51 protein-coding genes and 5 pseudogenes (2 of these 56 cut by a window edge) are annotated in these 57,079 nt (G+C 71.4%); 29 read left to right on the forward strand and 27 right to left on the reverse strand.

Annotation, left to right across the window (positions count from 1 at the left end; translation table 11 throughout):
• Positions 1-336: the 3' portion of a hypothetical protein gene (locus OG823_RS08645; protein ID WP_371478874.1), read on the forward strand. It extends 54 nt beyond the left edge of the window; the window shows 336 of its 390 coding nt (coding positions 55-390); the start codon falls outside the window, past its left edge; it ends in the stop codon at positions 334-336.
• 1,125 nt (positions 337-1,461) lie between these two features.
• Here OG823_RS08645 and OG823_RS08650 read toward each other — a convergent pair.
• The 3 genes from OG823_RS08650 to OG823_RS08660 form a co-directional block, all read right to left on the reverse strand.
• Entirely contained in the window at positions 1,462-1,860 is a 399-nt protein-coding gene (locus OG823_RS08650; protein WP_371478875.1) for an HPP family protein, read from the reverse strand.
• Positions 1,861-2,037: 177 nt separating this feature from the next.
• On the reverse strand, positions 2,038-3,558 hold the full coding sequence (locus tag OG823_RS08655) for a DEAD/DEAH box helicase (RefSeq protein WP_371478876.1): 1,521 nt from the start codon (positions 3,556-3,558) through the stop codon (positions 2,038-2,040).
• Between the two features lie 371 nt (positions 3,559-3,929).
• Positions 3,930-4,133 (reverse strand): cold-shock protein, encoded by a 204-nt coding sequence (locus tag OG823_RS08660; RefSeq protein ID WP_030918248.1) that lies wholly within the window; start codon positions 4,131-4,133, stop codon positions 3,930-3,932.
• A gap of 484 nt (positions 4,134-4,617) precedes the next feature.
• Between OG823_RS08660 and OG823_RS08665 the strand changes: the two genes are divergently transcribed.
• From OG823_RS08665 to OG823_RS08675, 3 genes are all read left to right on the forward strand, one after another.
• The gene (locus OG823_RS08665; RefSeq protein ID WP_371478878.1) at positions 4,618-4,842 is read left to right on the forward strand and encodes a hypothetical protein; all 225 of its coding nucleotides are present in this window, start codon (positions 4,618-4,620) and stop codon (positions 4,840-4,842) included.
• 66 nt (positions 4,843-4,908) lie between these two features.
• Positions 4,909-5,469 carry a hypothetical protein gene (locus OG823_RS08670; RefSeq protein WP_371478879.1) on the forward strand — a complete coding sequence of 187 codons (561 nt, stop codon included), beginning with the start codon at positions 4,909-4,911 and terminating at the stop codon, positions 5,467-5,469.
• 17 nt (positions 5,470-5,486) lie between these two features.
• Positions 5,487-6,068 (forward strand): site-specific integrase, encoded by a 582-nt coding sequence (locus OG823_RS08675; protein ID WP_371478881.1) that lies wholly within the window; start codon positions 5,487-5,489, stop codon positions 6,066-6,068.
• Positions 6,069-6,137: 69 nt separating this feature from the next.
• Here OG823_RS08675 and OG823_RS08680 read toward each other — a convergent pair whose 3' ends face one another.
• The gene (locus OG823_RS08680) at positions 6,138-6,680 is read right to left on the reverse strand and encodes a hypothetical protein (RefSeq protein ID WP_371478882.1); all 543 of its coding nucleotides are present in this window, start codon (positions 6,678-6,680) and stop codon (positions 6,138-6,140) included.
• A 22-nt stretch (positions 6,681-6,702) separates the two neighbouring features.
• Here OG823_RS08680 and OG823_RS08685 point away from each other — a divergent pair, with 22 nt between their 5' ends.
• Positions 6,703-6,846: a hypothetical protein gene (locus tag OG823_RS08685; RefSeq protein ID WP_371478883.1), complete on the forward strand. Its 144-nt coding sequence runs from the start codon at positions 6,703-6,705 to the stop codon at positions 6,844-6,846.
• A 215-nt stretch (positions 6,847-7,061) separates the two neighbouring features.
• Here the strand turns inward: OG823_RS08685 and OG823_RS08690 are convergent, their stop codons facing one another.
• From OG823_RS08690 to OG823_RS08700, 3 genes are read right to left on the reverse strand one after another with little or no spacing between them, the layout of a single operon-like run.
• Positions 7,062-8,360 (reverse strand): ArsB/NhaD family transporter, encoded by a 1,299-nt coding sequence (locus tag OG823_RS08690; RefSeq protein ID WP_371478884.1) that lies wholly within the window; start codon positions 8,358-8,360, stop codon positions 7,062-7,064.
• Positions 8,357-8,830 carry a CBS domain-containing protein gene (locus OG823_RS08695; RefSeq protein ID WP_371478885.1) on the reverse strand — a complete coding sequence of 158 codons (474 nt, stop codon included), beginning with the start codon at positions 8,828-8,830 and terminating at the stop codon, positions 8,357-8,359. The genes OG823_RS08690 and OG823_RS08695 overlap by 4 nt, the downstream gene beginning before the upstream one ends.
• 2 nt (positions 8,831-8,832) lie before the next feature.
• Complete coding sequence (locus OG823_RS08700) at positions 8,833-10,134, reverse strand: cation:proton antiporter (RefSeq protein ID WP_371478886.1); 1,302 nt, start codon at positions 10,132-10,134, stop codon at positions 8,833-8,835.
• Between the two features lie 403 nt (positions 10,135-10,537).
• On the opposite strand from OG823_RS08700, the gene OG823_RS08705 reads away from it, so the two are divergent.
• Positions 10,538-11,062, forward strand: a complete 525-nt coding sequence (locus OG823_RS08705) for a TerD family protein (protein WP_371478888.1) — start codon at positions 10,538-10,540, stop codon at positions 11,060-11,062.
• A 922-nt stretch (positions 11,063-11,984) separates the two neighbouring features.
• Positions 11,985-12,185, forward strand: a complete 201-nt coding sequence (locus OG823_RS08710; RefSeq protein WP_371478889.1) for a hypothetical protein — start codon at positions 11,985-11,987, stop codon at positions 12,183-12,185.
• A gap of 12 nt (positions 12,186-12,197) precedes the next feature.
• Here the strand turns inward: OG823_RS08710 and OG823_RS08715 are convergent, their stop codons facing one another.
• From OG823_RS08715 to OG823_RS08725, 3 genes are all read right to left on the reverse strand, one after another.
• On the reverse strand, positions 12,198-13,760 hold the full coding sequence (locus OG823_RS08715; RefSeq protein ID WP_371478890.1) for a nickel transporter: 1,563 nt from the start codon (positions 13,758-13,760) through the stop codon (positions 12,198-12,200).
• Between the two features lie 99 nt (positions 13,761-13,859).
• Positions 13,860-15,209, reverse strand: a complete 1,350-nt coding sequence (locus tag OG823_RS08720) for a tetratricopeptide repeat protein (protein WP_371478891.1) — start codon at positions 15,207-15,209, stop codon at positions 13,860-13,862.
• A 44-nt stretch (positions 15,210-15,253) separates the two neighbouring features.
• Entirely contained in the window at positions 15,254-16,717 is a 1,464-nt protein-coding gene (locus tag OG823_RS08725; protein ID WP_371478892.1) for a DUF4331 domain-containing protein, read from the reverse strand.
• Positions 16,718-16,971: 254 nt separating this feature from the next.
• On the opposite strand from OG823_RS08725, the gene OG823_RS08730 reads away from it, so the two are divergent.
• The 6 genes from OG823_RS08730 to OG823_RS08755 all read left to right on the forward strand — a co-directional run bounded on the left by OG823_RS08730 (position 16,972) and on the right by OG823_RS08755 (position 24,692).
• Complete coding sequence (locus OG823_RS08730; RefSeq protein ID WP_371478893.1) at positions 16,972-17,667, forward strand: hypothetical protein; 696 nt, start codon at positions 16,972-16,974, stop codon at positions 17,665-17,667.
• 858 nt (positions 17,668-18,525) lie between these two features.
• Positions 18,526-19,785: a WS/DGAT domain-containing protein gene (locus tag OG823_RS08735; RefSeq protein ID WP_371478894.1), complete on the forward strand. Its 1,260-nt coding sequence runs from the start codon at positions 18,526-18,528 to the stop codon at positions 19,783-19,785.
• Between the two features lie 92 nt (positions 19,786-19,877).
• On the forward strand, positions 19,878-21,998 hold the full coding sequence (locus OG823_RS08740; protein WP_371478895.1) for an MMPL family transporter: 2,121 nt from the start codon (positions 19,878-19,880) through the stop codon (positions 21,996-21,998).
• Between the two features lie 52 nt (positions 21,999-22,050).
• Positions 22,051-23,025: an aldo/keto reductase family protein gene (locus OG823_RS08745; protein WP_371478896.1), complete on the forward strand. Its 975-nt coding sequence runs from the start codon at positions 22,051-22,053 to the stop codon at positions 23,023-23,025.
• Positions 23,026-23,160: 135 nt separating this feature from the next.
• Entirely contained in the window at positions 23,161-23,412 is a 252-nt protein-coding gene (locus OG823_RS08750) for a phosphopantetheine-binding protein (RefSeq protein WP_371478897.1), read from the forward strand.
• Positions 23,409-24,692: a beta-ketoacyl synthase gene (locus OG823_RS08755; RefSeq protein WP_371478898.1), complete on the forward strand. Its 1,284-nt coding sequence runs from the start codon at positions 23,409-23,411 to the stop codon at positions 24,690-24,692. The genes OG823_RS08750 and OG823_RS08755 overlap by 4 nt, the downstream gene beginning before the upstream one ends.
• A 1,106-nt stretch (positions 24,693-25,798) precedes the next feature.
• Here the strand turns inward: OG823_RS08755 and OG823_RS08760 are convergent.
• Together OG823_RS08760 and OG823_RS08765 are read right to left on the reverse strand one after the other, a co-directional pair.
• On the reverse strand, positions 25,799-27,856 hold the full coding sequence (locus OG823_RS08760; protein WP_371478899.1) for an IPT/TIG domain-containing protein: 2,058 nt from the start codon (positions 27,854-27,856) through the stop codon (positions 25,799-25,801).
• 618 nt (positions 27,857-28,474) lie between these two features.
• Positions 28,475-30,037, reverse strand: a complete 1,563-nt coding sequence (locus OG823_RS08765; RefSeq protein ID WP_371478900.1) for an RICIN domain-containing protein — start codon at positions 30,035-30,037, stop codon at positions 28,475-28,477.
• Positions 30,038-30,398: 361 nt separating this feature from the next.
• On the opposite strand from OG823_RS08765, the pseudogene OG823_RS08770 reads away from it, so the two are divergent.
• The 9 genes and pseudogenes from OG823_RS08770 to OG823_RS08810 form a co-directional block, all read left to right on the forward strand.
• Positions 30,399-30,779, forward strand: a pseudogene (locus tag OG823_RS08770) (transposase); the annotation flags it as partial.
• Between the two features lie 52 nt (positions 30,780-30,831).
• Positions 30,832-32,514 (forward strand): annotated as a pseudogene (locus OG823_RS08775) (ISAzo13 family transposase); the annotation flags it as partial.
• Positions 32,515-32,517: 3 nt separating this feature from the next.
• Positions 32,518-33,297 (forward strand): annotated as a pseudogene (locus tag OG823_RS08780) (IS701 family transposase); the annotation flags it as partial.
• 945 nt (positions 33,298-34,242) lie between these two features.
• Positions 34,243-34,362, forward strand: a pseudogene (locus OG823_RS08785) (transposase); the annotation flags it as partial.
• A gap of 215 nt (positions 34,363-34,577) precedes the next feature.
• Complete coding sequence (locus tag OG823_RS08790; RefSeq protein ID WP_371484361.1) at positions 34,578-35,021, forward strand: transposase; 444 nt, start codon at positions 34,578-34,580, stop codon at positions 35,019-35,021.
• Positions 35,022-35,486: 465 nt separating this feature from the next.
• Positions 35,487-36,587 carry a Vms1/Ankzf1 family peptidyl-tRNA hydrolase gene (locus OG823_RS08795; RefSeq protein WP_371478901.1) on the forward strand — a complete coding sequence of 367 codons (1,101 nt, stop codon included), beginning with the start codon at positions 35,487-35,489 and terminating at the stop codon, positions 36,585-36,587.
• 35 nt (positions 36,588-36,622) lie between these two features.
• Positions 36,623-37,885 carry an arginine deiminase gene (locus tag OG823_RS08800; RefSeq protein WP_371478902.1) on the forward strand — a complete coding sequence of 421 codons (1,263 nt, stop codon included), beginning with the start codon at positions 36,623-36,625 and terminating at the stop codon, positions 37,883-37,885.
• 30 nt (positions 37,886-37,915) lie between these two features.
• Positions 37,916-38,569, forward strand: coding sequence for a MarC family protein (locus OG823_RS08805; protein WP_371478903.1), 654 nt, complete (start codon positions 37,916-37,918; stop codon positions 38,567-38,569).
• Positions 38,570-38,712: 143 nt separating this feature from the next.
• On the forward strand, positions 38,713-39,981 hold the full coding sequence (locus OG823_RS08810) for a threonine/serine exporter ThrE family protein (protein WP_371478904.1): 1,269 nt from the start codon (positions 38,713-38,715) through the stop codon (positions 39,979-39,981).
• 123 nt (positions 39,982-40,104) lie between these two features.
• Here OG823_RS08810 and OG823_RS08815 read toward each other — a convergent pair whose 3' ends face one another.
• Positions 40,105-40,500: a hypothetical protein gene (locus OG823_RS08815; protein ID WP_371478905.1), complete on the reverse strand. Its 396-nt coding sequence runs from the start codon at positions 40,498-40,500 to the stop codon at positions 40,105-40,107.
• A gap of 268 nt (positions 40,501-40,768) precedes the next feature.
• Between OG823_RS08815 and OG823_RS08820 the strand changes: the two genes are divergently transcribed.
• The gene (locus OG823_RS08820; protein ID WP_371484754.1) at positions 40,769-40,897 is read left to right on the forward strand and encodes a hypothetical protein; all 129 of its coding nucleotides are present in this window, start codon (positions 40,769-40,771) and stop codon (positions 40,895-40,897) included.
• Positions 40,898-40,957: 60 nt separating this feature from the next.
• Here OG823_RS08820 and OG823_RS08825 read toward each other — a convergent pair whose 3' ends face one another.
• From OG823_RS08825 to OG823_RS08835, 3 genes are all read right to left on the reverse strand, one after another.
• The gene (locus tag OG823_RS08825) at positions 40,958-41,569 is read right to left on the reverse strand and encodes a TetR/AcrR family transcriptional regulator (RefSeq protein ID WP_371478906.1); all 612 of its coding nucleotides are present in this window, start codon (positions 41,567-41,569) and stop codon (positions 40,958-40,960) included.
• A gap of 62 nt (positions 41,570-41,631) precedes the next feature.
• Positions 41,632-42,348, reverse strand: coding sequence for an ABC transporter ATP-binding protein (locus tag OG823_RS08830; protein ID WP_371478907.1), 717 nt, complete (start codon positions 42,346-42,348; stop codon positions 41,632-41,634).
• A complete protein-coding gene (locus OG823_RS08835; RefSeq protein ID WP_371478908.1) occupies positions 42,345-43,472 on the reverse strand; it encodes an ABC transporter permease in 1,128 nt (375 codons plus the stop codon). Before OG823_RS08835 ends, OG823_RS08830 begins: the two co-directional genes overlap by 4 nt.
• A gap of 274 nt (positions 43,473-43,746) precedes the next feature.
• Here OG823_RS08835 and OG823_RS08840 point away from each other — a divergent pair.
• Positions 43,747-43,984: pseudogene (locus OG823_RS08840) on the forward strand (hypothetical protein); the annotation flags it as partial.
• 389 nt (positions 43,985-44,373) lie between these two features.
• Positions 44,374-44,982 (forward strand): hypothetical protein, encoded by a 609-nt coding sequence (locus tag OG823_RS08845; RefSeq protein WP_371478909.1) that lies wholly within the window; start codon positions 44,374-44,376, stop codon positions 44,980-44,982.
• Here the strand turns inward: OG823_RS08845 and OG823_RS08850 are convergent.
• The 4 genes from OG823_RS08850 to OG823_RS08865 all read right to left on the reverse strand — a co-directional run bounded on the left by OG823_RS08850 (position 44,933) and on the right by OG823_RS08865 (position 47,575).
• Entirely contained in the window at positions 44,933-45,874 is a 942-nt protein-coding gene (locus tag OG823_RS08850; RefSeq protein ID WP_371478910.1) for an FAD:protein FMN transferase, read from the reverse strand. The genes OG823_RS08845 and OG823_RS08850 overlap by 50 nt on opposite strands.
• Positions 45,871-46,341, reverse strand: a complete 471-nt coding sequence (locus tag OG823_RS08855; protein ID WP_371478911.1) for a hypothetical protein — start codon at positions 46,339-46,341, stop codon at positions 45,871-45,873. Before OG823_RS08855 ends, OG823_RS08850 begins: the two co-directional genes overlap by 4 nt.
• A 104-nt stretch (positions 46,342-46,445) precedes the next feature.
• Complete coding sequence (locus tag OG823_RS08860; protein WP_371478912.1) at positions 46,446-46,931, reverse strand: sensor histidine kinase; 486 nt, start codon at positions 46,929-46,931, stop codon at positions 46,446-46,448.
• A gap of 8 nt (positions 46,932-46,939) precedes the next feature.
• Positions 46,940-47,575 carry a HAMP domain-containing protein gene (locus OG823_RS08865; protein WP_371478913.1) on the reverse strand — a complete coding sequence of 212 codons (636 nt, stop codon included), beginning with the start codon at positions 47,573-47,575 and terminating at the stop codon, positions 46,940-46,942.
• Positions 47,576-47,702: 127 nt separating this feature from the next.
• On the opposite strand from OG823_RS08865, the gene OG823_RS08870 reads away from it, so the two are divergent.
• Positions 47,703-47,870 (forward strand): hypothetical protein, encoded by a 168-nt coding sequence (locus tag OG823_RS08870; RefSeq protein WP_371478914.1) that lies wholly within the window; start codon positions 47,703-47,705, stop codon positions 47,868-47,870.
• 225 nt (positions 47,871-48,095) lie between these two features.
• Here the strand turns inward: OG823_RS08870 and OG823_RS08875 are convergent, their stop codons facing one another.
• From OG823_RS08875 to OG823_RS08890, 4 genes are all read right to left on the reverse strand, one after another.
• Positions 48,096-50,264, reverse strand: coding sequence for an MMPL family transporter (locus tag OG823_RS08875; RefSeq protein ID WP_371478915.1), 2,169 nt, complete (start codon positions 50,262-50,264; stop codon positions 48,096-48,098).
• 107 nt (positions 50,265-50,371) lie between these two features.
• Positions 50,372-50,761, reverse strand: a complete 390-nt coding sequence (locus OG823_RS08880; RefSeq protein ID WP_371484363.1) for a DUF302 domain-containing protein — start codon at positions 50,759-50,761, stop codon at positions 50,372-50,374.
• Positions 50,762-50,795: 34 nt separating this feature from the next.
• Positions 50,796-51,101: a rhodanese-like domain-containing protein gene (locus OG823_RS08885; RefSeq protein WP_371478916.1), complete on the reverse strand. Its 306-nt coding sequence runs from the start codon at positions 51,099-51,101 to the stop codon at positions 50,796-50,798.
• 199 nt (positions 51,102-51,300) lie between these two features.
• A complete protein-coding gene (locus OG823_RS08890) occupies positions 51,301-51,567 on the reverse strand; it encodes a metal-sensitive transcriptional regulator (protein ID WP_371478917.1) in 267 nt (88 codons plus the stop codon).
• A gap of 186 nt (positions 51,568-51,753) precedes the next feature.
• On the opposite strand from OG823_RS08890, the gene OG823_RS08895 reads away from it, so the two are divergent.
• The 3 genes from OG823_RS08895 (at position 51,754) to OG823_RS08905 (ending at position 53,518) form a co-directional block, all read left to right on the forward strand.
• A complete protein-coding gene (locus tag OG823_RS08895; protein ID WP_371478918.1) occupies positions 51,754-52,221 on the forward strand; it encodes an OsmC family protein in 468 nt (155 codons plus the stop codon).
• A 57-nt stretch (positions 52,222-52,278) separates the two neighbouring features.
• The gene (gene trxA / locus OG823_RS08900) at positions 52,279-52,641 is read left to right on the forward strand and encodes a thioredoxin (RefSeq protein WP_371478919.1); all 363 of its coding nucleotides are present in this window, start codon (positions 52,279-52,281) and stop codon (positions 52,639-52,641) included.
• A gap of 445 nt (positions 52,642-53,086) precedes the next feature.
• Positions 53,087-53,518 (forward strand): VOC family protein, encoded by a 432-nt coding sequence (locus tag OG823_RS08905; RefSeq protein ID WP_371478920.1) that lies wholly within the window; start codon positions 53,087-53,089, stop codon positions 53,516-53,518.
• Positions 53,519-53,664: 146 nt separating this feature from the next.
• Here the strand turns inward: OG823_RS08905 and OG823_RS08910 are convergent, their stop codons facing one another.
• The 3 genes from OG823_RS08910 to OG823_RS08920 form a co-directional block, all read right to left on the reverse strand.
• Positions 53,665-53,862 (reverse strand): hypothetical protein, encoded by a 198-nt coding sequence (locus tag OG823_RS08910; protein WP_371478921.1) that lies wholly within the window; start codon positions 53,860-53,862, stop codon positions 53,665-53,667.
• Positions 53,863-54,419: 557 nt separating this feature from the next.
• On the reverse strand, positions 54,420-55,094 hold the full coding sequence (locus tag OG823_RS08915; RefSeq protein WP_371478922.1) for a response regulator: 675 nt from the start codon (positions 55,092-55,094) through the stop codon (positions 54,420-54,422).
• Positions 55,091-57,079, reverse strand: the 3' portion of a protein-coding gene (locus tag OG823_RS08920; protein ID WP_371478923.1) for an ATP-binding protein. The gene runs 591 nt beyond the window's last position; the window shows 1,989 of its 2,580 coding nt (coding positions 592-2,580); its start codon lies off the right edge, out of view — the gene reads right to left on this strand; the stop codon is at positions 55,091-55,093. Before OG823_RS08920 ends, OG823_RS08915 begins: the two co-directional genes overlap by 4 nt.

The following is a 57,079-nucleotide window of genomic DNA, read 5'->3' on the forward strand; positions in this document are numbered from 1 at the left end:
CGACTCGCGTCGGTCAAGGACGCCGAAGAGTCCACCCGTGACTTGGCCGCGCGGCTGGCCACCGCCGAGTTGCGCCGCGTTTCCCACCCGGGCCGGGTCACCTGGGAGCCCACCGATCAGGCCGAGCCCGTACCGGTCCCGCCGACTGTGGTCGACGGTGACGGGGATCTGTGGCTGCGGGACCGGGGCACTGGCACCTGGACCATGCCCGAGTTCAACCCGAAGGAGTTTCCGGCCCGCTGTGGCGAGGTTCTGACGTGGAACCAGCTTGCCTGCGAGTTCGGCCCGCTGACCGCACTGGCCGACGACCGCCGCATCGGCGGCGGCCGGCGCTGACCGCGCAGCCTTCTGGGATGCCCGCGCCCCTGAAGCGCCCGTTGTCGGGTAGCTGGGAGCTCCAGCTCACCGCAGAGCTCGACGATGGCGGCGAGCAGGTGAGCGTGGTGGTGGCGTGCGACGGCCTCGAGCAGCGTGGTGCGGGCCTGGCGCCACCCGATGTCCTCGGTGCGGCCGGCCTCGGTGGACCAGCCGGGTAGCGGTCGGCCTTCGGTTGCCGTGGTGAGCGCGCGGCCCAGCTCGCCGATCGACTGCTGCCAGTCGGCCGACTGCCCGAGCAGGCCGCGCACCAGCTCGTCGACGGCGGCCGCCGGCCGGCGCCGAAGGCCCGCGCTTCGGCGCCGGCCCGGCGAGGAGGTCTTCGTCCTGGTCCTCGGGGGCTCGCACCTCGAAGCGGCCGCAGCGTCGAAAGCGGCCAGGGCGGCGTGCAGCTCGGCTTCGGGAGCGGCGGGCGAACACGGCAACGGGGTGCTGATGAGGATTCGTGAAGATCCCCAGGGTCGCTCTTCCCCTCATCAGGTCCAGAAGGTGCCGCAACTCTCGGTGCAGGTTGCAACCGTCCGGCGCCCGGTGCAGCCACTCGTCCAGCACCCGCTGGGAGCAACCCCCACGGGCCGCGCGGGGGCCTGTGAGCACCCGCCGGGGCGGCGAGCCGGCGGCCCCGGCGACGCTTGCCCAAGGGGCTTGCCCGACGACCCGAACGGCTTGCCCGGAGCGCTGCGGAGCTTGCTGCTCTGCCTTGCGGGCGACTGGTGCCTGCACCAGCGGCGCTGGGTCCCCGGCACCGCCTGCGTGGCGGTGGCCTGGGCCGGCAGCCTCTACACCGCGGTGATGGCCACGGTCACTGCCGGAGCGGGCGCACAACCCGTCGTCACCCCAGGTGTCGGCCCGCTCCTGCTCGGCCCACCGTTCGTCGGAGAACATCGCCCACCCAGCGTGCGGAGTACACGCCGTTGCCGTGCGACGGCCGGTCTGGTTGCTCCCTACGATGGGTGCCCCGCTGGCGGCTGCCCGGTTCGGCGGGAGCACTCCAGGCATGCCGCTCGGCTGCCACGTTCACTTTCGTGGCCGTCCCTGTCAGCTGGCCCACGAGGGCAGGGGCGCGTCCGTTCGGGGGGTGCGGACTTATGCGGTGAGCAGGCCGATGGCGCGGCCGTCGTGGTCGACGACGGGCCAGGCGTCAAGGCCGCGGGAGCGCATGGCGGCGGCCGCAAGGGCTGCGGGCATGTCGGCGGTGGCGAACGGGGCGCGGTCGTGGAGGATGTCGCGGACCGGGGTGCGTTCGGTGTACCAGGAGCGGGCCTGGAACGGTGCGAGGTGCAGGCGGGTCAGTAGACCGGCGCAGCGGCCGCCCTCGTCACGGACCAGCAGGTGGTCCGCGCCGGAGCTGAGCAGGATGTCCATCGCGGTGTCGGCCATGATGTCGTCGGTGATCTGCAGCTCGGGGCGCTGCATGAGGTCGCCAACGGTGGCGGTGGTGGCGGTGGTGGCGGTGGTGGCCAGGCGTTCCAGGGTGATGGTCACGGGCGGGTTCCTTCGTGTCGGTCCCGCCGGTGACGGCGGCATTCCGAGCCACAGGCAGCGGCTCGGGGCAATTCGGCAGGTAGGGGTGCCAGTGCGGTCGCCACAGGTTGTGGCCACTGGCTTCGGGATGTGGGCGTGCCCCGCTCTGCGAGGCGGAGCGGGGCACGCCTGGCTCGCTTACGCGGCGAGGGCGACGGGCGCTGCCTGACGGCTGCTCGGGCTCTGGGTGCGGCGGCCGGTGGAGGGACGGCGGCGGTTGCGGTTGCGGCTGGCGGAGGCGCTGCGGCTCGCCCGCTCGACGACGGGGACGACGATCGCCGTGGGGATGCCGGTGGGCACCCGGGCGCCGGTGATGCGGGCCAGCTCGTCGTCGGTGGAGTGGACCCGGGTGGATTCGGGGGTGATGGCGGCGGTGGTCATCATCCGGGCCATCTCACGGCGCTGGTTGGGCAGCACCAGGGTGACGACGGTGCCGGACTCGCCGGCGCGGGCGGTGCGGCCGGCCCGGTGGAGGTAGTCCTTGTGGTCGCTCGGCGGGGCCAGGTTGACGACCAGGTCGAGGCCGTCGACGTGGATGCCGCGGGCGGCGACGTTGGTGGCGATCAGGGCGGTCACGGCTCCGGTGCGGAACTGCTCCAGGGTGCGGGTGCGCTCCGGCTGGGACTTGCCGCCGTGCAGAGCCGCGGCCTTGACCCCGTTGGCGAGCAGGTCCTCCACGAGGCGGTCGGCGCCGTGCTTGGTGTCGATGAACATGATCACGCCGCCGTCGCGGGAGGCGATGTGCGCGATGGTGGCGTTCTTGTCACTGTTCTGCACGTGCAGCAGGTGGTGTTCCATGGTGCTGACCGCGCCTGCGGACGGGTCCACCGAGTGGGTGACCGGGTCCTTGAGGAAGGTGCGCACCAGGCGGTCGACGTTGCGGTCCAGGGTGGCGGAGAACAGCATGGTCTGGCAGCCCTCGGCGACCTGCTGGAGGAGCTCTGTGACCTGCGGCAGGAAGCCCATGTCCGCCATCTGGTCGGCCTCGTCCAGCACCGTGACGGCGACGCCGTCGAGCTGGCAGTCGCCGCGCTGGATCAGGTCCTTGAGCCGGCCGGGGGTGGCCACGATGATCTCTGCGCCCCGGTTCAACTGCTGGGCCTGGCGGCCGATGGACATCCCGCCGACCACTGTCGCCATCCGCAGGCGCACGGCGTGGGCGTAGGGGGTGAGCGCCTCGGTGACCTGCTGCGCCAGCTCGCGGGTGGGGACGAGAATCAGCGCGAGCGGGCGGCGGGGTTCGGCCTTCTGCCCGGCGGTGCGAGCCAGCACGGCGAGGCCGAACGCGATGGTCTTGCCGGAGCCGGTGCGGCCCCGGCCGAGGACGTCGCGGCCGGCCAGCGAGTTCGGCAGCGTCGCGGCCTGAATCGGGAACGGCGAGGTGACGCCCTGCCGGGCCAGCACCGCCAGCAGGGCCTGCGGCATGTCGAGCTCCTCGAAGGACTCGACGGGCGGCAGCGCCGGGGTGGTGCTCACCGGCATCGCGAACTCGCCCTGCGGGCCGGAGTTCTGACGGCTGCCCCGACCGGAGGACGGCCGGTCACCGTAGAAAGAGCTACCGCCGGAGCGGGAGCCGTAGCCGGTGCTGCCGCCGGAGCGGGAGGACGAGGCGGAGCGGGAGTTGGCGTTCTGGTACGAGGAGCGACTGGAGCGGTTCATGCGGGAGACCTTCCTCATGGCGGCACGTCACAAGGACGGCTCCGCAGCGCGAGGCGCCGGCGGAGCCCGCAAGGGGACGGGCCGAGAAGTCTGACGGGGTGGGGCGTGGACGGTAGAACCGTGCGGCACGTCACCTCAGGTCGGTGCTCACCGCGGAGGGCGGGAGCGCAGATCCTCGAACCGTGGAATGTCACGGCAGGGCGCCGATCCGGACGCGGCGCTGTGCGGCTCGCGTGGGGATGGCCACCGGTGGCGGAGCCAAGGGGGCCTGGGCGGCCCGGGGTCGATCGTGGCGCAATGCCGAGGGGCCCGCACCGGGCGTGTACGCGGTGCGGGCCCCTCGCTGCTAGGCGGGTGCCATGGCAGAAAAACTACAGCGGACGAATGTTCTCGGCCTGCGGGCCCTTCTGGCCCTGCGTGACGTCGAACTCGACCTTCTGGCCCTCGAGCAGCTCACGGAAGCCGTTGGCGTTGATGTTCGAGTAGTGGGCGAACACGTCAGGACCGCCACCCTCCTGCTCGATGAAGCCGAAGCCCTTTTCCGCGTTGAACCACTTCACAGTGCCATTAGCCATAAAGAAATCTCCTTCAAGGGGCTGTCCGGAACCCGCACAGTGCGGACTCCGAGTCGCCGCGATGAGCACCCACCCGGGGAAGAGCCGGGAAACAAAAAATGCGCCTGCGATACATCAGCAGGCGCACACAAAGTTCATGGGAACCACTACTGCAACTAAGGAGACTATAGCAGGCCACGGCCCACTGCGGTGGGAGATTTTGCCCCGTAGGCGCTGGAGCCCCGCCCCGCGGGCGGGGCTCCAGCCATTTGCAAGGAACGAAGTGGACTCCATGGCAGGGCAGTTGAGGCTCCGCAGCCTGCCCCGGATGTCGGGACCGAGGGGCCGGGGTACGGTGCGACCGGCACAGCTTCAGAGTCGCCCTGCGCAGGTGTAGACCGCCGGCCCCGAGCCGGCAAGGTAAAGCTGCCTGCCGTTTCGGGGTCGGCGGAATCATGGCTTCCGTGCGGGGTCGATTTGTGCTTTTCGCTGCATACTGAAGGGGATGACGAAATCAGTGGTCCGGCGCCACCTGCCCACCAGTCCCTTCAAAGTCTGGGCCGAAGCGCCGCGCAAGCGGTTCGCGGTGGGCGACCGGGTCTCGCACGACCGGTACGGCCTCGGCCGGGCGATCGGGGTCGAGGCCGACAGTGGCATCGCGGTCCTCATCGACTTCGGATCACAGCAGAGGCGGATCACCCAGCCGTACGCCGCGCTGTTCAAGCTCTGAGGAGACCCCTCTCTCAGCCCCACGGCCTCTTTCTCGGCGGGTGCTCAGCGGTGCTGCCACCCCACGATGAAGATCGGCGATCTCACCCTCCAGGTGAGCGAGAAGTGCCTGATCATCCGCCGGCACGTCCCGGCCAAGCCTTTGTGCCACCTCGCGGTGCAATTGCAGCGACCCGCCCCTTCCGTCGGCAACAAGCACGGACAGGAGCGGCTCGCCAGCTGCCGTCGGCTGGTCCACCGCCGGACCACCGTCGCGAGCTACCTGCGGGAGTGGCTCGCCACGAGAAAGCCACACCTCGCTCCGAACACGTACGCCGGCTACGCCGCGTGCGTCGAGCGCGACCTCATCCCCGCCTTCGGCCACCTGCGGCTCCTCGACCTGCGCCCGGAGCACATCGACGCCTGGGTCACCGCACAACTGGCGGCCAACCGGGGACGTGTCACCGTCTACCGGGCCGTGTCCACCCTGCGAAACGCGCTGAACGCCGCAGTGCGTTCGTGGCGCCTACGGTACAACCCGGCCAAGCACTCCGTGCCGCCCAAGCCCCGCGCCGAGCGCACCTGCTGGACCCCCGAGCAGGCCGCGACCTCCTGCGGCACGGTGCGGAGCAGTACGCGGACCAGCTGACCGATCTGTTCGAGGTCATGCTCGGCACCGGCATGCGCCGCGGTGAGGTCCTCGCCCTGCACTGGTCGGACGTCCACCTCATGGACCGCAAGCTCTACGTCCGCTGGACCCTGGCCGCGATCGACAACGGGAAGATTCACCTCCGGGAACCGAAGACCGAGGCCGGCCGCGCCTGGATCAGCCCCTCCCCCAGAGTCATGGCCGCCCTCCACCGCCAGGCCGCGATCCAGATGGCCGCCCACCCCGACGCCCGGCTCGAAGGCCTGGTCTTCGGCCGCCCGGGCGGAACGCCGCTGCGGCCCCAGTGGGTCCTCGACCAGCTCCGCAAACGCACCGCCGAGCTCGACCTGCCCAGGATCGGCCTGCACGACCTGCGCCACACCGCCGCCGGCATCATGATCGCCGAGAACATCCCCATCGCCGTCATCTCCAAGACCCTGCGGCACTCCACCATCGCCACCACGATCAACCTCTACGGCAACCTCCTCAAGGACTCCGCCGACCAGGCCGTGCTCGCCCTGGCCCACGCTCTCGACCGGGCCGCCGCAAAGCGGAGTCCGATCCCCGAGCCTGGCGAAGTCTTCCGGCGGGCGGCGTAGCCACGCGTCGAACGACTTCGGCACTACGGCTTGGAACCGAGCGCGGGGCCTCTCTGGCCGGAGCGCCGGTCAGAGATCTCCGAGCATCGCGCCGGCGACAGGAGTCTCGTCCTCCTCGGAGTCCGGACGGAGCATGTCGAGGAGGTCGCGAGCCGCCCATTCCGGGAGGGTCATCGCCGGCGGTACCGGCAGCCCGGCTTCGCGCCGCAGCGATCCCTCCTTGAAGACGGCCTCGGTGATCCAGACGAGCGTGTCGTCGTCGAGGAGGTCCGGGTGGCCGGCCGCCGTGTCGGCCAGGTATTCGGTGTCGGGGAAGTCGGCGGACACTGCGGCGGGCAGGCTGCCGTTGCTCGCCGCGCGGGCGATCGCGCGGCGGGTTGCGGTCTCGTACCAGCCGGATCCCCACCATTCGCCGACGGACTCGGTGCGGGAGCCGTGCAGGGTGAGCATGCGCAGGACGGCTTCGGGGCCGAGCGTCTCGTCGGCCCGCTGCCAGAGGTCGATCTCGCGGTGCACGGAGGCGAGGACGGGTGTCCAGCCCTCTTCGAAGATGTCGGCAAGGGCCTGTCCGCTGGCGAGGCGTCGGGCGGGTGCGGTGAGGGCGAGTCGCACGGCCGGCCAGTCGACACCTTCCGTGGTGCACGACGCGTTCGGCCGCCGCCGCAAGGGTCGGCCGGAGGTCGAGGCCGCGTTCGACCGGCTCATCGCCGACTGGACCTGCGAAGGCCGCCGGCAGGCCGCCCTGCACGGCAAAGCCCCGCGGTGGGGTCGCTGGTGAACTGGCCGGACATGGCGGACAGGCCCAGGGGCACGGTCTGGTTCTCGTTGGAGATGAGCAGGACGACGGGGAAGAGGAACTCGTTCCAGCTCCAGATGAAGAAGAACACGACCGGCTGTCCAGGCTGGAGTCCGCAGGCCGCCTCACCAGCCGCGAGGAGGAAGCGTCCCGATGATCCCGGCATGCCACCACCGGCACCGGCCGACAGCCCGCCGTCACGCGAGGGCGAAGTAGCGCAGCCAGAGGTAGAGGGCGGAGACGGCGATGGTGACGGCGGCGACGGGGGCGCCGTAACGGGTGAAGGTCCAGAAACTGATGGGGGTGCGGTTGCGCTCGGCGATGCCGAGGACGACGACGTTGGCGGAGGCACCGATGGCGGTGGCGTTGCCGCCGAGGTCGGCGCCAATGGCCAGCGCCCACCACAGGACGTGGCCGTACGGCTCACCGACGGTCTGGACGAGGTCGGCGGTGATGGGGGCCATGGTGGCGACGTAGGGGATGTTGTCGACCACCGCGGAGAGAATCCCGGAGGCGGCGAGCAGGAGCATGACCGCGCCGAGCGGGTTGCCTCCGGTGGCGTCGGCGAGGGCCTTGGAGACGGTCTCGATGACGCCGGTCTCGATCAGGGCGCCGACCATGATGAACAGCCCGGCGAAGAACGCGAGGGTCGGCCACTCGACCTCGCCCAAGACGTCCTTGACCTCGACCTTGGAAACGGCCACCAGCAGGCCCGCGCCCAGGAGCGCGACCACCGACGGGGCGTAGTGGACGACGGGATGGAGAACGAACCCGGCGATGACCAGGGCGAGGACGGCGAGACCCTGGGCGAGGAGGCGGTGGTCGTGGACGGCCTCGCGCTCGTTGAGGGCCAGGACCTCGGCCGCGCGGTCCTCGTCGTAGCCGAAGTGGGCGCGGAACATGATCCGGCACATCACCAGGAGCACGCCGGTCAGGACGATCGCGAGGGGGGCGAGGTGGACGAGGAAGTCGTTGAAGTTGAGGCCGCCGCGGCTGGCGATGATGATGTTCGGCGGGTCGCCGACGAGGGTCGCTATCCCGCCGATGTTCGAGGCGAGGACCTCGGCGATCAGGTACGGGGCGGCTTTGAGTCCGAGCCGCCGGCAGACCAGCAGGGTGACCGGGGCGACCAGCAGCACGGTGGTGACGTTGTCGAGCAGCGCGGACGCGGAGGCGGTGATCACCACCAGCATCGCCATGACACGGAAGGGTCTGGCACGGGCGCGCTTGACGGACCAGATGGCCAGGTACTCGAACAGGCCGGTGCGTTTGAGGATGCCGACGATCATCATCATGCCCATGAGCAGGAAGATGACGTTCCAGTCGATGCCGGAGTCGGTGGAGAAGAACGCCGACTCGTCGTCGGTGGCGCGGATGGCGAGCATCAGGGCGGCACCGCCGAGGGCTGCGGCGACCCGGTGGACCCACTCGGTGATGATCAGGACGTAGGCGGCGGCGAAAACCGCCAGCGCCGCCCAGGCTTGCCAGTTGTTCACGCGTTCCCCAGGAGTCGGTGCAGCAGGTGCGAGGCGGTGATCACGCCGAGCAGCTCCCCGCCGCTCCCGTCGCGGCGGGCGGCGGGGCGTTCGACGACGGCGACCAGCGGGCTGCGGGTGCGGGCCATCAGGGCGGCGACCTCCACGGCGGTGTCATCAGCGGCGGCGACGGCCGGCTCCGGGGCGTCCCTGGGCAGGCACTCCCCCACGCTGACGCCGACGAGCTCCTCGCAGAGCCGGTCGGCGTGGGCCTCGTCGATGACGGCGGCGAGCGAGGGGTCCTCAATGATGTAGCCGGGCACCAGCAGCCGCACCAGCTGGGAGGCGGGCAGGATCGCGCGGGGGCGGCCCGCGTCATCGACGACCAGAACGCCGGGCAGGCGATGCTCGGCGAGCAGGCGGGCGGCGTCCAGGGCCTGGTCGTCCAGGCTCACGGCGGGGAACGGTTCGGCGAGGTCGCGTGCGCGCATCGTCAGATCTCCTTCGTCACAGCGGGCAGCGTGTCGGCGGCCCGCTGGGCCGGGACGGCGTCGCCCGGCCGAGCCGCCGTCGGGGTGGTTGCACCGGGCCGGGCGCTCTCATCCTGGTCGTCGGGGACGGGCACCGGATCCTCGACACGGAACAGCCCGGCGACGGGCACGTCCGAGCTGGAGTGCAGGACGATGGAGAAGGCGATGCAGACCGCGATCAGCGTGTACGCCTGCTCGCCCTCGGGGATGCCGGCCTGCAGGACCAGCAGTCCGTAGACGACGGAGGCGAAGCCCTTGGGGCCGAACCAGGCGGCGACGAACTGTTCGCGCCGGTCGATGCGGGAGCGGAGCAGGGAGAGCAGCAGGGAGGCGGGGCGGATCAGGACGATCGCCAGGACCACCGCGACGTACCCGCCGACCGAGAGGTTGCCGAAGAGCCGCGGGGTGAGCAGGGCCCCGAAGACCAGCAGAGCGGCGAACTTGCTCAGCTCCGCGAGGGCCTCCCCGAGCGGTTCGAACGAGCGCTTGGACTCCGGGGAGACGGAGGCGAGGACGGCTCCGGCGGAGAACGCGGCGATGTAGGAGTTGGCGTCGGTGAGGTGACAGGCGGTGTAGAGGACGACCCCGGTGGCGAGCGGCAGCAGCGGCTGCAGTTTCGCCTCGGCGCCGAGGGGCGGCACCCGCACCAGCAGGTTCACCAGCAGCGGCAGCACCACGCCCAGGACCAGGCCGCCGAGCAGCTCCAGGCCGATCACGGCGAGGGAGGACTCGGCGGTGGGCGAGGTGGGGCCGGCGGCGGCGATCAGCACGAGTACCACCGGCAGGGCGAGGCCGTCGTTGAGGCCGGACTCGACGTTCAGCAGCTGCCGCAGCCGGGCGGGAACCTCCTTACGACCGACGATCGCCGAGGCGAACACCGGGTCGGTCGGGGCGAGGACCGCACCGACCAGCAACGACGTCGTCCAGTTCAGCCCGACGACGAAGTGCGTCACCAGGGCCATGCCGGCGAAGGCCAGCGGCATGCCCAGACCGAGCGCGCGGGCCGGGTAGCGCCAGGCGCCGCGCAGCGCGGGGAAGGAGACGTGCATGCCGTCGGTGAACAGGACCGTGAACAGCGCGAGGTCGGCGGTCATGACCACGATCGGGTCGTTCGGGGCGATGTGGATCAGCCCGAGGAAGCCGTCACCGACCAGGGCACCCGCCAGCAGGAACAGCAGCGAGGTGGACAGGACGGTACGGGCAGCGAGCCCGGAGACGAGGACCGCGACGAGTAGCGCGACCCCGAAAACAGTGATGAGCACCATACGAGCCCCCTGGCGAAGAAGAGATCTGTCCCTTTTTCGCCGACCAGGCTTCCCGGCACTCCACCCAGGACTTTATACGACTTTTACGGCTCTCTAACAGGCTTTTGACGGCCGAACGACGCCCCGCTGCTCACGCCGTGACAGTCCGGACGGCGACACCTGACCGTTTGGTCCCCACCTCAGGCCGCTACCGCCGGGTCAGTCGGCCAGCCGTTCAGCAGGGCCTCACGGCCGCTGAAGCCGCGAGGAGGGCCGGGCGGTCGGCCAGGTCCGAGGCCCGTCCGGGCAGGGCAAGCAGATCTGATTCCATGTCAATGACAGCCCAGTGCCCTATCGTTGCCCACTACGAGTCAGTCCGCGCTGACATCATGCCGGGTCGGTGCGACGGCGAAGGGAGAGTCCGGTGAGCAGTCTCAACAAGGGTCTGGAACGGATCGAAATAGGCCTGTCGTGGGATCCGAGTCCCGCAGGTTCGGCGGGTCACGATCTGGATCTCGTCGCCGCGACGTACACCACCGGCACCCCCGCCGGCACCCCCGCCTACCTGGTCCACTTCGACAGCCGAGCTCCCGACGGCACGATCACCCTCACCAAGGACAGCCGCGACGGCAAGGGCCTCGGCGTCGACGAGCGCCTGGTCCTGGAGCTCGACCGCCTGGCGCACCGCTACCCCCGGGTGGTCGTGGGCGTCGCCATCCAGCAGAACGCCGGCCGGCTGACCTTCGGAGACATAGCGAACCCCGCGACAAGGATCCGGAACGGGCGCGACGAGTTGGCGGCGGTGGACTTCGCCGACGTCGGCGGGGCAACGGCCGCGAGGGTCGCGGAGTTCGTCCGGGACAGCTCGGGGGCCTGGGTGTTCCGCCCCGGCGTCCACGGCTTCGATGCCGATCCGGCGACTTTCGCGAGGATCATGGGCACCTGGTAGGGCTTCGCCAGGTGGCCCTATTCCGAACGGCGGCCGGGGTCACCCGCGGCACCCCTGACTCCGGCCCCGGGACACGACCACGGGCGATCGGGCCGACCGGTCCGGCGCTCACGCCTCCCCCCTCGCCGCGCCCTCCAGCAGTCAAGCATCCCCTCCAGTTCCGTGATCATGAAATCGAAGAACTCGGCGCTCTCGGCGAGCCGCCCGCCGGCCACGCTCGGCACCCCGAGAGTGGACTCGCCCTCCTTGGGCACCCGCACCCAGCGGGCCAGGACCTCGTCCCGGCGGGTCAACGACTCGTACCAGACATCGTTGAGCACCCGGAAGCGGTCGCGACGGGAGTCGGGCTCGCGCTCCTTGGAAACCAGCAGCGTGCGCGGCGAGCCGGGTGTACCGGCGTGCGGGTGTACGGACGGGCACCGGAAGCAGTTGAGTCCGTGGTGTGTGCGATTGATGGAGGAGGCGGGTCACGGGTCGTGGACGTACTGCGTCGACCTCGCCCCCGAAGAGGGGAGGCGTCGTACGCGGCGGCGGGGCGGCTTCGCCAGCGGTGCGGAGGCGGCCCGCGAGATGGCGGCGGTCCTGGAGGTGAGCTGCGCGGGGTTTACGAGAACCGCCGTACCACCGTCGCGAGCTACCTGCGCGAATGGCTCGCCACGAGAAGCCGCACCTCGCGCCGAACACGTACGCCGGCTACGCCGCGTGCGTCGAGCGCGACCTCGTCGGGCCGACCGGATCAACTTCCTCAAGGCCGTCGGGCCGCTCCTGCTGATCTTCCTGATCATCACACTCACCTTCGCCATCGGTTCGACCGACGCTTCGAGGTACGGCTCGCGCTTCGGCACGCTGGGCGCCACGATGTTCGCCGTGATCGTCAACATGCAGCGCGCCGACACCACCACACCGGGGCGCGGGCATCACGATGATCGACCAGTTGCACATCCTCACCCTGGCCTGGGTCCTGGTGGCGGCCGCGATCACCGCGCTGCTCTGGCGGTGGACCGCCGACGGGGTGGCCCCCGCACGGGTCGCGCGGACGAACCTGTGGTCCGCCGTGGCCGGGTCGCTGCTGTACGTGGCCGTGGCCACCGCGCTGATCGCCAACGCCGCCGTCAGGCACTGAGACTCGAGGCAGTCAGTCACAGGCCGGGAGGCCGCGCAGGGTGAGGCCGAGGCCGACGGTGAGGACGACGCTTGCGGTCAGCAGTGAACTGTAGGGGGCCAGGCGGCGCAGGGTGGGGAGGCGGCGGGCGGTGACTTCGGCCAGCCGGGTGCTGCCGCCGGCCAGCAGCGCACCGGCTGCGGCGAGGGCGAGGGCCATGCCGACGCCGTAGCCGATCACCAGCAGGACGCCGAACAGGGTGCGGCCCAGGGCGACCGCGCCGAGCAGGACGACCAGCGCGGATGGGCTGGGCACCAGACCGCCGGCCAGGCCGATGCCGAGCAGCGAGGTGAGGTTGACCGGTCGGCGCCGGTGGGGGTGCGCCGGGTCTTCGGGTGCCCCGTCGTGGCGGTGCGGATGGTGGTGGTGCCCGTGCGGGTGGCCGTGGTCGTGGTCGTGGTCGAACCCGTGGTCGAGCCCGTGGCCGTGGTCGGGCCCGTGGTGGTGGTCCTGTGCCGGGGCCTGCCGGCGCAGTGTGCGGACCGCGCGCAGCAGCAGGGCTGCTCCCACCCCTGTGATCAGCACCCCGCCGGTGGCACCGAGCAGGCCCAGCACGCGCTCGCCCGCGAGGCCGGCCGAGGCTGTCAGCGCCAGGCCGACCAGCAGCACACCGGCCGTGTGGGTCGCCGTCACCGTGGCACCGACCGCCAGTGCCGCGCGCAGTCCGCCCCGGCGTTGGGCCAGGCAGGCGCCCACGGCGAGCTTGGCGTGGCCGGGCAGCGCGGCGTGTCCGGCGCCGAGCAGCAGCGAGAGCGCGACCGCGAGCAGCCCGACGGGGAGGGTCAGGTCGCGGGTGCCGACCAGCGTGCCGAGTCGCCGTTCCAGGCCGGGGAAGAGCACCCAGCTATTGGTCGGGGGCGGCAGCGCGTTGGTGGCCTGTCCGGTTCCGGCCGGCAGTGTGGTGCCGTCGCCGGGTGCGCTGTGCAGTTCGGCAGTGAGCACGCCGAGCGGCTGATCGAGCAGGCCCTGTGGGTACGCGGTGAGGCCGCCGCTGATGTTCTGGCCGGGGACGGAGGAGTCGGTCAGCCGGATCCGCCCGCCGGCCGTCGCGGTGATCTCCTTCCAGCCGACTCGTCCGCCGTCGGCGCCGGAGGTGAAGGTGATGGCTGAGGGCCGGGTGAGGTCGGTGTCGGCGGCCAGGGCGCACGCGAGCTGGGCGGTGGGCAGGTCGGCCGCGCCGGGGCGGTAGGCGAGAGCACTGCTGACGACTCGCCAGGCGGCTTGGCGGCCGTTCACCGATGTCCGGATGCCCGAGGCCATGTCGGTGCACCGGGTGACGGCGCGGGCGGTGGCCTCGGCGGGGCTGATCCGGCTGTCGTGGTCGGTGTCGGTGGCCTCCCGGTCCTGTGCCGTGGGGATCTCCGCGCTGTCCACCGTGGCGGTGTCCTCGATCCGGTCGGGGAAGAGTCGCAGCTGGTCCAGTCGGTTGATCGAGAAGTTGCCGAGCGGGTGGGCCTGCGCGGTCGTGGCGCCGGCGGTGAGGGCGATGAGGAGTGTGGCCAGGAGGCAGAGCGCGGCCTGTTGCGGGCGGTTCACAAAGGATTCCTGACGGACGGTGTTCCTGACGGACCGGAGGATGCCTCGGCGACGACCGGTCCGTAGCCGGGTAGGTGAGAGGCGAGAAGGCGGCTCAGGTCACGGCGTAGTCCGGGACCCGGGGGCTTGCCCCGCTGGCAACCCGGCGAGCAGTTGCCGAGCCAGCGGGGCGTGGTAGGGCGAGAAGTGCGGGTTGAGGGCGAGCGCCTCCCGCAGGTCGTCGGCCGCCTGGGGCCGTCCGAGGGCTGCCTCGACCGCGCCCCGGTGGTAGGCGAAGAGCGGGTTGTGCCAGCCTGTGGCGGCGGCCTGGTGCAGCAGGTCGAGCGCTTCGTCGTCCTGCCCGGCTCGGTGCAGCGCCCAGCCGAGGGCGTCGGCGACCAGGACGCTGCGGCGTCGATTCCACTCCCTCCGCAGCAGTCGAACCGCCACCGCCGGGTCGCCGTGGTCGGCCTCGTAGAGCATCAGCGCCGGATCGGCGGGCACGTTGCCGTCGCCGGCAGTCAGCAGCCGCACTTCCGCCGCGAGGGCGGACAACTGCCCGGCGGCTGCGGCGTCCTGCTGCCGGGCAAGCTCCAACTCGGCCAGCTCTAGCAGGAACTGCGGCAGTGGGGCTCGCGACACCAGCTTCTGGTAGTCCGCCACCGCCTCCGGCACGCTGCCGTTGGCAGCGAGTACCCGGGCATGCCCCGCCTGCGCGTAGTAGTCGTCGGGGGTGTGCGCCAGGGCACGCTGGTAGTGGCCGTCCGCCTCGTCCAGCTGACCGTGGTCCCAGGCGAGGTCGCCGAGGCGGTGCTCGCAGAACGCGGTGTCGCCGGGGGTGCTCGCACTGTCCAGGGCGCGTTCGAGGGCGATCCGTGCCTCCTCGGCCCGCCCGTGGGTCTCCAGGTCGTAGGCGGCACGGGTGTAGCCGGGGACGGTCGGTGCCAGGTCGAGCAGGCGCTGGGTGGCGGCGGTGGCGGCCGGGTAGTCGCCGAGCTGGATTTCGGCGTCGGCCAGCACCAGGTAGCCGGCCGCCCGGTCGGGGGCAATCTCGGTTGCGCGCAGCCCGGCGTCCCGGGCCGCGGCGAACTCGTGGCGGGCGTTGGCAAGCATGCCGGTGCCGGTCAGCGCGCCGTAGTTGGCCTGGGGCTTGAGGGCGAGCGATCTGCGGAAGGCCCGGTCGGCGTCGGCGAGACGGCCCGCGTCCAGGGCGAGCCGGGCCTGGTCGAGGTCGGCCATCCCCAACTGCTCCCACGCGTAGGGGTCCTGGGGACGGTCTCGGACGGCCGACTGGGCGCTCTGGAGCTGGTCGGCACTGGACTGCGGCAGCGGAACCGCGCCCGGGTCGGCGGCCCGAGGTGCAAGCGGGCCGCTCGGTCCGAGGGCGAGCAGGCCGGCGGCGCACCCGAGCACGAGAGCGGCCGCGCCCGCCGCCCGCCGCGCCGTGCGCCACCGGAACGGGCGACGCACGGCGAACAGGCGGCGAGCGGGTCGCTGTTGGGGATCACTGGAGGTCACGGCAGGGCGTGCGGCACGTTGAGGTACGGGAAGGTGTCGGTGGCCGGCTTCGGCTGGAGGTCGAAGAGCGGCGTCGGCAGCAGCCCGGCGGCGGAGGGGCCGCCGGGCTCGCCCTCCAACATCCGCAGCAGCGAGTTGTCGATCATGTCGTTGGGTCGGCGGCCGTTCGGGTAACCCTGGAGGTCTCCGTCCAGCACCCCGAACCGGTTGGGGTTGGCACTCACCGGTGTACTGAGGTTGAGCCGCAGTTCGTCGGCCCAGGCCAGCGCGTTCGGGTCGGCGTCGGCGTTCATCGCCTGGGTGTTGAGGTCGTAGCCGAACTTGGCGCCGTTGTTCTTGCCGATGCCGCCTAGGAACAGGGCGCGGATGTCGGCGCGCGGGATGGGCGGGGCGGGGAAGTTGCCGGCGATCTGGATCTTGTGCGGCGGGGCGGGGTCGAGGGTGGAGGCGAGGAAAGCCTGGTCGTACTGGTCCTGGTCGGCAGAGCGGGCGTTGAAGCGGTCCTCGGGGCCGCCCGGGGTGGCGATGCCGCCGAAGGTGCCCCAGAGCGCGAACATGATGTGTGGGTTGCCGAGCCGGCCGACCTGGCGGTAGAAGGCGTCCTGGGCGCGCAGGTCCTTGGCCAGGTCGGCGCCGGGGCGGGACATGGTGGCCCACACTCCGACCACCGGGTTGCGGCTCACGTCGCCCTTCAACGCTAGTTCGCTCTTGGGGACTTGCAGGATCAGGCTGCTGACGTTGACCGCCGTCAGCGGGTTGGCGGCCGGCAGGTAGCCCGGGACCGGTCCGGCCGTTCCGAGGATGAAGTAGCCGAAGACCCGGGCGTCGGCCTGGAAGGACTCCGCGCTCTGGGTGGCCACCGAACGACCGCCGCCGGGCAGTGCGGTGGTGGCCTGGTCGCGCAGCGTCCGGTAGTCGGGCATCAGACCGATGCTCTGCTGGGTGGGGGCGACCGGAGCGTCCTTGACCAGGACCTCGGGTTCCTGGCCTGCCCGGATCCGCTCCAGCGTGTAGTACTGGCGGAACAGCAGGGCGCGGTCGTTCAGGGAGCGGACCGGTCCGACGGCGATCGGGCCGGCGCCGAACAGCCGCCGGTCCTCGGTGCGGAAGGTCCAGCGATAGGTGGTGTCGGAGCCGCCGTTGCCGTGTCCGTCGACATGGATCTCGTAGCGGGCGCCGCCGGTTGCGAACGGGTAGTTGACCGGCGTGGGGGTGCTGGCGGGTAGCTGGGTCGGCTGGAGGTCGGCGATGATGGTCGCCATGTCCGGGTTGTCCGGGCTGGTGAAGGCGTAGATGTCGGTGAAGTTGGCCTGCGGGTCGGCGATCACGCCCGGTGCGTCGAAGTGGCCGCCGGCCTGGCTGGTGCCGAGGTAGGGGCCGGCCATCGCGGCGGTGGTGAGCAGCGCGGTGGTGGCGGCGAACGCGAGCCGTCTGGTGCGGCGGGCAGGGGGGCGAGACATTGGCATCTCCAGGGCTGGGAGGGTGGTGCGGACCCGCCGCACGGCACGGCGGACAGGGGCTCCTCGCTGCGGACCACCGCGGCGGACCGTCCGCGGCCATACCCTAGAACCGCTGTGGATCATGGACCGGTCAGGCCGCGAGAGCGCCAGTCGAACGAGTGGTGATCTTCAGCCGGACGGATGAGACAGATGGCCGTAGCCACGCCTGATGCGTTAGGGATAAGCCTGCTTCGCCAACGAAGCACCAATTTCTGATGACCGCAGGAGAGCTGACCATGCGCCTGTTCCACACGATTGCCGCCGTCGCCCTGGCGGGCACGCTGGCCCTGTCCGCCGCACCGGCCACCGCCGGCGCCGCCGCACTGCCCAGCGGCCCCACAACGCCGGCAGCCACCACCACGGACACCCCGAACGGCCCGGCCGCACCCGGCATCTATATTTCCCCGTGGGGCAGCGCCCACGTCCGAGTCAGTGCCGAGACTGCGGCCTGGCTGACCCGCAACGGCGTCACACTCGGCGCGATCGCACCGTTCACACTGGACCCCGACGGCCTCGGCTTCGACATGCCGATCGGCTCCACGACCGGCGACCACCTCGACTCCCAGGGGCGGATCTTCTACCCCGGCGGGATGACCCTCGACCAGGCGAGCAGCGGCACCCACGTCGAACTCCAGCCCACCTGGATCCGGATCATGCCGCAGCCCGGCTACTCGGCCGGGGTAAAGGTCAACGGGCAGAAGATCAGCGACGAGACCCTGATCGCCTATACCACCCCCGCCGAGGTGCTCGCCAACGGCCGCCCGACCCTCACCGGCTTCAAGCTCGACCGGGTGCCGTTCCACGTCACCCGGGACGCCGCCGCCCTGACCGCGCAGTACTTCGGCGACGACCTGAAGGTCGACTCCATGTTCGGCACCCTGACCCCGCGCTTCGACTACGTGCCCCGCTAGGTCTTTTCTTCGGATCAGCGGGCCGACCAGATGAAGCTGCCCGCGAAAATCCGTTCGACCCGGAAGACGGTGGCGGTCGTCTCGTAGCGAGGCCAGGCCGCACCACCGTTCGATAAGCCCGTGCCGACCAAGGGACTTGTCGATCGAACGGGAGTCTCGATCGGGTGATCGCGGTCGGTGCCAGGCATGGAAGCAGGGCCTCGTGGTAGCTCGGAGGGTGTCTACGCCGACGAGTGATCCTGGAGGCCCTGCTGTCGCAGTTCTTCTCAGTTACGGCCGTGGAGCCCAGCCCCGCCACACTCGCGTGTGATGCGTCCGCCTTGCGTGCAGGAACCTCCTGACCACCGGGCCACGGCGGCTGCGACCCAGAGATTCCCTGACACCATCCGCGCCCAAGCCCCGCCGTAGCCGTCCGGCGCCCTGAGCAACCGGTGCCGCCGCCGTACCCGGCCGGTGCAACTACCCGTCGCGCCCCGCGCCGGCGGTATTCACTCACCTCGACGGCTGCCCGAGGGCCGCCAAGCGCCCGGACAGAGCGGGGGCCGCCGCCGGCGGAGCCTCGGCTTGATGCCCGGCACCTTCCGCATCCCGGCGTCCAGCCGCACTCCCCGCAACATTCTGGCCCGAGTCCAGACGGCCACTTGTCCCCGGCCACAACGATCATGACCAGCTCCCAGCGCGCGGCCCCCGGGCTGGTTCCGTGCCGCCGTTGGGGTTAATTCACCCAGACAGAGCGTACTTCTGGAATCCGACCGAGCATCGGGCTGGAAACATGTCCCGCGGCCCGGCCTTCTTCCCTCCTCGGCGTCGAAAGTCGAAGCCGGGCTGCGGCAGATTTCGTCGGACAAGGATATTGATATGACGCACACCGTCATGGCCGAACTGGGCCCTCGCGCGGACCGAATGAGTCGCAAGTGGCTCGACTACGCGGCCGCGCATCCGGCGACATCGGTGGCCATCGGCGTGGTCGCCCTCTGCACCGGCGAGCCGCCGACCCGCGAGGAGATCGCCGTGCTGGTGTCCATGGCCGTGGACGCCTACCCCGAGCTGGGGCGGCATCCCGTACCCGAGCCGGCCCGAAGCGCGGGCGCGCCCGGAACTCCCTTCCGACTCGACCAGCAGATCTTCGAGGTCGAGGCGGAGAGCGGGTCCGGACAGGCGGGTCTGCGGGCGGTGCTGGAACGGCTGACGGCGGAGCCGCTGCCCGCGGCGCTCTGGGGCGTCTGGCTCGTACACGGTTACGCCGCCGGAGAGTTCGCGGTCGTCCTGCGAGGCCATCACGCCCTCTTCGACGGCCTACTGCTGACGGACATCATCGCCTGCGCCCTGGGAGCGGAACCACGGCGGCGCTCCGGGGCCGCTGCCGGCTCCGCGCCGCGCCGCGCCGACCCCGCGACGGCCCTGCGGGAGGCTCGCGCCCTGTTCCGGGACCGGGGCCGGGCGGCACAACCTGTTCCGCCGTCCGTCAAACTCACCGGACGGGTGCGGTACGCGTGGGACGGCGTGTCCGTGGAACGGATGCGGGCGGCCGCCGCCGCGCACCGGGCGACGAGCAACGACGTGTATCTAGCTGCCCTGGCGGGGGCGTTGCGGGTCTGGGCCCCCGACCCCCGCTGGCTGGCCGGCGGCCGGCCGGTTCGGGTCCAGGTGCCCATCGGGTACCCGCACGAGGCTGGTCGCCTCGGCGTCCGCGCGACAGCGGCATGGGTGCGGCTGCCATGCGAGGTCGACGATCCGGCCGAGCGGACGGCGCTGGTCAAGGTGCAGACGGACCGCCTGCGGGCCTCCCTGCGTGACCCGCACACCGGCTCGCTGACGCGGCTGGTCAGCAAACTCCTCGGCCGGTTCGATCTGGACCTGCAGTACCACCCCGGCTGGATGTCCCTACTGGTCAGCCACGTCCCCGGGCCTGCGGCCACACCGGCGATCGCGGGCCGGACCGTCACCGCCGGCGTGCCGCTGATGTTCCTGCCCGCCCGGCAGTACCTGGCCACGGCCATGTGCGACTTCGCCGGCATGGCGCAGCTGTGCGTCGTCGCGGACCAGGCGGTGCCCGACGTCGACGAGCTGGCACGGCAATGGGTCCACCAGGTCGACCTCCTCGGCGGTCACCGATGACACCCGCGCGCACCCGCTCGGACCGGCCAGCCGCCGACGCGCCGCCTCGCCGGCTCCGGCGGGCACTCACGGACCGACCATGGGCCACCATCGTGCTCTGGGTCCTGCTGTGCGGGCTCAGCGGGCTGCTTGCCGCGGACGTGTCCGACCGGCTTGCCGGCGGAGGCTTCACCACCCCCCGCGCCGAATCCGCGCTCGCGAAAGTGCAGACCCAGGAGCGGTTCGGCGTCGCCGACCCCGATGTCCTGCTGCTCTTTCGCGCCCGGACCGGGGGGCCCACGGGGGCCACCCTCATGGAACAGGTGCAGGGCGCCGTCACCACCCCGGCAGTGGCCCGGCTCGCCGAGCCACTGCCGACGTCCCCGGACCGACTGCCGTCACTGGACGCCGGCGCCACCACCGCCCTCGTCCCGCTCGCCGTGCACGGCGGCAACGAGGAGGCCAAGCGCCGGGCCCTGGAGCAGCTGCGCCGCGCCCTTCGGCCGCCACCGGCGATCACGGTCTCCTACGGCGGACCGCTCGCCTTCCTCGACGAGGCCAGCTCCCGCTCCCAGGCCGACCTGGTGCGCGCCGAACTGCTCGCCGCACCATTGTTGTTCGTCCTGCTGCTGCTGATCTTCCGGGGCCTGGCGGCGGCCCTGCTGCCGCTGCTGACCGGGTCGGTGGCAGTCGCCATCGGCATGGCCGTGCTGCGCGTGGCCACCGAGTTCACCGAAGTGTCGGCCTTCGCCGTCAACCTGGTCAGCATGCTCGGCCTCGGCCTGGCGGTCGACTACGCCCTGCTCATCCTGACGCGCTATCGCCGGGAGCGCGGGCAGGGAGTCCCCGCCGCGCTGGCGCGGGCGATCACCTTGCGCACGGCCGGGCGTACCGTGCTCGTCACCTCCGCCGTGGTCACGGCGGCCCTGGCCGTGCTGGCATTGTTCCCGCTGGCCTTCATGCGGTCGCTGGCGATCGGTGGATGTGCCGTGGTCGCGGCGGACGTCGCTGCCGCCCTGACGCTCCTTCCGGCGCTGATGGCCGTCCTCGGCCCCCGTGTCGACGCGGGACGCGGACCGGCCCGGTGGTCCCGCCGGAACGGCAGGACGGAACGGCCCGAAGGAGCGCGGTGGCTCAGGCTCGCTATGTGCGTCGCCCGCCGCCCGGCGCTGTGGCTGGTCGCCTGCACCGTCGTGCTGCTCGCCATGGCGGCCCCCGCGCTGCACACCAGGTTCGGCGGCATCGGTGAGGGGACGCTCCCCTCCTCCTCTGCCACCCGACAGGTCTCCGACCAGACCCGCACCGCCTTCCCATCCCTGCAACCGGCCGGAATCCAGACCGTCCTGGCCCTGCCTGCGCCGACCGACTCCGCCGCAGGCGAGGAGGCACTGCGTGGATGGCTCGGCCGGCTGGCCGCCCTTCCGTCAAACCCTCGGGCCGAGGTGACGGCGGTGCGCGGCAACGCGCTGCTGGTCTCCGTCGCCACCACCGGTGAGCCCGACGCGGACCGGCGGACGGTCCGCGCCATCAGGGCCCTGGGGCCGCCGCAGGGCGGCAGCGTCCTGGTCGGCGGCAGAGCGGCCGTCGACGCCGACATGACCGACGCGCTCAACGCCAGGCTGCCACTGGTGGTGGGCCTCGTCATGGCAGTGACCTCGCTGCTGCTCCTGTTCGTCTTCCGGTCGGTGCTGGTGCCGGTCAAGGCAATCGTGACCTCGGTTCTGTCGACCTTCGCCTGCCTTGGCGTGATGACCTGGGTGTTCCAGGACGGTCACCTGGCGTCCCTGCTCGGTTTCTCGTCCCTCGGCTTCGTCGAGACCACCCAGCCCATCGTCGTCCTGGTGGTGCTGTACGCACTGTCGCTGGATTACGAGCTGTTCCTGCTCTCGCACGTACGCGAGGAATACCAGGCCACCGGGGACAACCGCCGTGCCGTCATCGCGGGGCTGCGGCAGACCGGTTCGGTGATCACCGGCGCGGCGGCACTGCTGCTGGTGGTCATCGGCGCACTCATCACCAGCGACGTCATCGCCATCAAGGAAGTCGGGGTCGGCCTGTTCGCCGGTGTGCTGATCGACGCGACCCTGGTACGGCTGTTCCTCGTCCCGGCCGCCCTGCTGGTGGCGGGCCGCGCCAACTGGTGGCCGGGACGGTCGCCGTGCCTCACCGGTCCGTCCGGCGCCGCAGGGCTGCCCGCGCCCGCGGCGGGTCCCCGGATGACCACCGACGCATAGCCGCCGCAGCCCGGCATCGTCCCTTCCGTCTCGAAGAGAAACGCAGACCGTCATGGAGTTCCGGCAGTTGGGCCGCAGCGGCCTGAGAATCAGTGCGATCGCCTACGGAAACTGGGTCACCCACGGCTCCCAGATCGACGAGCGGGCCGCGCGCGCCTGCGTCCACGCCGCACTCGACGAGGGCATCACCACCTTCGACACCGCAGACGCCTACGCGGCCACGAAGGCGGAGGAGGTCCTGGGCCGCGCACTGAAGGGGCAACGGCGCGAAGGCGTGGAGATCCTCACCAAGGTCTACTTCCCCACGGGACCCGGCGCCAACGACCGGGGCCTGTCCCGCAAGCACATCCTGGAGTCGATCAACGGCTCCCTCAGACGCCTGGGCTGCGACTACGTCGACGTCTACCAGGCGCACCGGTTCGACCCGACGACACCGCTGGAGGAGACCCTGCGGGCCTTCGACGACGTCGTCCGCCAGGGCAAGGCGCTCTACGTCGGGGTCTCGGAGTGGACCGCTGACCAGATCCGGGCGGCCGTACGGACCGCGGCCGCGCTGGGCCTGGACCGCATCGTGTCCAACCAACCGCAGTACTCTCTGATCCAACGGGCGATCGAAGAGGAGATCGTACCGTTGTGCACCGAAGCGGGAATCGGCCAGATCGCCTGGTCGCCACTGGCCCAGGGCGTACTCACCGGGAAGTATCTGCCCGGAGCGCCGCCACCGCAGGGCTCCCGGGCCACGGATCCCGCCGGCCGGCCCCGGATCACGCCCCTGCTGCAGGACGACATCCTGAACCGGGTGCAGAAGCTCGGACCCCTCGCCCGCGAAGCCGACCTGACCATGGCCCAACTCGCGATCGCCTGGGTCCTGCAGAACCCCGGCGTCTCCTGCGCCATCATCGGTGCGTCCAGCCCCGACCAGATCCGCCAGAACGCCAGGGCCGCCGGAGTGACACTCGACGCCGACCTGATGAGGACGGTCGACGACCTCCTCGGCGATGCGGTGCACCACGCCGTCCCGGCCTGAGCGCCACGGCGGCACGCCGGCAGGCGCTTCCATTCGAGTGGTGCTTCCCAGTTCGACGTGCCGCCCACCGGGCCCCGTCGTTGGGCTGGGGTGTACGCCGGTTCACACCCGGATTCAAGTCGAAGCGAGAGGTCGATGACGAACACCTACGAACTGACGGCCCACCACCTGGTGAGCGACTTCGGCATCGACCCGGTGCTGATCAGCCCCCAGGCCACCCTGACGGAACTGGAGCTGGACTCCCTGTCGTTGGCGGAACTGGCCGTCATCCTCCAGGAGCAGACCGGTATCCGCCTGGAGGACGTCAACGCCGGCACCAGCCTCGAGGACATCGCCCGGCAGATCGACGCCGCCCGAGCCGACGCAACCGCGGCGGCACCCCGGTGACCTCTCGGGCAGTAGCGGTCACCGGGGTGGGACTGGTGACCCCCGCCGGAATCGGCGCCCAGGCCACCTGGGAGGGCATGCGCGACGCCACCTCCTACGCGACGCCCGACGCCCTGCTGGCCGGACTTCCCGTCGACTTCTCCTGCGCCGTCCCCGACTGGCAGCCCGACACCGTCCTCGGACGCCCGCTCAGCCGACGCCTCGATCACCCGGCCCAGATGGCCGTGCTGGCCGCACGCGAGGCGCTCGCGGACGCCGGCCTGTCGCCCTCATGCTGGGATCCGCGCCGGGTCGGCGTGATCATCGGAGCTGGAACCGCCAGCTTCCAGCAGCTCCACGACGTCTACAGCAAGATCCTCACCGACCGGCACGAACTCGTCTCACCCGTGGCACTGCCCCGCTCGCTGCCCAGCGCACCGGTGTGCGCGGTCGCACTGGATCTGGGCGCGCAGGGCATGAGCTTCGCCCCGGCGGCGGCCTGCGCCTCGGGCGCCGTCGCCATCGGCCTGGCCCTACAGCTGCTGCGCGGCGGCAGCCTCGACGTGGTCGTGGCCGGAGGGGCGGAGAGCGGGCGCTCCATGATCAGCGCCGTGTGCTTCTCCCAGATGGGCGCGCTGTCCACCCGCCGCGGCGATCCCAGCGCGGCCGCCCGGCCCTTCGACGTCGACCGCGACGGGTTCGTGCTGGGCGAGGGAGCGGGAATCCTCGTCCTGGAGAGTCTCGACCATGCCAGGACCCGCCGTGCGCGCGTCCACTCTTACCTCACCGGATACGGGATCTCCACCGACGCCCACCATGTGACCGCCCCGCACCCTGAAGGACGCGGCCTCAAGCAGGCGCTCCACGATGCCCTCTCCGACGCCTCCTGGACGCCCGCGGACGTGGACCACATCAACGCGCACGGGACGTCGACCCACCTCAACGACCTGATCGAAGCGCGGGTCCTGTCCGACGTCTTCCCCCGGGTACCACCCGTGACGGCCACCAAGGGAGCGCTCGGACACGCTCTCGGGGCCAGCGGAGCCATCGAAGCGGCACTCACCGTCCTGACCCTGCGCCATCAGAGCATCCCGCCGACCGCCAACCTCGACCGGCCCGACCCGGCCCTCCCGGGCCTCGACATCGTCACCAAGAGCCCCCGCCCGGCAAGGCTGCGCACGGCCATCAGCACCTCAGTGGCATTCGGCGGGCACAACGCCGTCCTGGCCTTCCGCAGCCCCAACGAGGAAGGCGACACCGAGGTCCGGACCCGCTCCGCCGCCGATCTGTCCCGGCGATGAAGGAAGACCTGTTCAACGCCTCCGGCGCACACCGGCGGTGACGGACCGTGGTGCCCGGCCGGATGGGTCGGGGACGCGGGACAGCAGCGGAGCGGGGCCGTTCGGGCGTCCCACCCCACCACTGCACTCCTCCACTCCGCCGTGGACCTCTCGTTCGGCTCGGCGGGGCACCCGGGAGACCACGGAAGTCACCCACCGCGGCGCTGGTCATCGCCGTCCGCGCCGGGCCCGGGCAGACATGATCGCGTACGTATGGCGTGGGCCGGTCATGCCAACGGAGCGAACGGAGCGGAGTTCACTTCGCATTGATGCATGGCCGTTGCGGGGAGGAATGTTCCGGTTGCATGGGGGCCGCGCCACCGCGCGAAACAGCCGGTGGCCGACCGGAGAGGCCAAGGAAGCTGTGGTGCGGAGCGAGCACGGCTTGGCAGCGCGTGGGCGGATGCGGGCCGCCGCGGCGGTGGTGGCGCGGCTGGCCGAGGAGCGTGCGGCGGAGGTGGAGGCGGCGGCCGAAGCGCTGGCGTCCTCGCCGGGCCGGCTCCTGGTGGCGGGGGTGGGCAAGTCCGCGACCGTGGCCTGGTGCGCAGCGTCATCTACTTCAACGGCAACAACATCACCAGGCCGCTGATCGTCCTCGGCCTGTACGCCCTGGCCGGCGCCGTCATCATCGGCTACCTGGGACGGTGGCGGCCGGTCAAACGGGTCGGCCCGGCAGCACCCGCCGCCCCGGCCGACGCCACCGACGCCCCGGCCCAGACAGCCACAGGCACGAAGAGCGGGAGCCGGAAGACCGCCGTACGGGTCCTCGTCGCACTGGCGATCGCCGCCGCCATGCAGTGCCTGTTCACCTTCAACTACATGAGCTCGGCACATGAACCCGTCGCCACCGACATGCCGTTCGGCTCGGTCGGCCGGACCCCGCTCCTGGCCGCGACCCAGCGGAACCTCTCCCTCAAGGTCACCCAGTACCCGAACGAGCAGGCCGCGAAGAACGCCATCGACCAGGCGAAGATCTACGGAGCACTCATCCCCGGACCGACGTCCAACCGGTGTGGGGGTGTCCCGGCGGGCGGGTGTCGGTCCGCCCGCCGGGTGGTGGTGTCAGGTCATCCCGAGCAGGTGGCCAGGAGAATGGTGACGACGGTGCAGGTGGCGGTGTCGCTGTCGTTGGCGGCGTTCGGGTCGGCCGGGGCCGACGCGGTGCGGGTGCCGGTGACGTGGGCGAAGCCGAGCGAGAGCAGGTGCAGCGGGATCCGGAACGTCTTGCTCGCACTCGCCCCGTCGGCGATCGCACCGTAGGTGCAGGTCACCGTCCCCGACGCGGTGGTGCACCCGGCGGGGAGGTTGGTGGCGGTGGCGCCGGGCGGCAGGGTGGCTGTCACGGTCGCGGAGGCGAGCGGGGCGGGGCCGGTGTTGCGGGCGGTGAGGGTGTAGGTGAGGTAGGGCACCAGGATGCCGAGGTGGGGCTGTGCGGTGACGTCCACGGCGACGTCGGAGGCCGGCGGGGTGATGACGGTGGTGGACTGGCTCGCGGTGCTGTTCGCGGGGTCCGGGTCGTCCTCGGTGGCGGTCGCGGTGGCGGTCGCGGTCAGGGTGCCGGTCGCGGCCGGGATCACGCTGACGGTGACGGTGGCCGACGCGCCGTCGGGCAGGGCGCCGAGAGTGCAGGTGACGGTCGGCGCGGCGACGGCGCAGGTGCCCTGGGAGGCGGCGGCCGAGGCGATGGTGCTCGCGGCGCCGGACAGGGTGAGCGTGGCAGTCGTGCCGGTGGCGTCGTCCTGGCCCTGGTCGGTGACGGTGGTGGTGTAGGTGAGCGGGGCGCCCTGGCTGACGGGGTCGGCGGAGTCGCTGATCGTCACGGCGAGGTCGGCGGTGGGGGCCACATAGGTGAACTGGTCGGCGCTGCCGGTGACGCTGGTCCCGCCAGGTGTGGTGATCTGGACGTCGACCGTGTTTGCCGCATGCGCGGGGGTGGTGGCGGTGCAGGACGTCACGGTGCACGAGACGTTGGTGGCGGGGGTGCCGCCGAAGGTGATCGCGGTGGCACCGTTCAGGCCGGTGCCGGTGACGGTAACCGTGGTGCCGCCCGCGACCGGGCCGCTGTTCGGTGTGACTGCGGTGATCTCGGGCGCGGGGACGGTGTGCAGGGACAGGTTGCGGGGTCCGGACACGCCGGCGGCGGTGGTCACCGTGTTGGTGGCGGTGTCGATGGCGTAGATGAAACCGGGTACGTCGCCGCTGGGGCTGACCGGGTCGGTGGTGTAGGCGGTGGTGCCGGTGGAGTCGATCTGGACGTCCTGGATGTTGCCGAGGCCGCCGACGAAGGCGGTGACGGTGTCGGTGGCGGTGGCCACGACGTAGACGCCGTGGTTGCCGGGGCTTCCGCCGTAAAGGGTGGCGCCGTCGGGGCTGATCGCCACGCTGGTGGTGTTGGCGGCGGCAATGCTCGACGTGACCGTGTTGGTGGCGGTGTCGACCTTGGTGATGGTCGCGCCGCCGCCGGTGGCGACGTAGACGGCGCTGCCCGCAGGGTTGACGACGACACCGAACGGGGTGGCGGGCATCGGCACGGTCGCGGTCACCGTGGCGGTGGGGGTGTCGATCACGGTCAGGGCGTTCGGTGCGAACGTGGTGACGTAGGCGGTGGCTCCGGACGGGTCGAGGGCGATGCCCTCGTGGTTGCCGGGCACCGGCACGGTCGCGGTGACGGTGTTGGTGGCGGTGTCCACGATCTCGACGGCGTGCGCGGAGGTGTCGGCGACGTACACGGCGGTGCCCGCGGCGTTGAGGGTGAGCGCCACGGGGATCCCGGCGAGGGGGATCGTCGCGGTGACCGCGTCGGTGGCGGTGTCGATGACCGCGACGGTGTTCGCGTACGCGGTCGCTGCGTACACGGTGCTACCCGCCGCGTTGACCGCCACGTCCTGGACGTAGCCGCTGACCGGGACCGACGCGGTGGTCGCGCCGGTGGTGGTGTCGACCACCGAGACTGCCTGCCCGGCGAAGTTGGTGACGTAGGCGGTGGTGCGGCCGGGCTGCACCGCCAGCGCCGACGGCGCCGCCACGGCGGCCAGACCGGTCGTGATCAGCAGGGACGCGGCGGCGGTCGCGACCCGGCGCCGCCAGCGGGCACGCGACGGGCGTAACAGGATGGTCGGGGACATCGCGGAGGTTCCTCCTTGAATCACGCAGCTCGACGGCAGGAGCCGGAAGCCCCCGAAAGACCGCCGAGGCGGACACGCGACAACCCCACCAGCCCGGCCGCAAGAAAAGATCACCGTGAACTGACGGGGTATCAGGACCACCGTCGTCGACCAGGACCACCGCTGCGGCGGGAAGTGGCGGACGCGTCCGGAAAACCCCCGTCAACGTCCGAATTCCTGAAGTGACGCGGCGGGACATCGTCGAGCAGCCGGCCCGATCCATCCTCGGCGGGGAGATGTACGAGAGCTGACCGGGCCGGCCGTCCGGGAGGATCGTGACGGCCCGGTTCGTGATCCGTGACGTCGGCCCGCAGCGCGACCTCCCCACCTGGGAGAACGGGCGGTCGATGTCCCAGGGCACAGGCCTGGGACATCCTGCCCGCGCCCCCGCACCGTCTCGCACGCAATCTCGCTCGGCTGCCCCGCAGGCATCGACACCTGGACCTCCAACGGCAGGACGACGGCCTCCGAGAGCAAACGTCGAAGGCCGTCGTTGCGCATCGCAGCCGATCAAGCACACCACCCGCAGGTAGGGCGGCTGCTGACCGCCCTACCTCGGGATCCGGAGTTCGGCCGGTGTCAGGAGATGGAGAAGACCGACGCCCAGTTCTGGCTGGCCGAGCCGGCGGAAGCGGTGTTGGCGGTGACCGCCTGGCCTGCGGTCGCGTTGCCGTCCAGGACGAGGCTGGCGGCCGCGTTGGTCAGGGTGTAGGTGCCGGCGGCGTTCTGCGTGACCGTCCAGTGCTGGTTGGGCGTGCCGAGGTAGACGGCCTGCAGGGTGACCTGGCCGCCGGCGGTGGCCGGCGCGGTCAGGTAGAGCGGGATCGCGCAGCTGTCGGCGACCCGCACGGTGCCGTCGCCGTTGGAGGTGAACTTCCAGCGCTGCGAGGCCCGGGAGGTGTCCAGCGCGGCGAACTGCGCCACCGTCGAGAGGGAAACACTGCAGCCCCCGGTGCGCTGGAGGGCGACGCCACCGCCGTTGCTGAGCGCGTGGTAAGCGTTGTCACCGACGATCGTGGGGCCGTAGTTGATCAGGTGTGTGTCGAGCGCGGTCAGCGCGGCGCCGGTGGTGGACAACGGCGGCACGGCCGTGGGGCGGACGTTCTTGAACCAGTCGGCGAAGGTCGCGGGCGTGTGCGAGGCCAGGCCGGTGATGGTGCGGTCCCAACTGCCGTCCACCTGGTTCCACAGCTGGAGCAGCGCGCCGTCCACGTTGCCCTGCACCTGGTCGCCGGTCTGCCAGTTCGCGCCGACGGTGAACGACTCGGACGAGCCGTCAGGGAACACGTAGCGCTGGTCGCCCAGCAGGTAGGCGGCCACTGAATCGCCGAAGCCCTCGGTCCAGGCGCAGGTGGCGGACGACGCGTACGGGATGAAGTGCGGGCTGCAGTTGGTGACGGTCGGGAACGTGCTGTTGTACAGGCGGTTCTGGAAGAAGTGGCCCACTTCGTGCAGCACGGTGTGCTCGGAGTCCGGGTCGGTGTCGGCCAGGTGCACGGTGTTCGACAGGTCGTAGTACGGCCCGTCGAAGGACCCGCTCTGCCAGCGCAGCGTCAGCGTGGTGCAGGTCGCGGCGTTCGCCTCGGCGGTCGTCCAGCACGGCGTCGTCGAGTTGGCCCGGCGCGACCAGAGCAGGTTGACGGTGTCGAAGGCGTGCCAGGCGCGGGCGTCGGCCGCCGGTTTGACGCTCCCGACAGAGCCGCTCGACGATACGTTCAACAGCGTCGGCGTGTCGAAGGTGTAGACCGTACCGCTGGAGTTGGCGACCTTCCACACCTGGTTGTTGCGAGCGGCGAAGCGGAAGAACATTTGGTACATCACGGGGGTGGTGACCGGGGTGTAGCAGAGGTTGAACGAGCCGTCGGCCGCGCCGGTCAGCTGGGTGTCGGTGTTCAGCTTGTGTTCGGTGTCGGCCGGCGTCTCCCGGCCCCAGAGCTCGACCGAGGCGTTGCGGGCGGCCCGGGTCAGAGTCGGCTTGGCGGTACCCGCCTCCGCAGACTGGTAGTCGAACTGAAGGTTGCCCCTCAGACAGATGGGGCTCGCGGCGGAGGCGGTGCCTGCCGAGAGCGGCACGATGACGCCTGCGGCGAGCAGCGCCGCCGGTATCAGCAGGCGGAGCAGGGCGGTGGACCTGCGTAACATGGACGTCCTTCCAGAAGGCGCCCGGACCCGCCGACCGGCAGACCTGGCGCGGGGAGGCCGGGTGTTCCCCGGCCCGGCCCGTGACGCTCCGCCCCGTGACGGGCCGTCCGGGCCGTCAGCCATCGTCGGTTCAGTGCCACGCCGCGCACCAGAGGCGCACAGGGTCACAGCCATCGGTTATGCGGTTGGCATGTACGCTCGGCGCATGCCTGCGCCAGCCGTGCGCCCTGTGCCGGCCTCGGCACCTTCACGCCGCCTCGCCCCGCAGGACCAGCTGGCCGCAGCGCGCGCCCGAGCGCTCCGCCTAGTACTGCAACGGTGCTTACCGTGACTGCTGTTGAGTTCGCTCGTTGGACTGTTCATGGGTGGGGATATATCCGAGGTGGATGCTCGTCGCTGGTCGGACGGGCTTGCTGGGTTGCATGAGCGTTTTGCTCACCGATTCGCGCGGAGTGAGCCGCGTGAGTCGGCGCTGGCGTACACGCGAGGGCTGCTGGCGCCGTTGGAGCGCAAGAACGCCTGGACGGTGGCCGAGGAAGCCGGCCACGCAGGACCGGACCGGATCCAGCGGCTGCTGAACCGGATCGACTGGGACGCGGACGGGGTGCTCGACGACGTGCGCCAGTACGTCGTCGAGCACCTGGCCGACCCGGGTGGCGTGCTGATCGTGGACGACACAGGGTTCCTGAAGAAGGGCGTGCGGTCGGCCGGTGTCCAAAGGCAGTACTCCGGCACTGCGGGGGCCTGTGCGTCAATAAGTGCACGGTGGACGGGAGTTGGTGAGAGTCTGCAATATGACCCTGTGCCAGTCAGGCCGCATCGCCGCCCGTGCACTGCGGGCCAAGTTTGACCAGATCCTGCCGCACTTCGACGAGCGCCGCCGTCGGCTGTACCTGGCCAGTGAGGCCACCGCCATCGGCCACGGCGGGATCGCCCGCGTCGCCGAGGCCTCCGGCACCAGCACCGCCACCATCTCGCGAGGTATCGCCGAGTTGGCCGGCTGCTCAGCGCCGACCCTACGAATCCGGGCTCCAGGTGCCGGCCGCAAGCGGCTGACAGACACCGACCCCGGTCTGCTGCGCGCGCTGGAGTCGCTGCTAGAACCGCACACCCGAGGCGATCCCGTCTCCCCGCTGCGCTGGACCACGCTGTCCTTGCGGTCCCTGGCCTCGGCCCTCACCGCACAGGGCCACCCCGTCAGCGCGTCAACCCTCGGGCGCCTGCTGCACACCCTGGGCTACAGCCTGCAGGGAACCGCGAAGACGACGGAGGGCATCAGCCATCCGGACCGCGATGCCCAGTTCGCCCACCTCAATGCCACCGCCACCGCTTTCCTCAACGACACCCAACCGGTGATCAGCGTCGACACCAAGGCCAAGGAATGGCTCGGCAACCGCGACCGGCCCGGTCGCACCTGGCGGCCAGGCAAAGACGCGATCAAGGTGGACTGCCACACGTTCACCACCAACGACCAGCCGATGGCGATCCCCTACGGGATCTACGACATCGCCAACAACTCCGGATGGGTCAACGTCGGCACCGACCACGACACCGCCCAGTTCGCGGTGGAGTCCATCCGCCGCTGGTGGCAGCACCGCGGACAGGCGGACCACCCGCATGCCACCCGGCTCCTGATCACCGCCGACTCCGGCGGCTCCAACGACCCCCGCCGCTGGACCTGGAAGTACAACCTGGCCGCCTTCGCGCGGGAGAGCGGCCTGGAGATCTCCGTCTGCCACCTACCGCCCGGAACTTCGAAGTGGAACAAGATCGAGCATCGGATGTTCTGTCACATCACCGCGAACTGGCGGGGGCGACCTCTGACCAGCTACCCGCTCGTCATCGAGACCATCGCCGCCACAACCACCAAGACCGGCCTGACCATCGGGGCCGAACTGGACACAGGCAGCTACGACCTGGGCATCAGCGTCACGCCCGCCGAGTTCCACGCCCTGCCAATCACACCGAACGCCTTCCACGGGGACTGGAACTACACGCTGGCTCCCGTTCCACCGCGAACGCCAGACGCGCCGGCAAGCACTCGCCGGATCGACCCCGGCCTGACCACGATGCTCACCGATCCGGCCCTGACCGGCATGTCACGGACCGCCTTCGAACATCTGGTCGCAGTCTCGGAACCTTATTGGGACGCCATGGCCGAGGCGGCATTCCAGCGGCGCTTCCACCGCCCACGCAGCTACCTCCACCCACAGATCAGCAGCGTGGACCACCGCCACCGGCTCCTGGCAGCAATCCTGCGCCGCCGCAGAGCGGTGACCATTACATTCCTGGCCCAATTGCTGGGCGTCAACCGCACCAACCTGTCCATCCAGTACCAGGACGGAAAGCGACTCCTGGACCTGCATCGGGTCCTCGTCACACCCATACCCGGGCCGCCCGCCCGCACATTGGAACAGCTACACACCCGAGCCACTCCCACCGAAGGCCCGTAGCTGACAGTTATTCAATTACAGGCCCCGGGCCGTACCGAGAACTGCCAGGTCGGGGTGTTCCTCGCCTATGCGGGCGAGCGGGGCCGGACGCTGATCGACCGAACGCTCTACCTGCCGAAGTCCTGGACGGACGACCGTGAGCGCTGCCGGGGTGCCGGGATCGACGACGACATCGAGTTCGCCACCAAGGTCCAGCTCGCCCGGCAGATGATCCGCCGCGCGATCGACGACGGGATCCCGTTCCGCTGGGTGACCGCGGACGCCGGCTACGGCTACAGCAAGAGCTGGCGCTACGAGCTCGAGCAGGCCGACGTCTTCCACGTCGTGGCCACCACCCGACACGACACCGTCGTTACCCGGCAGGCCATGGACCACCGGCTCCACGACCTGATGGCCGACCTGCCGCGGCAGAAGTGGAAGCGCCGCTCCTGCGGCGACGGCGCGCACGGTCTGCGGGTCTACGACTGGGCTCGCGTCGAGGTCCGGCCCTGGCACCGCCCCGACCGCAGGCACTGGGTTCTGGCCCGCCGCAGCATCACCGATCCCACAAGGATCTCCTACTACATCGCCTACGCGCCCGCCGATGCCACCCTGAACGAGCTGATCGCCGTCGCGGGCGCCCGCTGGGCGATCGAGGAGTGCTTCCAGACCGCGAAGGGCCAGTGCGGCCTGGACGACTACCAGGTCCGCCGCCACCAGGGCTGGTACCGGCACATCACCCTCGCCATGGCCGCGCACGCCTACCTCACCGTCCTACGGGCCCAGCACCTTGAAAAGGGGCACGACCTGCTCGAACGCCAGACCTGATACCCCTGACCGTCCCCGAGATCCGCCGGCTGGTCACCCACCTCACCCGGCCCGTCCGCCGCAGCATCGACCACGTCCTGCACTGGTCCCGACGGCGCCGCCGACGCCAGCACCAGGCCCGCACCAGCCACTACAAGCGACGAGGCCACAGCCCAAGAGCTGAAGCCTCGTCACGGTAAGCACCGTTGCAGTACTAAGACCCGGAAGGTGAAATCGCCCATCTCGCGCTACGCGGAAAGGAAGATGGACGGCCGCCCCGACGGGAGTCGGACCGTGGCCTCCGTAACGACCGCTCTCCTGCAACCCCCGCCCCCTCGGCCCGCGCTGCCGGCCACCACGGTCCCTGACTACGTCGGCCCCGGCCAGACCGGCAACCGCATGCCCCGCGTCCTCGGGATCCTCCAGGCAGAGCCCGACAGGCAGTGGAGGGCCAGAGAGATCGCCGAGCTCCTCGGCGACGTCACCCTGGTCGCCACCTATCGACAACTCGCCCGCTGGACCGAAAGAGGGCTGATCAGGAAAGTTCGCACGGGCCGTTACACGGCAGCCGCCCCAACGGGCACCGCCGCCTTGCGTGACCTGCGGAAACGCTAACTACCCGGCTTGGGCAAAGCTCACACCGTCACGGCCGACGCCTTGCACACGCAGCGCGGCCACGTCCGCTTCCTGGTAGAGGAAAAGAGGGCCCACTACCTGCTGGACTCTGTTGCTCTATTCGGTCGTGGATCGCTGACTGCGGCATGATCGCTCTTGCGGTTGTCTCGTGGGCAGGCGGTCGCGGGGGTGGTGCGGGTGTCGATGAGGGCGGTGGGGCTGCCGGAGGTCCCGGAGCAGACGGCGCTGGTCGCGGCGGCGGCGTTCCCGAAGGGGACGCTGGCGATGCGGGTGCGGGAGAGGCTGGCGGAGGTCTTCGCGGACGAGCCGTTCGCGTCCGCGTTCGGGGTGCGCGGGGCGCCGGGCCTGCCACCGGGGATGCTGGCGCTGGTCACGGTGCTGCAGTTCGCCGAGAACCTGACCGACCGCCAAGCGGCCGGGATGGTGGCCCGGGCGATCGACTGGAAGTACGCGGTCCTGCGCCACGAGGCGCCATCACTCCGGGCAAGGGTGAGAGACCCTTGCCGCTGGTCTGTCGCAGCAGATTAGCGAAGCTGGGGGCAGCCTGACCGCGGAGACGCGCGGGCGGGCGGCAAGCAGCCCCGACAACGACGGAACGCATCGGCACTGCCAGACGGTGCGGGTCCGGCAAGCAAGACGAGACGCCGTACGCGAGGAACCAGCGTCTGAAGCCCCGTAACACTTCCACCGGCTCCAATCCCGTCCAGCAGCACGGCCACGACGCCATCGTGATCGAGTTCGCCCGCTCCGACTGCGGCTCCTGCCCGTCCCGCGACAAGTGCACCACCGCGGCACGAGGCAACCGCATGCTCACCCTGCGGCCCCGCGAGCTGCACGAGACCGTCACCGCCGCCCGCGCCGAGCGGAACACCGACACCTGGCAAGCCAAGTACGCCCTCCGCGCCGGTGTCGAGGGCATCATCAACCAGGCCCTGGACGTCACCGGGTTGCGCCGGGCCCGCTACCGCGGCCTGCCCAAGGTCAGCCTGCAGCACGCCTACTCGGCCGCAGCGATCAACGTCATCCGCCTCGACGCCCACTGGTCCGAAGGCCCCCGACGCCCCCGGACCAGCCGACTCACCCGACTCGCCCACCAACTCGCGGCCTGATCCTCGACCCGAATAGAGCAACAGAGTCACAGCGCGGCGCAAAGTTCGACGTCGGCAGCAGGAGAGGCCCAACTGCGCGCGGTGTCATCCTGTTCCGAGCCGGTCGGGCAGGGCCATGGAGGGGTCGGCCGGTGCTCTCCTCCCCCTGCAGGCCCGGGTGCGGTGAGCGCCCGGCGTTCACCGCGGGCCTGCATTGGAACCGGCCTCAGACCCTTGACGTTCCCCTGCGCTCGAACGCCTCGCTCCGCTGGAGCCAGTGCCGCAGTCGGCCCGGTGGGCGGCCCTGGCGTGGCAGAAGGGAGGGTACTTCCCGCAGCTTCCGCCACCGTAGAGCGGGTGGATCGGCGGTCGGACCTACGTGGCCTTTCGAGCAGACCGGTGCGACATATGCGACATTTATCCATCAAAGTCACAAAATGTCTTCATGTCCGTCATGAGGGTGTCGCCTCGTCTCTGGAGGGTCCCGTGGATCTCACGCTGCTCCGCCCGCTCTACACCGCGTCGGATCCCGTCGTCTCGGTGCACATCGACACCAGCCGCGAGGACCAGGACGCCGACCACCGACTGGAGGTCGGCTGGCGCGCCCTGCGCCGCGACCTCGAACAGCGGGGCGCCGACGAGCGGACGCTCGTCGTGCTCGACGAGAAGGTCGGTGGATCGCCGCACCTCGTGGGCCCGCAGGGCGAGTCGCTGTTCGCCGCCGGCGGGCGCCTGCTCGGCGCCTTCACCCTGTCCCGTCCGCCGACGCGCAACCGCGCCGTGCTCGCGCCGCTCGCCGACCCGCTGGAGACCGTCCTCGACCTGGACCACCAGCTGCCGTACGTGATGGTCGCTCTCGACCGGGAGGGCGCGGACATCGACGCCTTCCCCGCCGGCGCCACCGACCCGGCCACCAGCCGCACCTTCAGCGGCAGCACCCTGCACATCACCCGGGTGCGGGCCGGCGGCGAGAGCATGGCCTCCTACCACCGCCGCACCGTCAACGTGTGGACGAAGAACGCCGCCGGCGTCGCCGCCGAGATCGACGAGGCCTGCGAGGCGGTCGGCGCCGCCCTGGTCCTCGTGGGCGGTGACCCGAAGGCGACCGCGATCCTGCGCGAGCAGCTCACCGCCCGACGGCACGGCGTGGAGGTGGTCGAGGTCCCGGGCGGTCGCGGCGGCGAGGACGCCCAAGGCGTGCTGCGGGCCGCCGTCGACAAGGCGTTGCAGGCGGCATCGGAGCGCAGTCACGCGGCGGCCGTGGCCGAGTTCGAGAGCGCCCGGGCGCAGGGCTTGGCCGTGCACGGGATCCCGGCCGTCAGTACCGCGCTGGGAGAGGGCCGGGTCGCCACCCTGCTGCTCGGCGAGGACCGGGCGGGGGACCCGCTCAAGTGGTCCTCCGGCGCGCACCCGCTGCTGGTCGCCAGCGCCCCCGAGGCCTTGGACGGCGCCGCCGCCGCGGTCGAGGCCCCCGCAGGGGCTCTGCTGCTGCGCGCCGCCACCATGGGCGGCGCCTCCTTCTGCGAGATCCCCGCAGGCATCGCCGACGACGACGTCGCGGCCGTCCTGCGCTTCACCGCCCCGTAGCAGCCCCACCGCCCGAACGAGAATCGAGGACCTTCATGACCGACACCACCGGTGCGGCTTCCGGGCACGGTGTGCACTCCGAGGTCGGCCGGCTGCGCAAGGTCCTGGTGTGCGCACCGGGTCTGGCGCACCGCCGCCTGACTCCGACCAATTCGGACGATCTGCTGTTCGACGACGTGATGTGGGTGGAGAACGCGCAGCGCGACCACGCGGACTTCGTCAACAAGCTCCGCACCCGCGGGGTCGAGGTGGTGGAGCTGCACGACCTGCTCGCGCAGACGATGGCCGTGGCCGGGGCGAGGGACTGGCTGCTGGAGCGGAAGATCAACGCCAACGAGGTCGGCGTCGGCCTGGTCGACGGCACCCGCGGCTACCTGGAGACGCTGGCTCCGCGCGAGCTCGCCGAGTTCCTGATCGGCGGGCTCGCCACCAGCGACCTGCCGGAGGACTTCCGCTCCGGCTACGTCGCCCTGGCGCAGGAGTCCTCCGGTGTGCGCGAGTACCTGATGCCGCCGCTGCCCAACACCCTCTACACCCGGGACACCACCTGCTGGCTGTACGGCGGGCTCACCCTCAACCCGCTGTACTGGCCCGCCCGCCACGACGAGACCCTGCTCATGAAGGCGATCTACACCTTCCACCCCGACTACGCCGGCTCGACCGTCTGGTGGGGCGACCCCGAGCAGCAGTGGGGCCAGGCGACGTTCGAGGGCGGCGACATCATGCCCGTCGGGGGCGGCGTCGTCCTGATGGGCATGAGCGAGCGCACCTCCCGCCAGGCGATCACCCAGGTCGCCGCCGCGCTGTTCGCCCAAGGGGCGGCCGAGCACGTCGTCGTCGCCGGCATGCCCAAACTGCGCTCCGCCATGCACCTGGACACGGTGTTCACCTTCGCCGACCGCGACATCGTCACCCAGCATCCCGCGATCATGAACGCGGTGCACACCTTCTCCCTGCGCCCCAGTGACAAGGCGCCGGGTGTGGAGGTCACCGACGAGGGCAGCGCGGCGTTCACCGACGTCGTCGCCAAGGCGCTGAACCTGAGCGGGGGCCTGCGGGTCATCGAGACCGGCGGCGACGTCTACACCTCCGAGCGCCAGCAGTGGGACAGCGGCAACAACGCGGTGGCCGTGGAGCCCGGCGTGGTCTTCACCTACGACCGCAACACCACCACCAACACCCTGCTGCGCAAGGCCGGCGTCGAGGTGATCACCATCGTGGGCGCCGAACTGGGCCGCGGCCGCGGCGGCGGACACTGCATGACCTGCCCCATCGTCCGCGACGCCGTCGACTACTGACGCGCGTCCGCGCGCCGAGGAGAGATCCCCGTGTCGGAGTTCCACTGGGGCCACGCCCTGCTGCTGTTCCTCGCCCTGTTCGCCCTCTACAGCCCGATCGCCGCGCTGTCCTCCTACCTGCCCTACATGGACGGCTACAGCCCCAAGGAGCAGCTGAAGCTCTCCTTCGGCCTGTTCCGCAACGTCACCGTGCTGATGCTGCTGGCCCTGTGGGTGGGCGAGCCGCTGCTGGAACTGCTCGGCATCAGCACCGCGGCGCTGTCGGCCACCGGAGGTATCGCGCTGATCCTGGCGGCGGTGCCGATGATGACCGGCTCCGCCAACCCGCCGCCGGCCCCGGGCGAGGCGGCCGGCCGGGGCCCGAAGCCGCCGTGGCGCTCCATCGTGTTCACGCCGCTCACCTTCCCCCTCACCTTCGGCGGCACCACGTTCGGGTTCTTCGTCGCCTACCGCGCCGACGTTGACGGGTGGAAGGCCGGCATCGCCATGACCGTGGCGGGACTTGCCTACGCCGCGGTCACCGGCATCACCCTCTACCTGTCCGGCCACGTGGTGCGCAGGGTCTCCCCCAGCGTGGCCGCCCTGCTGGACCGGGTCGCCGGCATCCTGCTCACCGCCATCGCCGTCACCCTGATCGCCAGCGGCGGCACCCGCATGGTCGACGAGGTCCTGAACGCGCTGTGACTGCCAGCCCTCCACGCCCCGGGCGGCGTGCCCGGCCCCGAAGCCGGGCGCCGCGCCCGGCGCCTACCGCACAGGCCCTGCGGCGGCGAACCGGCCAGCGCGCGGCGCGCCGCCCGCAAGGCGAGGAGCGGCGCAGGGCCCGGGTGCTGGGACTGGCCCTGGACGTCGGCGAACTGCTGCTCGCCGACGGCCAGGGCACCGAGGACGTGGAAGCGGCGATGCTCACCGTCGCCCGCGCCTACGGCCTGGCCGGATGCGAGCCACAGGTCACCTTCACCATGATCTCCATCAGCCACCGCGCCTCACCCGACGCCGGAGCGATGATCCTCGACCGCACGGTGTGGCGACGCGCGTCCAACTACACCCGCCTCTCGGCCACCTACACCCTCGTCACACAGGTCGCCGAGGACCGTCTCGACCTGGAGGCGGCGCGCCGCCGGCTCACCGCGATCCGCCGGCGCGCCGCACCCTACCCGAGCCGGCCGCTCTCCCTGGTCGCCGGCACCCTCGCCGCCAGCGCGACCCTCCTGGTCGGCGGCAGCGCCGACGCCAAGGCCGCCCTCACGTTCTGCGCCGCCTTCGTCGCCTCCTCCATCGGCGACCGCCTCGCCGCCACCTTCCACGACCGCGGCGTACCGGAGTTCTACCAGTACGCCGTCGCCGCCGCCCCTGCCTCCGCGATGGGCGTCGTACTGGCACTGGCCGGAGCCGGACTGCGCGGCTCCCAGGTCATCACCGGCGGACTGTTCGCCCTCCTACCGGGCCGGGCGCTGGTCGCCGCCGTCCAGGACGGCCTCACCAGCTTCTATCTCACCGCCGCCGCCCGCCTCGTCGAACTGCTCTACCTCATCACCGGAGTCATCCTCGGCGTCCTGGCCGTCCTGCCCGTCGGTGAACTCCTCGGCGCCACCCTGCGCCCCGAAGACCCCTTGGAACGCAGCTCCGCCCCCGCCTTGCAACTCATCGCCGCCGGGGGACTGTCCCTCGCCCTCGCCGTTCTGCTCCAGACCCCCCGCCACACCCTGCTGTTCGCCACCCTCAACGGCGCCGCCGCCTGGAGCGTCTTCGGTGTCCTCACCCGGCAAGGCGACATGAGCCCGATCGCCGCGACCGGCATCGCCGCGGCGACCGCCGCGCTGTTCGCCCACACCGCCTCCCGCCAACAGCGGCTTCAGCCCCTCCCCCACATCAGCGCCGCCCTCGGCCCCCTGCTGCCCGGCTCCCTCACCTACACCGGCGTCCTCGCCTTCATCCAAGGCCGCCCCGCCGACGGCCTCGGCGACCTCAGCCGCGCCGCCGCCCTCGCCCTCGCCCTCGCCCTCGGCGTCAGCATCGGCGGCGAAATCACCCGCCAACTACGCCGCGTCCCGGCCCTCGGCCGCCAGGCCGCCGAACGCACCCACGGATACTGAACTGACGCACCCCCACGGGACTCGGCTCCACCGGAGTGTCGCCGTGCTCGGCGAACAAGTCCACCAGCCCCGGCAACCGACCGCGTCGTCCGCTCCCCGCTCTTGGCCACCGACTCACCGACCTCATCGACCAGCGCGACGCCGAATTGCGCCCCGCCCCCGGCGGCCGGACCCACCTGCGCCGCGGCCGAGCAGCGCCTCGCTTCCCGGCGCGGAGCCGGCGTCCGCGTCGCCGGCCGGGGCCGCCGGCTGTTTCGGGACGCCAGAGGCGATGCCGCACTTCTCGATCAGCCTGTCGCGGTCCAGGTCGCACAGCCCCGACCCCAGATCGCCTCCCCGTCGCCGGCCCGTTTGCCGCCGGCGGGTGCGGCAGCGCCCGGGCCGGGCGCTGGTGGTGCCGCACTTCTCGACCAGCTTGTTCTCCAGCAGGTCCCGCAGCGCCTCGTAGGCCTTGTTCGAGCGTTTGTGGTGCGGTGCGGCGCGCTTCCAGACCTGATTGGTCGAGGCGATCCTCAGCACGCCGAGGACGGCCAGGACCCTGCCGCGCCCAAAGCACGTCGGCGACCGGGGGCCGGGCCGGGGTCTCGACGGCCGCCGTTACCAGGCACCTGGCGCCCGCCGGCTCCAGCGGCTCGAGGCGCGGCCGTGGCCGGTGGGCGGGCCATGGGGTGCGCGGCCGGCCCCTCAACGACGTTGCGGCATCTTGCGCGGCGTCACCCGAGAGTGGCTATGGCGGCGGTGATCAGCTGACGTGCCCCGGCCGACGGCCACGAGGTCCGGGACGAGGATGTCGCCCGCCTCTCCCCCGTCCGTGCGGCACCACGTCAACATGCTGGGCCGGTGCTCCTTCCAACTCCCCAACCCGCCCGGCGGCCTGCGGCTCCTGCGCGACAAGAACGTGGCCGACAGCGAGTAGGCACCGGCAAAGGCGTGCCGGGCCGAGGTCGGCCGAGGTGCTTCGGCGGTGACGAGGGCGTCAGTGCCCTGCTCGCGACAGGCGAGCCGTGCCGTCGGCCGGGGTGAGGCAGCGGCGCACGAGGGCGAGGGTGCGCTGTGTGACCGTATCGAGAGGGGTGCCGTTCTCGACGGCGGCCAGGGCGGTGTGCAGCATTCCGGCGATCAGGTCGGCCGTGAGCGCGGGCTCGGGAGCGCCGAGCTCCCGGACGGCGGCGCGGAACGGTTCGACCTGTTCCAGGTGGAGTTCCATCAGCCGCTGCTGGCAGGCCGGAGGAAGGCCGGCGTTCATGAGGGCGACAGCGGGCCGGTGTGCGCCCTCGGCGCCGAGGCGGAGGCTTTCCCCGAAGAACGCCTCGACGCGTTCCAGCGGGCCGTTCGCGGTGGCCATGGCGCGGGTGAGTGCCTCGTTGGAGCGCCGGAAGGCTTCCTCCGTGATGGTGGCCAGGAGGGCCGCCGAGGAGTCGAAGTACTGGTAGACGCTGGAGCGGGCCAGGCCCGCGCGGGCGCCGACCGCCGCCGGTGTGACGGCGGCGGCGCCCTCGTTGACCAGGATGTCGATCGCCGCCCCGATCAGCGCCTCGCGTTGCTGGGCGCGGTGCTCGGCGACGGTGGAGGCGTTGATCTTCGGCATGCGAGGCGGGCTCCTGGAGGGACGGACGGGGTCGGGAGCGAGACGCCGGTTGGCGACCCCCGTCAGGACAGGCGGCCGTCGACCATCTCGTACACCCGGTCGGCAGCATCCATTATCGCCGTGTCGTGGGTAACCATGACCGTGGCCGTGCCACGCTCATGGGTCTGCTCCGCGATCAGCCGCACCGCCTCGGCGGACCGCACCCGGTCCAGCGCCGAGGTGGGTTCGTCCACCAGCAGGACCGCGGGGGAAGTCATCAGCGCGCGGGCCAAGCCCGCGCGCTGGCGCTCACCGCCGGAGAGCTGGTGCGGACGGGAACCAGCGCGGTGCGTCAGTCCGACCGCTTCGATGAGCTCGTCGGCGCGGACCCGGGCCGCAGCGTCGAGGCGGCCGTCGATGTGCAGGGGCAGCAGGATCTGCTCCCTGACGGTGAGGGAGGCCAGCAGGTTCGACTGCTGGAAGACGAAGCCGATGTGGCGACGGCGGGCGGCCGTGCGTTCCTTGTCCGAAAGGGCGCTCAGCTCGGTACCGGCGATGTGCACGGTGCCCGAGGTCGGCCGCTGGAGGCCGCCGGCGACGGCGAGGAGGCTGGACTTCCCCGACCCGGAGGGGCCGACAACGGCGACGAACTCACCGGGGGCGACGCTCAGGCCGACGTGGCCGAGGGCGGTGACGGCGGTATCGCCGTCCCCGAGGGTGAGGGTGACGTCGTCCAGGCGCAGTCCGCCGGAGTCTGCGGTGTTCGCGGCAGTGCGGTGGTTGGTGGCGGGTGTGGTCATCGGGTGGCTCCCAGAGCGGTCAGGGGGTCGACGGCGGTGATGCGGCGGACGGCGACGACGGCGCCCACGGTCCCGAGGACGATGAGGAGGCCGGAGGAGGTGGCGATGGCCGGGGCGGAGAGGGAGAAGGGAGCCTTGCCGATCATCGCGCTGCCCAGAGCCAGGCCGACAGCGGTGCCGACGGCAGTCGCGCCGACGAGCACGGCGACGACCTGGACGAGCGCGTCGCGCAGGATGTACCCGGTGGGAGCGCCCAGCGCCTTCAGCAGGGCGATCTCGGGCTTACGCTGCACGGTCCAGACAGTGAAGAACGCGCCGACGACCAGGGCCGAGATGGCGTACAGGAAGCCCTTGATCAGGGCCATGGTGCTCGACTCGGCCGCGTAGCCGGGCGACGCCTCGAACGTGGCCTCCTTGGTCTCGGCGAGGGTCCCGGTCGCCTTTTCCACCGCAGCGACGTCGGCGCCCGGCTCCAGGGTCAGGGCGACGGCGGTGGCCTGCCGGCTCGCGGCCTCGGGCAAGTCGCCGGGCAGGCCGTAGTGCAGATGCCGCCACGTGTCGAGATCGGCGTAGACGACGCCGATGTGACCGTAGGAGACGCTCTCGTCGACCAGTCCCACGACCTTCAGCCGAACCTCGCTCTTGTCCGCGGTCAGCACATCACCGATCTCCACACCCAGGTCGGCGATCTCCCGGGTGATCACGATGCCCGCACTGCCCTCCTTCAGGCCCCCACCCTTGCTGGGGCTGGGCGCCAGGGAGGAGTCCGGTGCCATGCCGAAGACGGCGAGGTTGACCCGCGCGCCCTTCTCGGCACCCTGGGTCACCTGGGCATTGGCCAGGGTGTTCCCGAACGGCTCCGCCCTCTTCACCCCCGGAGCCTGGGACCACGCCTGCCAGTCCTCCTGCTCCACGGTCGAACGGGAGAACTGCTCGCTGGTCGCCTTCTCGTCGAAGGCCATGTGGGTCACGGGCAGCGCGCGCAGACCGGATATACCGGCATCCGCCAGGCCGGAAGCGAGTCCGGACAGAAGGACGCCGAGGACGGCGATGAGCGCGACCACCGCGCCCATCAGGGCGAAGCGACCGCGGGCGAAGCGCAGATCGCGTAGGGCAAGGAACACAGAACTCTCCGAATGACGAAAGGAATGAGGGCACGACAAGCTGGACACGCCGCCACTTTGCCTAAACTTGACGACGTGGATGTCGGTAACTTATCGCATGTTACCGACACGCCCGTCGGTACGTTGCGCCGGGTACGCCGACCGGGATCCCCACGACCGGACTACCGGCCCTGCGGATGCGCCCTGGCCTCACCTGGGGGTCGTACCGGATCCGCCGACCGGTCGGATCGCTCACGAAGACCGGTCACCGAGCTGCCGATCATGACGTCGGAGCAGGCCCGCGCGACGCACCCTTGACACCGCCCCGGAGAAGGCCGCCGTCGAAGAGGAGAAGGCCAGGTCAAAGGGGGCAGCCTCGAAGAACAAGACGCCCCGGCGCCGGCCTCGAACGGGAGGAACGGCGACGCGTGCGGCGTCGGCGCAAGCTGCGATTGAGGGCCGCCCTCCTCGGAGGATCGAGAGGCGGACAGACCGGCAAGATCCACCTCGCCGCCGACCGGAAGTCCGACCCCTGTCACACGTCCCCACCGGCACCGCGACCGTCTCGGACGGCTCAACCCCCGAATTGTCACATCAACGAAGAGCGCCCTTAATGTTACTTATGGTCACCATGACGAGTCGACCTTCCAAGACGGCGCGGTTTCGGCTGCGTACGACCCGGGTGCTGGCCGCAGCCGCTGCGTTCGGGGTCCTCACCGCGGGCCTGGCAGGCGCGACGGGCGCAGCGGCCCAGCCCCGTGCGGTCGGTACTCCGCTGGTGCAGGAGACCTTCACCGGCGCTACAGCGGACTCGCAGTTCACGGCGGTCGGATCGGCGTGCCTGACCGGCGCCCCCACGGCGCCCGCCCCGAGCCCCGGAAACCACCCGCTCCGTGGCTGCCCCGCTCAGGAGACCGGGCCCGTGCCACCGAACGGCGGTGCGCCCCACGGCTACCTGCGCCTGACGGACGCCTCCCCCGACCAGTCCGGCGCCGTCCCCTACAACCAGGCGCTGCCGGCATCGGAGGGACTGGACGTCACCTTCGAGCAGTGGCAGTACGGCAGCACCACACCCGCCCACCCCGCCGGCGGCACCTCCTTCTTCCTCGTCGACGGCGACACCTCGCTCACCCACCCTGGCGCTTTCGGCGGAAGCCTGGGATACGCGCAAAAGCTTCCGGACGACAACCCGTCCAACGCCTTCCTCCCCGGCGTGGACCGCGGCTACCTGGGCGTCGGACTGGACGTGCTGGGCAACTACTTCGGCGACTGGGAGCAGCGGGGCAACGGCTGCGCGCGGCGCTCTCCGGCAGGTACGCAGTTCCGCGTGCCGGGCCGGGGGCGAACATGGTCACCGTCCCGGTCCTGGCGACGGGATCGAGGGTTACTGCTTCCTGACGGCGACGACCAGCAACTTCTCCACCACCAGTCCGTGGCCGTCGACGCTGCCGGGCAGTCTGCAGGGGCCGCTGACCGCGTGTTCACCGGTGGCCTCCCGTCGGGGTGTGGGGCCAGTCGCCGAGCCGGGTGACGGTGCCGTCGACGTGGACCAGCCGGGCGGGCAGGCCGGTCCCGGCCAGCCATTTCGTGGCCGCCGGGCCGAGCACGATGGCGGCAGTGCTGGCGGTGTTGGCGTCCACGCAGCTGGCGGCGGCGACGGTGACGGTTCGCCAGTGGGGCGCGGTGGAGCGGCCGGTGGCGGGGTCGACGATGTGGTGCAAGGTTCGGCCCGCTCGCCGCCAGGTCCGCACGCCCGTGCCGGAGGTGGCCAGGGCGCCGGAGGTGACGGTGACGACCGGGCCGGGCCCGGTGGAGGAGTGGTCGTCGCAGACTCCGACGGGCCAGCCTCCGTTCGGTGCGGGACCGGCGGTGGCGAGGTCGCCGCCGAGGTTGACCAGCACGCCCCTGCCGGTGGCGCGGGCCGCGCGTTCGGCGGCGCGGTCCGCGGCCAGGGCCTTGGCGGTGGCGCCCAGGTCCAGCGTCGTCCCGCGCGGGAGCAGCAGCCTCCGGGCCTGCGGGTCCCAGGCGACTTCGTGCCAGCCGGTGGCAGGGCGGGCGACGGGCAGGGGCGTGGCGTCCTCGGGCCGTACGGCGGCGAACGTCCGGTCGTAGCCGATGGCGAGGACGGCCCGCCCGACGGTGGGGTCCACGGCGCCGTCGGTCAGTTCGGCGGCGCGCAGGGCGACGGTGGGAGCCTGCGCGAACATTGTGCTCACTGTGACGGGGGTGCCGGCGCGTGCGTTGATCCGGCTCAGTTCGGAGTCCGGGCGGAACCGGCTGCATGCGTCGTCGATGGCGGCCAGCTCGTGGAGCAGGATCGTTTCGGCATCGGCCAGTGCGCGGTGTTCGGTGGTCAGCAGGGTGGCGGTGGTGCCGAGCGCCGGGAACGAGAGGGCCGCTGCGGGGCTGTCATGGTTCATCATGAGGCGCCGGTCCGGGTCTGCGGAGCCTGCTGAGCCGGGGCGGGTGGCTGGGTGGGCGGATTGAGGCCGGGCGCGGTGGTGCCGCTGGGGCACGTGGCGGCAGTCGCCTGTACTTGGGCGGTGCCCTGCTCGCTGTCGTCCGATGTGCGCTCGCCCTGACCGTCCGCCGCGCGTTCGTCCCCGTCGTCGCTCTCGCGGCGTGTGACGGGTGTGGGTGCGCCGGGCGGGGCAGGGGCCGGCTGGGTGCAGGCGGGGTCGGAGCCCGGCAGCCCTCCGGTTGCGGGGACGGCTGCGGGCGTGGCCGAAGTCCCGGGCAGCAGTTGGGTGTAGGCCAGGCCCAGGGCGGCGGAGCCCGCGGCAGCCGCGGCGACCGTCCACCGCGTCACGCTGGAGACCCTGCGCATGCCGTGTTCGCGGCGCTGGACAGAGCCGCCTTCGGGCTCGGAATCAGTGTGCGGGTCGGCCATGGCGACCGCTCCTCGTGGTCCGGGTGCGGGTGGTGAATCCACTCACCACGATGCGCGCACGCCCTTCCAGGTCCTGCTCACGAGTTGTTCGGATCTGGTAAAGATCACGGCGAGGTGCTTGTCCCGGGCCCGGCCGTCGGCCCACCCGTCGGGGCGTTGCGCCGCTCCCGCCACCGTGGCAGGTCGAGGACGGCGGTCAGTCCTCCGCCGGGGGTGTCCTCCAGGCGGACGGTGCGGCCGTTGGCGGTGACCAGCCGGTGCACGATGGCAAGGCCCAGCCCGCTGCCGCGGGCCTGCGGGTTGCCGAACCGGTGGAAGGCGACGGCCCTGGCCTTCGGACTCATGCCGGGGCCGTCGTCGACCACCCGCACTCGTACGGTGTCCCGGGCCGGGTCACTGTCGATCGTGACCGTTCCGCCCTCGGCCACGGCGTCCAGGGCGTTGGCCAGCAGGTTGTCCAGGATCTGCTCCAGGTGGCCGGCTCCGAGTGCGACCGGCCCGGGCGCACGGCACCGCGACCCGAGATGGATGCCGTGTTCCAGGGCCACCGGCTCCCAGGCGGCCACCCGGTCCTGCACCACCTCGTCCACCCGTATCGCTACCGGCCGGGGCACCGCCTGCTCGACTCGCGCGACCGCCAGCAGGCCGTCCACCAGTCGGGAGAGCCGCGCGACCTCCTCCTGCGCCGAGGCCAGCAGCTCCGGTGCAGTGCCTTCGGGGCGGCGGCGAGCAGGTCCAGCCGCAGGCGCAGGGCCGTCAGGGGTGTGCGCAACTGGTGGGAGACGTCGGCGACGACGGCCTGGTGGCCGTGGATCAGCGCTTCGGTGCGGGCTGCCATCGTGTTGAAGGTGGCGGCGAGCCTGCGCACCTCCGGCGGCCCGCCCGTGACGGCGGCCCGCTCCCCCAGCTCGCCCTCACCCAGGTGCTGCGCGGCGGTGTCCAGCGCCGTCAGCGGGCGACCCACCCACCGCGCCAGCCACACCGACACCAGGGCCGACGCGGCAAGACCACCCACGCCGATCAGCGCGATCCACGCCCACGTGACGGCGATCCGGGTGTCCAGCGGCGTGGTGGACCTGGCCAGCACGACCGCGCCGCCCGGCTGGCGGAAGTCCCCGACCGGTTCGGCGGCCAGCAGACCACCGGCTGGCTGCGCATCGTCGCCCCTCTGGAAGCCCTCATCGGCTTCGCGACACCGCCGCGCGCCGGGCCCCGTCGCCCGAACGGCGCTCACCGTCGGCGTGTGAGATGACGGGGCTCCACAGGCACAGGGGCCGGACATACAGCCGAAAAATACCCCCAGGGGTATATTGGAAGAGGAGGGAATGTCCTTCTTCTGCTTGATCGCGAGGAGTTCTGCCATGTGTCGACGTACCACGTGCCGCACCTGCGGCAAGGCCACCTACGCGGGGTGCGGCATGCACGTCGACCAGGTGCTTGCCGGCGTTCGCAAGGCCGACCGCTGTACCTGCGACCGGAGCGCGGGCAAGGGCGGAGGCTTCCTGGCGAAGCTGCTGGGTCGCCGCTGAGCGGGCGAGCGGGCGCCACTTGATCGGGCCGTGTCGGGAATCCCCGGCACGGCCCGATCCATTGCCACCGGCCGGTGCTCCGCTGCAGTGCGGTGGCAGCGCGCCGCGTGGATGCGAGGTTCGGTCCAGCGGCTCCGTCCACACCCCTGCGCCCTGGAGGCCGCGCGTCGAGGTGCGAACGGGCCCGCGCGACGCCAATGGCAGGAGCGCCGGTGGCGGGACGGGTCAGCCGTGAGAGAAGGAGATCTTCGGCAGGACCCGGTCGAGCCAGGCCGGGGTGCGCCAGGCGGCCCGGCCGGTCAGCCGGAGGATGACCGGGAGCAGGACGAGGCGGACCAGGGCGGCGTCGAGGAGGACGGCGACGCCCAGGACGATGCCCATCTCCTTGGGCGGCAGCGGGCCGGAGATCGCGAAGGTGAAGAAGACCGCGACCATGACGCCGGCCGCCGCGAAGATCACCCGGCCGGAGTGGGCGAGCGCGCCCACCATCGCCTCCTTGGGGTCACCGCTGCGCTCGTAGTGCTCCTTGGCGGAGGCGAGCAGGAAGACGGTGTAGTCCATCGCGATGGCGAAGATCATCGCGAAGAAGAACACCGGCGCCCAGCCGTCCAGGAACCCCTGCGACTTGAAGCCGAGCAGCCCGGCGCCGTGGCCGTCCTGGAAGACCAGCCGGGCGACGCCGAACGCGGCACCGGTGGAGAGCAGGCTGGCGGCGGTGCCGAGCGCGGAGATCAGCGGCGCGCGCAACGCGATCAGCAGCAGCAGGAAGCCCAGGCCCATGACCACGCCGATGACCAGCGGGGTCTTCTGGGTGAGCAGGTGCTGCAGGTCGAGGTTCTCGACGGCCGCGCCGCCGACCAGGGTGTCGTGCGGGAGTTCGGCGCGCAGCGTGTGCACGGTGGAGCCGAGCTGGGGGCTGGACGGGTCGACGGTCGGGACGGCCTGGATCATCGACCGGTCGGAGCCGTCGGCGGCGCTCTGGGCGGGCATGACGCCGGCGATGCCGGGGGTGTGGGCGATCTGCGCGCCGACCGAGGCGGCCTGTCCGCTGGGGGTGATGATCTGCAGGGTGCCGGGGGCGCCGGGGCCGAAGGCCTGCTGGACGGCGGTGTAGCCGGCGCGGGCGCTGTCGTGGTCGGGGATGACGGTGATGGACGGCATCGCGGTCCGCAGGCCGATGACCGGTGCGGCGAGGGCGATCAGGGCGGCCAGCGCCAGGGCGCCGTAGCGGAAGGGGTGCTTCCACAGGCGTTCGCCCCAGGCGGCGAAGCGCGGTGAGCGGTGTTCGCCGGTCTTCACCCAGGGCAGGGCGAGGGCGTCGACGCGGTGGCCGAGCTTGCCGAGGACGGCGGGCAGCAGGGTGAGGGTGGCGGCGAGGACGAACAGGACGGCGAGCATGATGCCGCCGGCCATCGAGCGGAACGCCGGGGACGGCACGAGCATCACGGCTGACAGGCTGACCAGCACGGTCGCGCCGGAGAGCAGCACGGCCTTGCCCGCTGTGTCCATCGTCTCCGCGACCGCGTCGGCGCTGCTCAGCGAGCGCCCCATGCGGGCGCTGCGGAAGCGGACGACCAGGAAGAGCGCGTAGTCGATGCCGAGCGCGAGGGCGAACATCATGGCGAAGTTCATCGCCCAGATCGAGACCGGGAAGAGGTGGCTGATCAGCACCAGCGAGCCGGCGGAGGCGGCGAGGCCGGCCATGGTGAGCAGCAGGGGCAGTCCGGCGGCGACCAGGGAGCCGAAGGCGAGGACCAGGATGGCCAGGGTGACCGGCCAGGACATGATCTCTGACTTCATCATGGCGTCGTGGTTGGCCTTGTTGAAGTCGCTCCACAGCACGGAGGCGCCGGTGGCGTGCACGCTGACACCGGCGGTGGACAGGGCGTTCAGCGGACCCTTGAGGTCGTCGGCGGCGCGGACCATGTCGTCGGGGTTGGCCTTGGCGCCGGTGAGCAGGATGGCGGTGCGGCCATCCTGGCTGATGGTGGTGCCGGGCTGGGGCGGGACGACGGTGGAGATCCGCGGGTCGGCGGCCGCGACGGCCTCGGCCTTGCCGATGACCTGCTGGACGGCGGGGTCGGTGACCGGCCGGTCGGCGGCGACGACGATCTGCAGGGCGGAGGAGGCGTTGCCCGCGAAGTGCTGTTCCGCCAGTTGGCGGACCTTGACCGACTCGGAGCCGTTGGCCTGCCAGCCGGCGCCGGAGAGGGCGCTGGTGACCTGTGGGGCGAAGGCGCCGAGCGCGACCACGACGAGCAGCCATCCCACGAGTACGGCCTTGAAGTGCTCGGCCGACCAGGCGCCGAGGCGGCCCAGGAGGCCGGCACGGCCTGGAGGACCGGGCGGCGCCGGGGTGGGGGGCTTGGCGAGGGATGTGTCCGGGTGGTTCACGGGGGGTGCTCCGTTCCGAGGGCGGCCCGGCGGGCTCGCAATACGGGTGGGGGTATGTGGAAGTCCGGGAAAAAGGGCCCGCGTCGGGCGGGCCCGGGAAGTGGCGGTCAGCCGGCGAGGGCGTCCAGCGCGGCGCGCAGCCGGCCGGCGGCCTCGTCGGCCACGGCTTCGAGTGCCGGCTGCTCGGTGACCCGGACCATCAGTTGCGGGTCCATGACCTCGACGACGGTGCGCCCGTCGGCCGCACGTACCACGACATTGCACGGCAGCAGCAGCCCGATACGCCGGTCCACCTGGAGGGCGCGGTGGGCCAGCGCCGGGTTGCAGGCGCCGAGGATGACGTACTCCTCGATCTCCTCGCCGAGCTTGGCCCGCAGGGTGGCCTGGACGTCGATCTCGGTGAGGATGCCGAAGCCCTGCTCGGCGAGTGCGGTGCGTACCTGCTCGACTGCCTCGGCGAAGGGCAGGTCGAGGGTGAGGGGAATGCCGTAGTCCATGGCGTACTCCATTCGTGGCATGAGGTCAGGGAGTTCAGGCGGCGAGATCGCGGCCGGAGGGCGACCACTCTGCAGTCCCGCCCAGGACGGAGGCGGCGTCGAAGCCGGCACAGCCGAGCAGTTCGGCTCCGATCCGGCTCCGGTTGCCGGAAGCGCAGATCACCATGACGGTGCGGTCGCGAGGCAGATCGACAAGGCCCCTCGCGAGCATGCCCAGCGGGACCCAGCGTGCGCCGGGCACATGCCCCGCGGCGAACTCGAACGCCTCGCGCACGTCGAGCACCAGCACACCCTGCACCCGTGCGGCGGCCAACACCTCGATGTCGACTTCCCGAACCATGATCCACCTCCATAAATACCCCTAGGGGTATGCAACAGAGTACGTCAACACCCAGAGGGAGATATGCATTCCACTGAGGGTCTTTGGGGCGTGTCGCACGCCCTCACGTCCCGACTGCCGGATGTCCCGGCCTGCCCGCAAGCAGCCCGGGAGGGCATGGGACCGCGCCATACGGCGCCGCCGGTGGGCGGGCGGGACGTCAGGCCAGGGCGAGGAAGAGCTTTTCGAGTTCGGCCTCGCTCATCGGTGGCGTGTCGCCGTCGGCAGCGGCCATGCACTGGCGCATGCCACTGGCCACGATCTTGAATCCGGCCCGGTCGAGAGCGCGGGAGACGGCGGCCAACTGGGTCACGATGTCCTTGCACTCGCGCCCGGCCTCGATCATCGCAATGACGCCGGCGAGCTGACCTTGCGCGCGGCGAAGGCGGTTGAGGACCGCGCCGACCGCGTCGTCGTCGACCTGCATGTGCGCACCTCCAGAGTGTCGTTCTCCTCGAAGTTTACCCCGTGGGGTATATATCGGCGCAGAGTGGGGATCGAAGGCCCTCCCGGCAGGGCCGGTCGGCTCTGGCTTGTCGCTCGGCACCGGTCTCCACTGGAACCCAACCCGACCGCTACCGGCCGCTTCGTGGCCCGTCGACAGGAGCAGACCGTGACCGAACCTGTACAGGGCACCCCACCCGTTGACTCCGACGCGGTACTCCCCCCGGGCCGGATCCGGATCGAGCACCTTTCCGGAGACCGCTACGAGATCGTGGTGCGCGGCCACCGGCTCGTGGTGGACCAGCCGGTCGAGGCCGGCGGCCAGGACGCCGGCCCCACCCCGACCGAACTGTTCGCGGCGTCGCTCGCCTCGTGCGTGGCGTTCTACGCCGGCCGCTACCTTGCCCGACACGGCGTCGACCCGAAAGGGCTGCGGGTGGACGCCGGCTTCACGATGGCCACCGACCGCCCCGCCCGGGTCACCGAGGTGACCCTCACCGTGAAGGCGCCGGAGGGCCTGGCCCCCGCCCGGTACGACGCACTGCTCGCCGTCGCCTCGCACTGCACCGTCCACAACACGCTCCACCAGCCCCCCGCCGTCCGCATCGAGATGACCCCGTCCGACGGACCGGAATAGCCGACCGCACTTCACCGTTCACATACCCATAGGGGTATTTACGAGAGGAGAACGGCCATGGCCACGGTCGAGCTGACCGAGAAGAACTTCGACGAGATCGCCGGCGGCGAGGGCATCGTGCTCGTGGACTTCTGGGCCGCCTGGTGCGGGCCGTGCCGGATGTTCGCACCCGTCTTCGAGCGTGCCTCGCAGAAGCACCCGGACATCGTGTTCGGCAAGATCGACGCCCAGGCGCAGCAGCAGCTCGCCGCCGCCTTCCAGATCTCCTCGATCCCGACCCTGATGGCGGTGCGCGACGGCGTCGTCCTCTACGCCCAGCCGGGCGCGCTGCCGGAGGTCGCATTGGAGGACGTGATCCGCCGGGCCCGCGCCGTGGACATGGACGACGTGCGTCAGCGGATCGCGGCATCCGCCGTGTAGTCGACGAGCCCGCCGGACGAACTGCGGGCCGCGGAGAAGCGCGCTGCACCGACCAGCTTCGCGACGGGCCGGCGGCCTGCGCCCGACTGAGGCCTGTTGAGGCGTGCTGGTCACGGCGGCTCGTTGATGGCCGTGACCAGCACTGTCGCTCCGTAGCGGATCGCCGGCTTCGTGCAGACACGCCCGCCGAGTGCCCGTCGGCTCTGCCATGCACCTCTTCGACCGCCCCCTGCTCGACACCCTTGCGGAAGTCCCCGAGGGCCCGAGGACGGCCGACCTGCCGCAGCGGCTGGGCGGCTCACGCAAGTGCTGCTCCGCTAAATTGGAGCTGAGATCGGACGGCCTCTTCCACGTCTGCGAGGGCCTCCGTGACGAGCAGCCCTGGCGTCCGCCGGTGAGTACGTACTTCAGTCGCACGACGCGGCCCGAACGTCTGGAGTAGGACATGAAGCCGAATCGCTCCATTCCGGCGTCGACGGTGATCCCCGTCCTGATCTATCCCGATGTGCGCGAGGCGGTCGCCTGGCTCGATGCAGCCTTCGGGTTTGCCGAGCGGGTGCGGATCGGCGAGGACCACCGCGCACAGCTCGCTTTCGGCGATGGGGCCGTGATCGTCGGCGATGTACGACATGATCGCCGCCCGCCACGCCCCGGCGAGGTCACACACTCGGTGACGGTGCGCGTGGAAGACGTTAGCGCTCACTACGAGCGGTCCCGGGAGCATGGCGCACGCATCATCATGGAACCGACCGATTTCGACTACGGCGAACGGCAGTACACCGCCGAGGACCTTGCGGGCCACCAGTGGACGTTCTCGGAGACGCTCGCAGACGTTGCCCCGGAGGAATGGGGCGGAACGTCCGTCACGACCGATTGACCCATCCTCAGCGTCGCTGCGCGACGGCGTGGGTAGCAGCCATTGGCGTCTCAGCCACTCATTGATGGCTGCGGCCGGAAGATCCGCTTCCAGGTCTCGTCGCGCTGCCAACGCCGGCACAGGTCGTAGGCCCGGTCCCACAACCCTCACCCCTCCGGTACGGTCCCGCCACGGTGCACCAGTCCACACCCGCCTAGGTCGACCATGACCTTCGGCGGGTGCCGGAGGGTGTTGGTGACCGCGCACCGGGTGAGGGCCTCGCGCAGCGCTGCGTGCCGCTGCGGGTCGAGGCCGGGCGGTAGAGCGAGGACCAGGCGCAGGGACGTGATAGCCGGGCTGGTCATCGAGTTCGTCGTAGTGGGCGGTGACGCGCAAGGTGTCGTGCGGGAGACCCCGGCCTTCCAGGAATCGGGCGGCGCGTTCGGCTGCACAGGTTGCCGCGGGAGCCACCAATTGCTCCACGGGAGTGGGCGCCGAGGCACGACCTCCGGCGGTGAACAGGTTCCAGCCCCGTGCGGTCGCGGCCCAGCCGTGGATGCCGGCACGGACAACCTCGCCCCCCCGAGGTGGCGGTGCGGGGATCGCGCGGCGCGGGTGCCGGGCCGGCCGTACCTGAGCCCTCCGCCCTCGGCGAGCTCATCTTCCGTGGTACGACTGTGCTGCCCGATGCACCCGATGGCATGGCCGCGCGTCCCCTCCCCATTTCACCTGGCCGCCGGATTGGCTACCTGTGGAGCCCGCAAGGGATCAAAGCCACCGGCGTGGCCACGGCCCGCGTCCCCACGGCGCGGACCGTTTCCTCGTCTCCGACGCTATGCCCGCGGAGATCGACTTCTGGTTTCCCTGACGCTTTCCTGTCGCCGTAAGGTCTGGTCTTGACGCTTCCCTTGCGCCCGAGCGTTCACGGTTGGTACCGGTAGCCGATTCTGGGTTCGGTGATCAGGTACCGGGGGCGGGCCGGGTCGGGTTCCAGTTTGCGGCGCAGGGTGGCGAGGTAGACGCGTAGGTAGTTGCTGTGTTCTTCCTGTTCGGGGCCCCAGACCTCGCGCAGGATCTCCCTCCCGGGCACCAGCCGGCCCGGGCTGGCCACCAGCATGGCGAGGATCTTCCACTCGGTCGGGGTGAGGCGTACGGGCCCGTCGGGGCCGGTCACGGTGGCCGCCGCGACATCGACCTCGTGGCCGCCGATCACGGCTCGGGTCGGCGCCACCTCCCCCGGTGGGCGGCGCAGCACCGCCCGGAGACGGGCCATCAGCTCCTCCACGACGAAGGGTTTGGTCAGGTAGTCGTCGGCGCCGGCGTCGAGGGCCTTGATCTTCTCGGTGGGGCTGTCGCGCCCGGAGATGACGATGATCGGCACCGTGCTCCAGGCGCGCAGGCCGCGGATGATGTCCATGCCGTCGAGGTCGGGCAGGCCGAGGTCGAGCAGCACGGCTTCGGGGAACTCCTGGCCGGCGAGGTCCAGTGCCTCGGCGCCGGTGGCGGCGGTGAGGACGGAGTAGTGCCGGGCGTGGAGGTTGATCTTCAGGACGCGAAGCATCTGGGGCTCGTCGTCGACGACGAGGATGTGGCTCATTCGGTCACCTCACCGGGGTCTGCGCCGGGTGCGAGGTTCGGCTCGGGCGAGGGTTCGGAGTCGGGCTCGGCGGCGGGCAGGGTGAGGAGCATGGTGGTACCGCCACCAGGGGTGTCCTCGACATCGAGGGTGCCGCCCATGGCCTCGGTGAGGCCGCGGGAGAGGGCGAGGCCGAGGCCGACGCCGGTGGTGTTGTCGGTGTCGCCGAGGCGTTGGAAGGGCAGGAAGACGCGGTCCCGCTCTTCGGGGGCGATGCCGGGGCCGCGGTCGATGACGCGGACCTCCACCCGGCCGGCGTGGTGGCTCGCGGCGACCAGGACGGGGGCGCCGGGGGCGTTGTGGCGCAGGGCGTTGGTGATGACGTTGGCCAGGACGCGTTCCAGCAGCGGCGGGTCGGCGAGGACGGGTGGGGCCGTGTCGAGGTCGAGCGGCTGGACCGGTGCGTCGGGGTCGGAGAGTGAGTCCATGGCGCGGGGCAGCACCTCGTCGAGGTGGGTGGGCGTCAGGTGCAGGGTGAGTGCGCCGGCCTGGAGCCGGCTCATGTCGAGCAGGTTGTCGACCAGTCGGGTGAGTTTGACCAGGGATTCGTCGGCGAGGTCGAGGAGCTCGGTCTGGTCCTCCGGGGAGAACTCGACGTCGGGGCTGCGCAGCGAGCCGATCGAGGCGAGGGCGGCGGCGAGTGGGGTGCGCAGGTCGTGGCTGACGGCGGCGAGCAGGGCGGTGCGCATCCGGTCGGCTGCCTTGATCGGCTCGACCTCGGCGGCCGCGGTGGCGAGCCGGTCGCGCTCCAGCGCGGCGGCCACGTGGGCGGCGAACGCGGTCAGCACTCGCTGGTCGGCCGCGGGCAGCCGGCGCCCGGCCAGGATGAGCAACGCGTCTGCTCCGACGGGGGCTTCGGTGATCTCGCGGTCGGGCGCCGGGTCGCCGGCCGCGTCGCTGCGGGCGAGGACGTCGCCGCTGGTGCGCTCCAGTAGGGCGACGGAGTCCATGCCGAAGGCGGTGCGGGACTTCTCCAGCAGGGCGGGCAGGGCGTCGGCGCCGCGCAGCACGCTGCCGGCAAGGGTGGAGAGGGTCTCGGCCTCGGCGGTGGCGCGGGCGGCCCGGCTGGTGAGTTTGGAGGCGTGGTCGACGACGGTGGAGACGGTCAGGGCGACGGCGGCGAAGACGACCAGGGCGATGACGTTGTTGGTCTCGGCGATGGTGAAGGTGTGGACGGGCGGGATGAAGTAGTAGTTGAGCAGCAGCGAGGCGGCCAGGGAGGCCATCAGTGCGGAGGTGGCGCCGCCGAGCAACGCGACGGCGACGACGCCGAGTTGGAAGATCAGCGCGACGGCGGTGAGGTTCAGTGAGTGCAGCTGGGAGAGGAGTGCGGTGAGGAGTGCGGGCAGGACCAGGCCGGCGGTGTAGCCGGCGATGGTACGCCGGTTGGAGTGGCGGCGGCCCAGGGAGGGCAGGCGTCCTCGTCCGGTGAGTTCGTGGGTGACCATGTGGACGTCGATGTCCTCGGAGGCGTCCACGGTGGTCTCGCCGATGCCGGGGCCGGTGAGGAAGCGGTTGATCCGGCCGCGTCGGCTGGTGCCGAGCACGAGTTGGGTGGCGTCGTGGGCCCGGGCGAAGGCGAGCAGGGAGTCGGGGATGTCGTCGCCGACCACGACGTGGTAGCTGCCGCCCAGTGATTCGACGAGCTGCCGCTGTTCGGCGAGGTTGCCGGGGGAGGCACCGGCGAGGCCGTCGCTGCGGGTGATGTGCACGGCTAGCAGGTCTCCGCCGGCGGTGCGGTCGGCGATCCGGGCGGCGCGCCGGATCAGCGTCTCGCCCTCGGGGCCGCCGGTGAGCGCGACCACGACCCGCTCCCGGGTCTCCCAGACCCGGTCGATGTTGTGGCTGGCGCGGTAATCGCGCAGGCCCTCGTCGACCCGGCCGGCGACCCAGAGCAGGGCGAGTTCGCGAAGGGCGGTGAGGTTGCCGACCCGGAAGTAGTTGGA

Source organism: Kitasatospora sp. NBC_00315 (genome assembly GCF_041435095.1).
Classification (GTDB): domain Bacteria; phylum Actinomycetota; class Actinomycetes; order Streptomycetales; family Streptomycetaceae; genus Kitasatospora.

Excerpts from the sequence above, each read along its gene's own strand:
- OG823_RS08665 (WP_371478878.1), top strand. The coding sequence starts at position 4,618 with ATGACGAAATCAGTGGTCCGGCGCCACCTGCCCACCAGTCCCTTCAAA.
- OG823_RS08760 (WP_371478899.1), bottom strand. The coding sequence starts at position 27,856 with ATGTCCCCGACCATCCTGTTACGCCCGTCGCGTGCCCGCTGGCGGCGC.
- OG823_RS08880 (WP_371484363.1), bottom strand. The coding sequence starts at position 50,761 with ATGGACTACGGCATTCCCCTCACCCTCGACCTGCCCTTCGCCGAGGCA.
- OG823_RS08830 (WP_371478907.1), bottom strand. The coding sequence starts at position 42,348 with ATGACCACACCCGCCACCAACCACCGCACTGCCGCGAACACCGCAGAC.
- OG823_RS08800 (WP_371478902.1), top strand. The coding sequence starts at position 36,623 with ATGACCGACACCACCGGTGCGGCTTCCGGGCACGGTGTGCACTCCGAG.
- OG823_RS08735 (WP_371478894.1), top strand. The coding sequence starts at position 18,526 with ATGACGCACACCGTCATGGCCGAACTGGGCCCTCGCGCGGACCGAATG.
- OG823_RS08825 (WP_371478906.1), bottom strand. The coding sequence starts at position 41,569 with ATGCCGAAGATCAACGCCTCCACCGTCGCCGAGCACCGCGCCCAGCAA.
- OG823_RS08915 (WP_371478922.1), bottom strand. The coding sequence starts at position 55,094 with ATGAGCCACATCCTCGTCGTCGACGACGAGCCCCAGATGCTTCGCGTC.
- OG823_RS08660 (WP_030918248.1), bottom strand. The coding sequence starts at position 4,133 with ATGGCTAATGGCACTGTGAAGTGGTTCAACGCGGAAAAGGGCTTCGGC.
- OG823_RS08700 (WP_371478886.1), bottom strand. The coding sequence starts at position 10,134 with ATGGTGCTCATCACTGTTTTCGGGGTCGCGCTACTCGTCGCGGTCCTC.
- OG823_RS08710 (WP_371478889.1), top strand. The coding sequence starts at position 11,985 with ATGATCGACCAGTTGCACATCCTCACCCTGGCCTGGGTCCTGGTGGCG.
- OG823_RS08655 (WP_371478876.1), bottom strand. The coding sequence starts at position 3,558 with ATGAACCGCTCCAGTCGCTCCTCGTACCAGAACGCCAACTCCCGCTCC.
- OG823_RS08890 (WP_371478917.1), bottom strand. The coding sequence starts at position 51,567 with ATGCAGGTCGACGACGACGCGGTCGGCGCGGTCCTCAACCGCCTTCGC.
- trxA (WP_371478919.1), top strand. The coding sequence starts at position 52,279 with ATGGCCACGGTCGAGCTGACCGAGAAGAACTTCGACGAGATCGCCGGC.
- OG823_RS08750 (WP_371478897.1), top strand. The coding sequence starts at position 23,161 with ATGACGAACACCTACGAACTGACGGCCCACCACCTGGTGAGCGACTTC.
- OG823_RS08675 (WP_371478881.1), top strand. The coding sequence starts at position 5,487 with ATGCTCGGCACCGGCATGCGCCGCGGTGAGGTCCTCGCCCTGCACTGG.
- OG823_RS08695 (WP_371478885.1), bottom strand. The coding sequence starts at position 8,830 with ATGCGCGCACGCGACCTCGCCGAACCGTTCCCCGCCGTGAGCCTGGAC.
- OG823_RS08855 (WP_371478911.1), bottom strand. The coding sequence starts at position 46,341 with ATGGCCGACCCGCACACTGATTCCGAGCCCGAAGGCGGCTCTGTCCAG.
- OG823_RS08670 (WP_371478879.1), top strand. The coding sequence starts at position 4,909 with ATGAAGATCGGCGATCTCACCCTCCAGGTGAGCGAGAAGTGCCTGATC.
- OG823_RS08905 (WP_371478920.1), top strand. The coding sequence starts at position 53,087 with ATGAAGCCGAATCGCTCCATTCCGGCGTCGACGGTGATCCCCGTCCTG.
- OG823_RS08725 (WP_371478892.1), bottom strand. The coding sequence starts at position 16,717 with ATGTCTCGCCCCCCTGCCCGCCGCACCAGACGGCTCGCGTTCGCCGCC.
- OG823_RS08850 (WP_371478910.1), bottom strand. The coding sequence starts at position 45,874 with ATGATGAACCATGACAGCCCCGCAGCGGCCCTCTCGTTCCCGGCGCTC.
- OG823_RS08730 (WP_371478893.1), top strand. The coding sequence starts at position 16,972 with ATGACCGCAGGAGAGCTGACCATGCGCCTGTTCCACACGATTGCCGCC.
- OG823_RS08765 (WP_371478900.1), bottom strand. The coding sequence starts at position 30,037 with ATGTTACGCAGGTCCACCGCCCTGCTCCGCCTGCTGATACCGGCGGCG.
- OG823_RS08870 (WP_371478914.1), top strand. The coding sequence starts at position 47,703 with ATGTGTCGACGTACCACGTGCCGCACCTGCGGCAAGGCCACCTACGCG.
- OG823_RS08745 (WP_371478896.1), top strand. The coding sequence starts at position 22,051 with ATGGAGTTCCGGCAGTTGGGCCGCAGCGGCCTGAGAATCAGTGCGATC.
- OG823_RS08885 (WP_371478916.1), bottom strand. The coding sequence starts at position 51,101 with ATGGTTCGGGAAGTCGACATCGAGGTGTTGGCCGCCGCACGGGTGCAG.
- OG823_RS08910 (WP_371478921.1), bottom strand. The coding sequence starts at position 53,862 with ATGACCAGCCCGGCTATCACGTCCCTGCGCCTGGTCCTCGCTCTACCG.
- OG823_RS08820 (WP_371484754.1), top strand. The coding sequence starts at position 40,769 with ATGTCGCCCGCCTCTCCCCCGTCCGTGCGGCACCACGTCAACATGCTG.